The following is a 55,066-nucleotide window of genomic DNA, read 5'->3' on the forward strand; positions in this document are numbered from 1 at the left end:
ACCACGCGCGCCCACGCCTCGTCGAAGGTGAACAGGTCACGGGACCAGCTCGCGAGCCAGTTGGCCGCGTCATGGACGAACTGCACCAGGTCGTTGGCGCGGTTGGCGTCCAACAGGTACATCAGAATCCACAGTCCGAGGATGACGGCCATGATGTCCGCGATCACCGCGACGACCGTCCCTGCGGAGTTGGAACCAGTGCGATATCGAGGGGACATGCTTTCCGTCTGGCCCCGAATGCGCGTTTGAAACCCGTAACAGCCGGGTGTCGCTAGGAGTTGAGCTCCGCCAGCACCCGGAGGGTCGCCGGGTCCGGGGAGAGGACGAGCAGGTCCGTCACCGGGCCCTCGCGCCACGACTCCAGCCGCTCGGCGATGCGTCCCCGGGGGCCGACCAGGGAGATCTCGTCGGCGAAGGCGTCCGGCACGGCCCGCACCGCCTCCTCCCGGCGTCCGGACAGGAACAGTTCCTGCACCCGGCGGGCCTCCTCCTCGTACCCCATGCGGGCCATGAGGTCGGCGTGGAAGTTGCGTGCCGCGTGGCCCATGCCGCCGATGTAGAAGCCGAGCATGGCCTTCACCGGGAGCAGGCCCTCGGCGATGTCGTCGCAGACCCGCACCTGTGCCATGGGGGCGACCGTGAAGCCCTCGGGGAGACCGGCGAGGGCCGGGCCGTAGACCTCGGGGCGGGTGGGGGACCAGTACAGCGGGAGCCAGCCGTCCGCGATGCGGGTCGTCTGCTCGACGTTCCTCGGACCCTCCGCGCCGAGCAGCACCGGCAGGTCGGGGCGCAGCGGGTGAGTGATCGGCTTGAGGGGTTTGCCGAGACCGGTCGCGTCCGGGCCGCGGTAGGGGTGCGCGTGGAAGCGGCCGGCGAGTTCGACGGGGGCCTCGCGGCGCAGCACCTGCCGTACGACATCGACGTACTCGCGGGTCGCGGTCAGTGGCGACGCTGGGAACGGGCGCCCGTACCAGCCCTCGACGACCTGGGGACCTGACAGGCCGAGGCCCAGCATCATGCGCCCGCCGGAGAGGTGGTCGAGGGTGAGGGCGTGCATCGCGGCGGTGGTCGGCGGCCGGGCGGCCATCTGGGCAACCGCCGTGCCCAGCCTGATCCGTGAGGTGTGCGCCGCGATCCAGGTGAGCGGCGTGAACGCGTCCGAACCCCAGGACTCCGCCGTCCACACCGAGTCGTAGCCGAGCCGTTCGGCCTCCCGCGCGAGCGGCAGGTGGTCGGGGGAGGGGCCGCGGCCCCAGTAACCGAGCGCGAGACCGAGCCGCATCGAACCTGCCTCCTGACGGTGTGTCAGTGACGGTGGGCGCGTCGACTGTACGGCAACGGCCCCCCGCCGGGAAGGCGAGGGGCCGTGCGAGCCACGACGATGAGGTCAGCCGCGCTGGATGCCCGAGGTGTCCTGCAGAACGCCGCGACGGCCGTCCTGCGTCTGCGCGACGAGCGCCTGACCGCGCTGCTCGACCGCCAGGTACCAGGTACCGGGGGCGAGTTCGGCGATCGGCGTCGGCGAGCCGTCCTCCGGGAACAGCGGCCGGGGCACCGGCACGGCGAACCAGAACGGCGAGAAGTCACCGGCGGGCTGCTGCGCCGGCTGCCCCTGCTGCGGCTGGCCGCCCGGGAAGGGCTGCTGGCCGGCGGGGCCGGGCTGACCCGGCTGCGGCTGACCGCCGTAGGGGGCCTGCTGCGCACCCGGGTAGCCGTAACCACCGGGCGGCTGGGCGCCGTAGGGCTGCGGGCCGGCAGGGCGGGGGGCCGGGAGCAGGGTGCCCTTGAGGGCGGGGACCAGGGGGGTGGCGATCGCGGCGACGGCCATCACCAGGGTGGCGATGAGGGCGAGGATGAGGCCGGTCCCGGCGCCGATCTCATTGGCGAAGCCGCCGTCGCCGTTGTCGAAGCCGCCGACCGGGTCGAAGATGTTGCCGAGCGCGCTCCACGCGGCGAACACCGTGAAGGCGATACCGAACTGGCCGAGGTCCAGGCCCGCGACCTTGGGCGGCTGCGGCAGACCACGGCTGACGACGATCAGCGCCGCACCGATGACGCCGGCCAGCACGACCCCGAGAACGACCGGCCCGCTGCCCCACAGGCTGGGGATGTCGGCCTCGTCCGAAGCGCCGTCGATCGAGTAGAGGTCGAGGAACGACGCGATGAACAGCAACACCGCTGCTCCGATCACCACGCCGTCGCCTCGAGTGAGGGAGCGGATATTCACTTCAGGTCCTTCGTAGGTCGTCGTCTCGTCATCGGTAGAGGCGTCGCTGTCAAGCGCGGGGGTGGCCCCTCATCGTGGGGACGACACTATCGTCCGCACGATCAGGCTGTCCGCCGGGATCAGGGCCCTGATCGCCTACCCGCGCAGAAAACTCACGATTCCGTCGGAAATCCCCTGCGCCGCTTTCTGCCGCCACGCACCGCTGGTCAGCTGTGCCGCGTCCTTGCTATCGCGCATGTTGCCGCACTCGATGAACACCTTGGGAACCGTTGACAGATTGAGACCGCCCAGGTCCTTACGCGTGACGAGACCGGTGCCGCCGCCCACGTAGTTGGAGGGCGCGCTGCCGGTGGCGCGGACGAAGTTGCCGGCGATGCGCTCGCCGAGGTCGCGGGAGGGGCCGACGATGGCGCGGGTGTCCGCGGCGCCCGCGTTCACGGCGCCGGGGAGGATGACGTGGAACCCGCGGTTGCCCGCGCCGGAACCGTCGGCGTGGATGGACACCACGGCATCGGCCTTCGCCCTGTTGCCGATCCGCGCCCGCTCGTCCACGCACGGGCCGAACGGCCGGTCGGCGTCCTGCGTCAGCTTGACCGTCGCGCCCTGCGCCTCGAGCAGCGCGCGCATCCGGTGGGCGACGTCGAGCGTGAACCTCGCCTCGCTGTAACCGTCGTTGGTGGAGGTCCCGGTGGTGTCGCACTCCTTGCGGTTGGTCCCGATGTCCACCTGCCGGTTGATCTCGGCGGTGTGCCGGAAGTTCCCCGGATTGTGCCCCGGGTCGATGACGACGACCTTGCCCTTGAGCGGGCCGGAGGCCGGCGGCGCGGACGCGGAGGCGGACGGGGAGCCGGAGCCGGCGGAGGCGCTGGGCTTCCGGTCACTGGGCTCGGGCGAGGGCTTCACGGTGGACGGCGCACGCGACGACACGGAAGGCGACGCGTCCGCCGAGGCGCTCGCCTTCGGATCGTCGTCCCCCGACCCGCCGCCGACCACGGCGTACACCGCCCAGCCGAGCAGCGCTCCCGGCACCAGCGCGGCGAGCGCGACGGTCAGCGGTCCCCGCCGGGAACGGCGCGGCTGAGGAGGATCGAAGTCCGGGCCCGTGTACGACACACAGCCACCCTAGGCCCTGTCGTTTGGATCACGCCGCAGACGCGGGATCTGGCACGCACATCTGCCGCGTTGTCGTCGGTCGCCGAAGCTCCGCTTCGACTCCCTCCTCCGCCTTGCAGCTGCACGCACCAGACCCCGCTCACCGGCGCTGATCAGGCACCGCCCCTTCCCTGCGACGTGATCCGAACGACAGGCCCCAGCCGTTCAGATCCCGGCCCCCGTGCGCCTCAGGACCCGGAGGGAGTTCGTGGCCGAGACCTCCGTGAAGGCGCCGGAGGCCAGGGCGCGGAGGTAGATGCGGTAGGGGGCCTGGCCGGTGAACTCGTCGGCCGGGTCGGGGAAGACGTCGTGGATGACCAGCAGGCCGCCGTCCGTCACGTGCGGGGCCCAGCCCTCGTAGTCGGCGGTGGCGTGCTCGTCGGTGTGGCCGCCGTCGATGAAGACCAGGGCCAGGGGCGACGCCCAGAGGGACGCGATCTGCGGGGAGCGGCCGACGAGGGCCACGACGTGGTCCTCCAGGCCCGCCCTGTGCAGGGTGCGGCGGAAGGCGGGGAGGGTGTCCATCACGCCGAGCTCGGGGTCGACCGTCTCGGGGTCGTGGTACTCCCAGCCGGGCTGCTGCTCCTCACTGCCCCGGTGGTGGTCCACGGTCAGCGCGGTGACACCGGCCGCGCGGGCAGCGTCGGCGAGCAGGATCGTGGAGCGGCCGCAGTAGGTGCCGACCTCCAGGAGCGGGAGGCCGAGGCGGCCCGCCTCCCTGGCCGCGGCGTACAGCGCGAGACCCTCGTCCACGGGCATGAAGCCCTTCGCCGCCTCGAACGCGGCGAGGACGTCGGGGGCGGGTGCCGTCGGCATGGGGCGGGCCTCTTCCGGGGGCGTACGTGTGTCCACGGGCGCCATGCTGCCGTATCGGCCGGATGATCACGCCACAGGGGTACCGGTCGGTAACCGGCTCCGGCTCCGGCTCAGGCGGTGACCTTGCCCTCCCGCTGCGACGCGCGCTCCACGTTCGCCTCCTCCTCGCTGCTCGCCCGCAGCTGCCCGCCGGTCTGCGGACGGGTGCCCGGCAGGAACAGGGCGAGGAGCAGGCCCACGGCCACCGCCGCCGTCGCGATCAGGAACGAGACGCGGAAGCCGTGCAGGGACGGCACCTCCACCCCGCCCACCGTGTTCGCCGTACCCGCCAGCACCATGCCGATCACGGCGCTCGACACCGACGTGCCGATGGACCGCATCAGCGTGTTGAGCCCGTTGGCCGCGCCCGTCTCCGACGCCGGGACCGCGGCGATGATCAGCGCGGGCAGGGACGAGTACGCGAGGCCGATACCGGCGCCCAGGACGACCGACGTCACCACGGTCTGCCAGGCGGCGCTCATCAGGCCGAGGCCGCCGCCGTAGCCCACCGCGATGATCAGCAGGCCGAGGATGAGGGTGGTCTTCGGGCCGTAGCGGACCGAGAGGCGGGCGTACACGGGGGCCGTGAACATCATCGTCAGACCGAGCGGCGCCACGCACAGACCGGCGACGACCATCGACTGGCCGAGTCCGTAGCCGGTGGCGGCGGGCAGCTGGAGCAGCTGGGGCAGGACGAGGGAGACCACGAAGAAGGAGACGCCGACCATGATCGACGCGAGGTTGGTGAGGAGGACCTCGCGGCGGGCCGTGGTGCGCAGATCCACCAGAGGGGCCGCGACGCGCAGTTCCATCACGCCCCACAGGAGCAGGACCACCGCCGCCGCGCCGAACAGGCCCAGGGTCGTGGCGGACGTCCAGCCCCAGTCCGCGCCCTTGGTGACGGGCAGCAGGAACAGCACCAGACCGGCGGACAGACCCAGCGCGCCCGGGAGGTCGAAGCGGCCCGCGGCGCGCGTCGGGGGCTCCGGTACGACGAGGAGGATCAGCGTGATCGCGAGGACACCGAGGCCCGCGGCGCCGAAGTAGAGGGCGTGCCAGTCGGCGTGCTGCGCGACCAGTGCGGCGGCGGGCAGGGCGAGGCCGCCGCCGACGCCTATGGAGGAGCTCATCAGGCCCATCGCCGAGCCCAGCCGCTCACGGGGCAGCAGGTCGCGCATCAGGCCGATGCCGAGCGGGATCGCGCCCATCGCGAAGCCCTGGAGCGTCCGGCCGGCGATCATCAGGAGCAGATCGCTGGTGAACGCGCTGACCAGCGCGCCCACCACCATCACGGCGAGGCTGGTGACCAGCATCCGCCGCTTGCCGTACAGGTCGCCGAGCCGCCCCATGATCGGGGTGGCCACCGCACCGGAGAGCAGGGTCGAGGTCAGGACCCAGGTCGCGTCGGCGGGTGAGGTGTCCAGCAGGCGCGGGAGATCCTTGATGACCGGCACCAGCAGGGTCTGCATCACCGCGACCACGATTCCCGCGAAGGCCAGCAGCGGCACCACGGCCCCGCTCACCTCGCGCACGTCGTGGGCGGCACGGTCGGTCGTCGTCAAGGTCATGGAAGCGGGAACCTGTCTGCTCAGGCAACTATTCCGTTGCTTCGGCACTCTAACGAATCCTTGACCTTCCCTTGACGGACGATGCGCGGCGATTGAGACCATGGCGCTCATGCTCGAAGCTCCCGGCACCGCCACCTCGGCCTCCCGACGCAGCACACCGCCCGCCTGGCTGGTGGTGACCCTCGCGTGTGCCGGTCAGTTCCTCGTCGTGCTCGACATCTCCGTGGTCAACGTCGCCCTGCCGTCGATCCGCGCCGGCCTCGGGCTGGACGAGCAGGGCCTGCAGTGGGTGGTCAACGCCTACGCGATCGCCTTCGCCGGGTTCATGCTGCTCGGCGGGCGCGCCGGGGACCTCTACGGGCGCAAGCGGATGTTCCTCGTCGGCCTCGGGCTGTTCACCCTGGCCTCGCTGGCGGGCGGGCTGGCGCAGGAGGGCTGGCAGCTGCTGCTGGCGCGGGCCGTGCAGGGGCTGGGGGCGGCGGTGCTCGCACCCTCCACGCTGACCCTGGTGACCTCCGCGGTGCCGCAGGGCGCGGCGCGGGCGCGGGCGATCGCCACCTGGACGGCCGTCGGCGCGGGCGGCGGCGCGGCCGGCGGGTTCGTCGGTGGGCTGCTGGTGGACACCTTGTCGTGGCGCTGGGTGCTGCTGATCAACGTGCCGGTCGGGGCGGTGGTGCTCGCCGCCGCCGCGGTGGGGCTGGCGGAGAGCAGGGCGGGGGACCGGCGGCGGCTGGACCTGCCCGGGGCGGTCCTGGTGACGGCGGGCCTCGGCACGCTGGCGTACGGCATCTCGCAGACCGAGGCCGAGGGGTGGACGGCGCCCGTCACCGTCGTACCCCTGCTCGCCGGGCTCGCGCTCATCGCGGGGTTCCTGCTCGTCGAGGCGCGGGCGAAGGCGCCGCTCATGCCGCTCGGGCTGCTGCGGCTGAGGCCGGTGGCGTCGGCGAACGTGGCGATGTTCCTCAGCGGGGCCGCCATGTTCTGCATGTGGTACTTCATGACGCTGTACGCGCAGAACGTGCTCGGCTACACCCCGCTGGAAGCCGGGCTCGCCCTGGTGCCGAGCTCGCTCGCCGTGGTGCTGGGCTCCAAACTGGCACCCCGGCTGATGCGCACGGCCGGACCGCGCACGGTGGCGGTGCTCGGCACGCTCGTCGCGACGGCCGGGTTCGGCTGGCAGTCGACGATGACCGCGCACGGCACGTACCTGACCGCGATCATGCTCCCCGGCATCCTGATGATGCTGGGCGCGGGCCTCGCCGGCACCCCGCTCGCCGCCCTCGCCACGTCCGGGGCTCCGCCCGAGGAGGCCGGCCTGGTCTCCGGTCTGGTCAACACCTCCCGCACGATGGGCGGTTCCCTGGGTCTGGCGGTCATGTCCACCCTCGCGGCGGCGCGTACGGGCGAGGCCGGCACCCCGGAAGCCCTGACGGACGGCTACGCCCTGGCCTTCCGCACGGGCGCGGTGGTGCTGGCGGCCGGGGCCGTGCTGATGTGGCTGTGGCTGCCGCGGAAGGCGGGGGCGGCGCACTGACCCGGGGGGCGGAAAAAGTGGGGGAGGCGGGGGCGGGAACGGCACCCTGACAGCCTTCGACGGGGCCCTGCGGCCGATTTCCCGCCCCGCCCGGGGCCCGGTCCGCCGACCGGCCCGCTGGGCGCGCAGACGTCCGGCCGGCGGCTCCACCGCGACCCCAACAAGCCCGTCTGACCTGGGATTTCACCCGCTCCCACCGTACGATCGACCGACGCGGAAGGGAGCCCGGATGGACCGGAACATACGCACCGTCGACGATGTACTCGCCCTCCTGGACGGCCTGTTCGCACCGGAGGCCGACCGCTGGACACAGCGCGGCGCCGACTGGTGGGACGCCTTCTACGCCGACCGCTCCCGCCCGGTCCCCTTCTTCGCGGCGAAACCCGACGAGAACCTCGTGTCCTACGCCGACCGCGGCCTCCTCACCGGCGGCCGGGCCCTCGACCTCGGCTGCGGTCCCGGGCGCAACGCCCTGTTTCTGGCCGCGCGGGGATTCGAGGTGGACGCGGTGGATCTCTCCCCGGCCGCCGTCGAATGGGCCCGGGAGCGGGCCCGCGAGACCGTGGCGCGCGGTGTGCGCTTCCACCGCGGCGACGCCTTCGCCCTCACCGCCACGGAACTCCGCGGCCAGTACGACCTCGTCTACGACTCCGGCTGCTTCCACCACCTGCCGCCGCACCGGCGCATCAGCTACCTCGCGCTGCTGGAGCGGGTGCTCGCACCGGGGGGCTGCTTCGCGCTGACCTGTTTCGCGGCCGGAGGCATGGGCTCGGAGCTGGACGACGCGGAGTTCTACCGGGGCAGGGGCCTGCGAGGCGGACTCGCCTACACCGACGACTCACTGCGGCGGATCTTCTCCGGCCTCACGGAGGTCGAACTGCGGCGGATGGCGCGGCAGGGGGAGGACAGCGCCATGTTCGGGGAGGACTTTCTGTGGACGGGGCTGTTCCGGCGGGGGTGAGCGGCCCTGCTGCCCCCTTTAGCTGACACAGTGTCAGGAGCCTTCACAACTCTTCCAGGCTGGGCTATACAGAGGGGCGCCGTACTGGAACGCGTTCTAGCATGCCGGCGAGTTCCCGCGGCCCCGTGACGACCTCGGTGCGCCCGACGGTGCGGACGGTCGCACCGGGGTCTTCGGCATCGGTCAGCATCCGGCGATCAGGAGTCCCATGCCCATCGACGCAGTCAAGGCGCTCGCCGCCGAACCCCGGACCGGCGAGATCAGCTGGGGAGTCAAGGACGTCCTGCTCTACCACCTCGGCATCGGCGCGGGCACCCCCGCCACCGACCCCGGCGAACTGCGCTACACGCTGGAGTCCCGGCTGCACGTCCTGCCGAGCTTCGCCACCGTCGCGGGCGCCGGCGCACCCGGCGTGATCGGGAGCCTGTCCATGCCCGGCGTCGAGGTCGACCTGGCCCGCGTCCTGCACGGCGGCCAGTCGCTGACCCTGCACCGCCCCCTGCCCGTCGAGGGCACCGCCACCGCCACCCACCGCATCGCCGCCGTGTACGACAAGGGCAAGGCGGCCGTCCTCGTCATGCGCACCGACGTCACCGACGCCGACGGGCCGCTGTGGACCAACGACGCCCAGATCTACGTTCGCGGCGAAGGCGGCTGGGGCGGCGACCGGGGACCGTCCGTGCGGCGCGAGGCACCCGCCGGGGAGCCGGACCGCGTCGTCGAGCGCACCGTCCGCGAGGACCAGGCGCTGCTGTACCGCCTCTCCGGCGACTGGAACCCGCTGCACGCCGACCCCGAGTTCGCCGCGCGGGCCGGGTTCGAGCGGCCCATCCTGCACGGGCTGTGCACCTACGGCATGACGCTCAAGGCCGTCGTCGACACGCTGCTCGGCGGGGACGTCGGCCGCGTCCGCGCCTACGCCACCCGCTTCGCCGGAGTCGTGTACCCCGGCGAGACCCTGCGCATCCGGATGTGGCGCGGGGTGGGCCGCGACGGCGAGGTGCGCGTGGCCGTCAGCGCGGCGGAGCGGGACGACGCGCCCGTGCTCGCCGACACCGTCGTCGCACACTCCTGAACCCGCCCAGCCGAGGGGAGCCCCCGCCATGCGCGCAGCCGTACTCCACGAGACCGGCCAGGACAAGCTCGAGGTCCTCGACGACGTCGAGGCGGTGGGCTTCGGGCCCGGCAAGGTGCGCATCCGGGTGCACGCCACCGGACTGTGCCACTCCGACCTGTCCGCGATGAGCGGGGTGCTGCCGCAGCCGGCGCCGTTCGTGCCGGGGCACGAGGGCGCGGGTGAGGTCGTCGAGGCGGGGGAGGGGGTCACCGGGCTCAAGGCGGGGGACCGGGTCGTGCTCTGCTGGCTGCCCGCCTGCGGGGCCTGCCCGTCCTGCCGGCGCGGGCAGAGCGAGCTGTGCCTGGCCGGGTTCATGAACGCCGGCACCCCCAACTTCCGCCGGCCCGGCGGCGACGTCTTCGGCTTCGCCGGCACCGGCACCTTCGCCGAGGAGGTCGTCGTCGACGCCGGCTGCGCGGTGCCCGTACCGGACGACGTGCCCTTCGACATCGCCGCGCTCATCGGCTGCGGCGTCACCACCGGACTCGGCGCCGCCCTCAACACCGCCGACGTGACCGCCGGTGCGTCGGTGGCCGTCATCGGCTGCGGCGGCGTCGGCATCTCGGCGATCCAGGGCGCCCGGCTGCGCGGCGCCGCCGAGATCGTCGCCGTCGACCCCGTACCCACCCGGCGCGAGGCCGCGCTGCGGTTCGGCGCCACCCGGGCCGTCGCCCCCGACGAACTCGCCGACACCAAGCAGCAGCTCACCGGCGGCGAGGGCTTCGACTACGTCTTCGAGGTCGTCGGCCGCTCCGCCACCGCCCGCACCGCCTACGAGACCACCCGGCGCGGCGGCACCCTCGTCGTGGTCGGCGCGGGCGCCATGGACGACTTCCTGCAACTCAGCATGTTCGAGCTGTTCTTCGACGAGAAGCGCATACTGCCGTCCCTGTACGGCGGCGGCGAGGTCGTGCGCTCCTATGAGCGGACCATCGCCCTGTGGCGGGCCGGCCGCGTCGACCTGGACGGCCTGATCACCCACCGGGTGCCGCTCGCCGACATCAACGAGGCCCTGGACCAGATGCGCACGGGCACCGCGCTGCGCACCTGCGTGGAGCTGTGAGGGCGCCCCGATGTCCTCCACACCGCTGGAAGGCCTCACCGCGGTCGTCACCGGTGCCGGCCGGGGGCTGGGCCGGGCCGAGGCGCTGGAGCTCGCCCGGCTCGGTGCCGCCGTCGTCGTCAACGACCACGGGCAGCCGGGCCGCGACGGCACCGGCGCGGCCTCCGCCGTGCCCGCCGAGGACGTGGCCGCGGAGATCCGGGCCGCGGGCGGCACCGCGCTCGCCCACACCGGGGACGTCGCCGACCACCAACAGGCGGCTGAACTTCTCCAGTTGGCGATCGACACCTTCGGACGGCTCGACGTCCTGGTCAACAACGCGGGCATCCTGCGCGACCGCATGGTCTTCTCCATGACCGAGGACGAGTGGGACGCCGTGATCCGCGTCCACCTCAAGGGACACTTCAACACCACCCGGCACGCCGCCGCCCACTGGAGGGAGCGGTTCAAACGCGGCGGCGGACAGCCGGTGCACGGGCGGATCGTCAACACCTCCTCGGAGGCGTTCCTGGCCGGATCCGCCGGGCAGCCCAACTACGCGGCGGCCAAGGGCGGGATCGTCGGCCTGACCACCTCCACCGCGCACGCCCTCGCCAAGTACGGCGTCACCGCCAACGCCATCTGCCCCCGCGCCCGCACCCGGATGACCGAGGACGTCTTCGCGGACGTGGCTCCGGCGCCCGACGGCCTGGACCCGCTCGCCCCGGAACACGTCGCGCCCTTGGTCGGCTACCTGGCCTCACCCGCCGCCGCGCGCCTCAACGGACAGCTCCTCGTGGTGCACGGCGGCATGGTGGCCATCGTCGAACGGCCGCGGATCGCCGCGCAGTTCGACAGCAAGCAGGCCAGGTTCACCTACGACGAACTGGACACGCTGCTCACTCCGTACTACGAGCGCCGGCCGGGGGACGAGACCTTCGCGGCGGTGGAGGTGCTGGGGCTGCGGCGCGGCTGACCGGCCCGGGACACGAGACGGCCCCCGCCCGTCGTGTGACGGGCGGGGGCCGGTGTGCGGAGCGTGCTGCCGACGTACGTCAGGCAGCGGACTCCGCGTGTTCGTTCTCCTCCACCGGCCTGCGGTGCCGGCCGCGCGGGGTCGTCTCCGCGTCGTGCGTGGAGACCGGGCCCCGGTGCTTGCCGTGCCCGGCGGCGACCTGACCGCTCTCAGTGGTGTGCGCCTGGTTCGTCATGGCGTCGTTCATCGGAAGGAATTCACCCCGTAAACATGATCTTTCCTACAGCCGGGCGAGTGTAACCGGCCCACCACGGCCCGAATCCAGACGGCCACGCCAACCGCCACTACTTCGTTACAAGCCGTCCCAACGGCGCCTGTTGGAGCGGAACGGGACGAGCTGCCGCGGGCTCGGCGGGAGCCGAGTCCTCCGGTTCCGTGGAGACGGGTGCGCTCTTCTCCGGCTTCTCCTCCCGCGCGGGCGCGTTCAGCCCGGCCACCCCGCACGGCACCGCCGCCGTGGCGTACGGCAGCCGCAGCACCCCCTCCTGCGTCCACAGCCCGCTGCCCGTCAACCACCCCTCCGGCGCCGGGAGATGGTGCACGCGCCGCTCGGCCGGCCGCCACACCCCGACCCACGAGCCGAGCGGGCCGTCGATCCGCAGGGCCACCGCACAGCCCTCCGGGGTCAGCACCTGCCCGGGCTGGATCGCGAACGGGGTGACGGCGCAGTCGGGCAGCCGCAGGCACTCCGGGAAGCGCACCGGCAGGGTGCTGCCCAGCACCCCCCAGCCCAGCCGGCCGCTCCCCGGTGACGGCGCGTCCGAGCGGATCAGCAGCAGACCGCTGTCCGGGTCCGCCAGCAGCACCCGGTCGTCGCTCTCGGCGGCGATCTGCAGCAGCGGCGACACCTCACCGCCGCGCTCCAGGTCCACCACGACCGCCTTGGTGCGCCCGCCGGTCTCCCGGTCAAGCGCCAGCATGCGTCCGGCGCGGTCCAGCCACACCCCGCCCGAGCAGCGGCCGGGGATCTCGGCGAGGCGCTCGGGCCCGAAGGCGCCGCCCGCCACCAGCCACAGCGCCGTCGACCCCGCGCCGACGGCCACCGCGTACGCCCGCTCCCCGCACGGCGCGGGCGGCAGCAGTGACAGCCGGGTGTCGCCGTCCGGGCACTCGACCGCCCCGAGCGGCAGCTCCCCGGTGCCCGGACCGGTCGGATACAGCAGGGAGAAGGCGTGCCGCCCGTCCACCAGCCGGTGGACCAGGACCCGCCCGTCGCTCAGCGGCTGCACCTCGGTGCCGGGCTCCTCGGGCTGGTTGCCGGGCAGCGGCACCGCGTACGGCTCGGGACCGTCGAGCGTCCAGCGCTCGGGGAAGAGGGAGTCGCCGGAGCGGGCGAGGCGCGCGGCGTAGGAACCGTCCGCGGTGATGGTGCAGCCGGGTGGCGCAGCCCCGTCCTCGTGTCCCGTCGAAGGCTCGATCGCACAGGCCGTCATCGTTCGGTCACCTCCGGCGACGAACGTAGTTTTCGCACGCACAGACGGGGGATCCACGGGCGCCCGCTTCACACATAAGGGTGTTCCAGGAACGATTCGCCTGAGGAAACGGGGGTGTGTGTGCTGGCCGGGAAGAGGTACCGGCCGAGGGGTCCGCGCCGGTACTGCCGTACGAAACCTCCAGGTAGCCTTGCTCCCGTGCCCCGTCTGTCAGAAGTCATCGCCGCGCTGGAGAACCTGTGGCCCGCCGAGCGGGCCGAGTCCTGGGACGCGGTCGGCACCGTCGTGGGCGACCCCGGCCAGGAGGTCACCCGGGTCCTGTTCGCCGTCGACCCGGTCCAGGAGATCGTCGACGAGGCGGTGAAGCTGGACGCCGACCTGCTGGTCACCCACCACCCGCTCTATCTGCGCGGCACGACGACCGTCGCGGCCTCCCACTTCAAGGGCCGCGTGGTGCACACCCTGATCAAGAACGACATCGCGCTGCACGTCGCCCACACCAACGCCGACACCGCCGACCCGGGCGTCAGCGACGCGCTGGCCGGCGCACTGGACCTGCGGGTCGTACGGCCCCTGGTGCCCGACCCGACCGACCCCGACGGCCGCCGGGGCCTGGGCAGGATCTGCGAGCTGGACCACCCCCTCACCGTCCGCGAACTCGCCGCCCGCGCCGCCGAGCGGCTGCCCGCCACCGCGCAGGGCATCCGCGTCGCCGGCGACCCCGAGGCGGTCGTCCGGACGATCGCGGTCAGCGGCGGCTCCGGCGACAGCCTCTTCGACGACGTGCGCGCCGCCGGTGTGGACGCCTTCCTCACCGCGGACCTGCGCCACCACCCGGCATCCGAGGCCCTCGCCCACAGTCCCCTGGCGCTGTTCGACGCGGCCCACTGGGCCACCGAGTGGCCCTGGTGCGAGCTGGCCGCAGCCCAGCTCGACGAGATCTCCGACCGCAGGGGGTGGGACCTGAGGGTCCATGTCTCCCGGACGGTCACCGACCCCTGGACCGCCCACGCGGCGTCCACCGCCACCACCGATACATCTGGAGCCCCCAACTGAACGCCGCGCCCGCCGACCAGATCCGACTTCTCGACGTCCAGGACCTCGACGTCCGCCTCCAGCAGCTCGCCCACAAGCGGAGGTCGCTGCCCGAGCACGCCGAGATCGAGTCGCTGAACCGGGACCTCACCCAGCTGCGCGACCTGCTCGTCGCCGCGCAGACCGAGGAGAGCGACTGCGCCCGCGAGCAGACCAAGGCCGAACAGGACGTGGACCAGGTGCGCCAGCGCGCCGCCCGCGACCAGAAGCGCCTCGACTCCGGTGCCGTCTCCTCGCCCAAGGACCTGGAGAACCTCCAGCACGAGATCGCCTCCCTCGCCAAGCGGCAGGGCGACCTGGAGGACATCGTCCTGGAGGTGATGGAGCGCCGCGAGTCCGCGCAGGAGCGGGTCGCGGAACTGACCGAGCGGGTCGCCTCCGTCCAGTCCAAGATCGACGACGCGATGGCACGCCGGGACGCGGCGCTCGAGGAGATCGACGGCGAGGCCGCCTCGGTCACCAAGGAGCGCGAGGTCGTCGCCGGGTCCGTCCCCGCGGACCTGCTCAAGCTGTACGAGAAGCTGCGCGAGCAGCAGGGCGGAGTCGGCGCGGCGAAGCTGTACGCCCGCACCTGCCAGGGCTGCCGCCAGGAACTGGCCATCACCGAGCTGAACGAGATCCGCCAGGCCGCGCCGGAGACGGTGGTGCGGTGCGAGAACTGCCGCCGCATCCTGGTGCGCACGGCCGAGTCGGGGCTGTAGGAGCGGTCACCGGTGCGGGAGTTCATCGTCGAGGCGGACGGCGGGTCGCGGGGCAACCCCGGGCCCGCGGGATACGGGGCGGTCGTCGTCGACGCGGCGACGGGCGAGACGCTCGTGGAGACGGCCGAGTACCTCGGCGTCGCCACGAACAACGTCGCCGAGTACCGGGGCCTGCTGGCCGGCCTGCGCGCCGCGCGGGCCCTGGACCCGGAGGCGGTCGTCCACGTCCGCATGGACTCCAAGCTGGTCATCGAGCAGATGGCGGGCCGCTGGAAGATCAAACACCCCGACATGAAGCCGCTGGCGGCACAGGCGGCTCGGGTCTTCCCGCCGGACCGGGTGAGCTGGGAGTGGATCCCCCGCGACCAGAACAAGCGTGCGGACCGCCTGGCCAACGAGGCGATGGACGGCGCGGCACTGGGCACGGTGATCCACCGCGAGCCTGGGTCGCCGGCCGAGGTGTCTCCTGCCGAGGCTTCCGGCGCTGAGGGTTCTCCTGCTGGGGCTTCCGGCGCTGAGGTTTCCCCCTCTGGGGCTTCCCGCGCTGAGGCTTCCCCCGCTCCTCCTGCCGCTTCCTCTTCCTCCGGCACGTCTTCGGCTCGCCCAGCAGCGGCGGGGAGTCCCGGCGGTGGAGCCGCGAAGGCCGACGCCGATGTCCGTGCCGCGCAGGCTGTCGCGTCGCCCGGTGTCGGGTGGGGGCCCGCCGACATGGGGCCGCCCGCCACCTTCGTACTGCTGCGGCACGGGGAGACGCCGCTCACCCCGCAGAAGCGTTTCTCGGGGAGCGGCGGCAGTGATCCCTCCCTCTCCGACATCGGCCGGGAGCAGGCCGAGAAGGTCGCCGCCGCTCTCGCGCGCCGCGGCACCGTCCAGGCGATCGTCGCCTCGCCCCTCGCCCGTACCCGCGAGACCGCCGCCGTCGTGGCCGCCCGCCTCGGTCTGGACGTCACCGTCGACGACGGCCTGCGCGAGACCGACTTCGGCGCCTGGGAGGGCCTCACCTTCGCCGAGGTCCGCGAACGCCACCCCGACGATCTCGACGCCTGGCTGTCCTCCCCCGACGCCGAACCCACCGGCGGCGGCGAGAGCTTCGCGGCCACCGCCACCCGGATCGCCGCCACCCGGGACAAGCTGATCGCGGCGTACGCGGGCCGCACCGTCCTGCTCGTCAGCCACGTCACGCCGATCAAGACCTTCGTACGGCTCGCCCTGGGCGCCCCGCCCGAGGCCCTGTTCCGTATGGAACTGTCGGCGGCCTCCCTGTCGGCGGTCGCGTACTACGCCGACGGCAACGCCAGCGTGCGGCTGTTCAACGACACGTCACATCTGCGCTGAGCCCCGCCGCAGCTCGCGCCAGCCGCTCGATCCGCGCCCAGTCCCCGTCCGCCACCGCATCCGCCGGCAGCATCCAACTCCCGCCGACGCACCCCACGTTGGGCAGCGCGAGATACTCCGGCGCGGTGTCCGGCCCGATCCCCCCGGTCGGGCAGAAGCGGGCCTGCGGCAGCGGACCGGCCAGCGACTTGAGATACGCCGTCCCGCCCGCCGCCTGCGCCGGGAAGAACTTCATCTCCCGCACCCCACGCTCGAGCAGCGCGACGACCTCCGAGGCCGTCGACACCCCCGGCAGGAAGGGAACCCCCGACGCCCGCATCGCCTCCAGCAGCCCGTCCGTCCAGCCCGGACTCACCAGGAACCGCGCCCCGGCGTCCACCGCCTCGGCCACCTGCCCCGGCGTGATCACCGTCCCCGCCCCGACCACCGCGTCCGGCACCTCACCGGCGATCGCCCGCATCGCGTCGAACGCGGCCGGGGTCCGCAGGGTCACCTCGATCGCCGGCAGCCCACCGGCCACCAGCGCCCGCGCCAACGGCACGGCGTCGGCGGCGTCGTCGATCACGACGACGGGCACGATCGGGGCGAGATCCAGCACAGAGGAGGGCAGGGGTGAGGTCATGGCGTCATCCTGCCCCCGTCGACGCGCTCTGTGCAAAGAGCGTTGCATATACTGCAATACGCTTGCTCTCAGTGGACCTCGTCCACCAGCACATCCAGCGTCCACGGCGTCCCGGCCCGCCCCGGCGCCTGCGCCTCCACCACGTACCCGAGGTCCCGCAGCGCCGTCACCAGCTCCCCGGGCCCCTTCGGCGCGGCGCCGGCCGTCAGCAGGCTCCGTACGATCCGCCCCTTGGTCGCCTTGTTGAAGTGGCTGACCACCTTCCGGGTCGGCGCGTGCAGCACCCGCACGGTCGCCGTCCTCACCGCCACCTCGCCCTTCGGCTTCCACGCCGCCGCGTACGCGGACGACCGCAGGTCCAGCACCAGGCCGTTCCCGGCCGCCTCGGGCAGCACGGAGGCCATCGGCGCACGCCAGTGCGCGCCGAGCGCCCCCAGTCCGGGCAGCTTGACGCCCATCGAGCAGCGGTAGGAGGGAATCCGGTCGGTGACCCGGACGGCACCCCACAGCCCGGAGAAGACGAGCAGCTGCCGGGCCGCCCGCCGCTTCGCCGCCGGCTCCAGCGAGGCCAGGTCCAGGGCGTCGTACAGCACCCCGGTGTAGATCTCCCCGGCGGGCCGGGCGCCGGCGGTGCGCAGCCCGGCGTTCTTCGCGACCTCGGCCCGCAGCCCCTCGCTCAGCCCCAGCACGTCCCGCGCCTTGTCCTCGTCACCGGCGCACAGGTCCACCAGCTCGGTGAGCACGGCCTCCCGGGCGTCGTTCAGCCCCGGCAGCGACAGCGACTCGAGCTTCAGCGGGGCACCGCGGCCGGAAGCGGCCTTGCCTTCGGACGGCGGCAGCAGGACAAGCACACGTACTCCTTCGGATAGAGCTCCGGGACAGGGTACGGCGCCCGTCTCAGGCGGCGGCGCTGCGCTCCTGGGTGAGGGCGCGTACGAGGGCGCCGGCGTCGTCGGCGTGGAAGCGCAGGACGCGGACGGGCCGGCGGCGGCCGAGGAAGGTGACGTGGGTGACGGGCTCGTCGAGCTCGATCGTCACGGAGGTCTGGGCGCCGACCGGCAGATTCAGCTCACCCTCGGCCCGCTCGTGCGTGGTGCGCAACTCACGGCGCACGGACGCGATCCGCTCCAGCGGCACCCGTACGTCCACATGACCGGCGCGGCGGACCCGCAGTGAGCCGTCGTACAGCACGTGCGGCCGGACCACGGACGCCGCGTGCATGCCGACGACGATGACGACGCCGTACACGTCCAGGACGAGCACCGCACGCTCCACGGCCGGCCAGTCCCGCAGCAGCACCGACATCGCGACCGTCTCGATCACGCACACGAACGCGAAGCCGAACATCACCGCGCCCTGCCCCCGCGCGTACCCGAAGGCCGTCCCGCCCGCCGTGCCGTGGGTCCGCCGCGCGGCCCAGAGTCCGAGCCCGACGAGCAGCCGCACCTCGTGCCGCACGAGCAGCCACCCCATACGGAGAACCTTCATCCCCGTCCCTCCTGGACGATCCGCAGGGTCCGCCGGATCGCCTCCGCCTGGGCGGGCGCGAAGTCGGCGTAGAAGGCACGCAGGAAACTGCCGTGACCGCCCTCGTGGACGTCCGCCCCCTCCGGCACCAGGCCGGGGGGCACGCACGCGGCCAGCGCCCGGGCCGCCTCCTCGACGCGCGGGTCGTCCGGCTCGGCGTCGGCGAGCGCGTCGAGCAGCGCGTAGGCGGAGGCCGCCCGCTCCACGGCCCCCGGGGCGCGCAGCGCACCGGTGAGCATCCCCAGCAGCCGCTCCCGCTCCTCCTCGGGCGCCGTGGCCTCGATGAACGCGAGCACCTCCCGGTCCTTGACGGCCATGGGCGAGTCGGACAGGTCCCCCATGCCCTGGAACAGCGCGGCGAGCTCCACCGACACGGGCCCCTCCGCACTCACCCCGCCCTCCGACTCCAGCAGCGCCCGCAGCCGGGCCCGCCGCTCCCGGATCGCCGCCTCCTGCCGGGCCAGATCCTCGTCCAGCTCCGTCAGCACCTCGACGAGATCCTTCCCGGCGTCGTCCGCGAGCACGTCCCGCACCTCGGCGAGGCCGAGCCCCAGCTCGGTCAGCCGCCGGATCCGCGCCAGCACCACGGCATGCCGCAAGGTGTAGTCCCGGTACCCGTTGCCCCGCCGCTCCGGCTCGGGCAACAGCCCCAGATGGTGGTAGTGCCGCACAGCCCGCGTGGTGACCCCGACGGCCGCGGCGATCTCTCCGATCCGCATGCCCCCAGTAGAAACGTTGACGCTGCGGCAGGGTCAAGCGCACTCGATCGAGCGAACGGTGCCTGGTCGTCACGGCGAGTGAGCCGCCGGTGCGTGCTCCAGCCTGGCGAGCGACCGAAGGAGAGGCACGCCGACGTGATGACCTACGACCCGATCTCAAGGGTCTGAGGCTCGGGACCTTGGACGGCTGCCCGCAGGACCATGCGGTCCCGGACGGCACTCTCGCTCCCTCGGCGCTGTCAGCTGTGCACCCGTCCGCTCGGCAAGCCGCTCGCGCTGCCGGAACCGTTCGGATTCGAGCTGGCCACCGCCGACTTCCTCTGATCGCGGGAGCCCAGCCGGGCCAGCAGGAAGCCCAGCGGGACGGTGATCAGGGCGGGGGAGTTCATGGGGAACCAGTGGAAGTCCGTGTCGGGGAGGAGGGCGATCGGGCTGCCCGAGGTGGCGGGGGAGAAGGCCAGCAGGACGGTGACGACCGGGAGGGTGCCGTAGACCGCCCAGCGGACGCCGCTCGCGGTGATGCCACGGCCGGACAGGGCGGTCAGCAGCACCGGGGGGAGGACCGACGCCGCGGCGGTGAACGAGAAGATCATCAGGGCCTGCGGATTGCGGCCGTAGGCCTGTGTGGACAGCATCACGGCGAGGACACCGACCGCGGCGATCGCCCACCGGGCGAACCGCACCTCGTGCTTCGCGGAACGGCGGCTGCCGTCGCGCCTGCGCTCGGTGAAGTCCCGCGCCAGCGACGACGCCGAGGCCAGCGTGATGCCGGCGACCGTCGACAGCGTCGTGACGAACACCGCGCACGCCACCATCGCGAACAGCATGCTGTGCCGCGGCCCGCCCGGCTGCGGATCCAGCGCCGAGGTGATCACCAGCAGGGACGAGTTCCCGAGCGGATCGGAGGCGCGCAGGGCCTTGCCGCCCACCAGCGCCGCCGCGCCGAGCCCGATGACGACCACGCACAGGCAGATGACGGCCACCGGACCCACCGCCCAGCCCGCCGTCCGGCGCGCGGAATGCGGCCCCATGGGGTGCAGCCGCATCGTGATGTGCGGCATGAAGGCGGGACCCAGCACGAGCGTGATCAGGAAGCCCACCAGACTGAGCCGCCCCGCGAGATCGTCGCCGAACTGCAGACCCGGAACGGCGTACGCGCCGCCCTGACCGCTGCCGTCGCGCGCCGCGGAGAACAGCGAGAACGGCGAGAAGCCGAACCGGCTCAGGACCATGACCGCGACCACCACGACCACACCGACCAGGATGACCGTCTTGAGGATCTGGATGTACCCGGTGCCGCGCATACCGCCCAGCGCCGAGTAGCAGATCATCATCGCCCCGCACCCGACCGTGCACGCGCCCAAAAGGTCCTCGGGCAGCCCGAACATCGAGACCATGATCTGACCGGCCGCGGTCAACTGCACCACCAGCAGCGGGACGAGGACGACCAGGGTGGCGATGCCGAGCGCACGCCGCACGGAGGGATCCGCCAGGCGCGCCGTGAGGAAGTCGCCGAGGGTGTACACGCCCTTGTGGCGCAGGGGCCGGGCCAGCACCACCATCACCAGCGCCAGCGAGGCGACGCTCGCGCAGGCGAACAGGATGCCGTCGGTGCCGTTGAGCGCGACCGCGCCGGTGGTGCTGATCAGGGTCGCCGCCGACACGTAGTCCCCGGCGACGGCGAGCCCGCCGCCGACCGGCCCGAGCGCCGTGCCGCCCGCGTAGAAGTGCTCGGGGTCGTCCTCGTCGGCCGCCGCGAGCCCGCACAGCAGCAGCGAGACCGCCACGAACGCGAGAAAGACGACGGCGGCCAGGGCCTCGCCGTCGAAGACGTCGCTCATCGTGCCCCCTCGGCGGGGCCGTCCACTCCAGGCATGCCCGTACGCCATCACCCCGCCGACGCCGCCGTACAGAAGCGGAGCGCTCCCGTATGCGGATGCACAGCCGTGGACGCCACGGGTTGTGCAACGGGAACACCCGCCCACCGGCGCCTCACCCGAAGGCCGACCGCCCTGAGGTGGCTGCCGTGGTGCGCGCCCTCGGCGCCAGGGCCGCGCGCAGCGCCGGGGCGAGAGCGCCGCGGATCGCGGACGGGGTGAGGGCGGCGGGGGTGGGGAGCGGGTTGAGGTAGCGGGTGTAGATGAGGCCCCCGAGGATCGTCACGACGGCCGTGGCGCGGGCGGTCGCGTCCCGCCCGCCGAGAAATTCAACAAGACGGGCCAGCAGCTCGCTCTCCAGGTACTCGCGGATCACCTCGGCCGCCTCGTCGCCCTGCGCGGTGAGCTGCCGGAAGTCGGCGTCCTCCCACAGAGCCGTCACGGCGTCGACCAACCGGTCGGGGAGGGTGGCCGGGTCGCCGCCGAGGACGTCGTCCACCGCCAGCGCCTCGGCGCAGTGGACCTGCATCACTTGCGCGAACAGGCCCTTCTTCGAGCCGAAGTGGTACGCGATCAGCGCCGCGTCGACGCCGGCCGCCCCGGCCACCGCACGCAGGGTGGTACGCCGGTAACCACGCTCCAGGAACAACGCACGGGCCGCCGACACGATCGACGCGCGGGTCGGCGGATGGCCGCGAGGACGCCCCCGGGAGCGGGCGGCGGTGGCGGCGACGTTATTCATCAGGCTTGAGCCTCGCCTCTCGCCATCGGCACAGTCAAGGGCGTTCCAGACATCTCACGAGGGGACGCCCCGACACCATGCGCATCGCAGTCTTCGGCGCCAACGGACCGACCGGCCGCCACCTCACCGGTCAGGCGCTCGCCGCCGGCCACGAGGTCGTCGCAGTGACCCGGCGCCCCGGCGCCCTTCCCGAGCGGCCGGGCCTCACCGTGGCCGTCGCCGACGCGACCGACCCCGCGGCCGTCGATGCGGCGATCGCCGGAACGGACGCCGTCCTGTCCGCACTGGGCACCCGCTTCAGCAAGCAGCCCATCACCACGTACTCGGCGAGCGCCACGTCCATCACGCAGGCCATGGCGCACCACGGCATCAAGCGCCTTCTGGCGATCAGCTCCAGCATCGCCGACCCGAACTGGCGGCCCACCGGCGCGCACTTCTTCAACCACGTCCTCGACCCCCTGGTGAACCGCCGTCTTGGCCGCACCCTCCACGAGGACATGCGCCGCATGGAGACCGTGATCCGCCGCACGGACCTCGACTGGACCCTGGTCCGTCCCTCGGGCCTCTTCGAGCACCCCGAGGTCACCGACTACGTGACCGCCGAGACCAGCGCCGACGGCGTCTTCACCGCCCGCACCGACCTCGCGGCGAGCATGCTGCGGGAACTGCAGGAGCGGCGGTACGTGCGCACGGCCATGGGAGTCGTCACCACGGCGGTCAAGCCGAACATCGCCAAGCTGATCTGGAACGAGGGCGTGAAGAAGAAGTGAGCCAGGGAGGGCGTCGGGCGTCCCGTACCATGGTCAGCACGGCAGACGAGCCGGGCGGACGGCCGCGTGGAGTCCCCTCACCGGGGCTCCCCGAGGAACGTCCGGGCTCCACAGGGCAGGGTGGTGGCTAACGGCCACCCGGGGTGACCCGCGGGACAGTGCCACAGAAAGCAGACCGCCGGGGATCTCGGTCCTCGGTAAGGGTGAAACGGTGGTGTAAGAGACCACCAGTGCCCAGGGTGACCTGGGCAGCTAGGTAAACCCCACCCGGAGCAAGGTCAAAAGGAGTCGCTTGGTGACAGGCGGCTCTGCGCGGACGATCGAGGGCTGCCCGCCCGAGTCCGCGGGTAGACCGCACGAGACCGACGGCAACGTCGGTCCTAGATGGATGGCCGTCGCCCGGGGCTCCGCGAGGAACCCCGGGAACAGAACCCGGCGTACAGCCCGACTCGTCTGCCGCTACGCCGCGCCGGGCCTTTCAGGCCTCGGGCAGTGGTGAGGTCGCAGGAGTCGGTGGGGTTTCCGCAGTGGCAGGCCGGGACGCCGGGCCGTGTTTGCGCTGGTGGGTCAGTAGGCCGAGGAAACCGGCGAGGAAGCCGCTGATCAGGCCGGACACGGCGTGGTTGGTGGCGTTCGCCGCGGCGCTGGAGGGGACTCCGACCAGCAGGTAGTTGGCCAGGGCGCTCATCACCGCGCCGACGACGCCTCCGATCGCGCCGCTGATGACGGACGCGCGCACGACTGACGGCCGTGTGGCCGGGGGCCGTGTGGCGGCGGGGGTGCGGCGGGCCGGCGGCGGGCCTTCGATGCCCAGTGAGCGGTCCAGTGCGAGCGGTCCCGGTCCGGCCAGCAGCACGACGAGGAACGCGGCCGTCATCATCAGCGGGAACTCCGCTCCCGCCCCGGCCCCGGCCCCCTGTTGGGGCGTCATGAAGCCGGTGTCCGCGTTGACCAGCGCGATCGCCACGCACAGGTGGACGGTCAGCAGCAGCGCCGTCAGCCGGGACAGGAGACCGAGAACGAGCAGCAGCCCGCCGAGGGTCTCCCCGACCGCCACCGCCCACGCCGTCGTCGTCGGCGCGGGGACCTCCATGCTGCCCAGGAACGCGCCGAACCCGGCCGGCCCGTCGATGAGCTTGTCGATGCCGTGGACCGCCATGACGGCTCCGGCGACGACGCGTACGACACTCGGTGCGGCGGACCGGAAGCGGTGGGCCGGGGCGACGCCGATGACGCGCCGCAGCGTGTCCGACCGGGAATCGGGCATGGCGGAGTCCTCTCGCACAGGTGAGGGGGTGCACGCCGGGAACGGTCCGGCGTATGCGCCACTGTGCGGTGCGCTCGGCCCGGGCGGAATCCCCCGGCTGATCGCAAGTGCTGATGCCGGTGATCCACGGCATGGATGCGATCGGTCATCCGGGCCGGGGGTTCCTGCCACGTCAAGGCGCCGACGGCGCCGGTGCCGCTGTCGGCGCGGGGGAGTGCGGGACGGCCGAACTCGCCGACGCGATGTCGCACACCGTGGCGACGTACACGCCGTACGGCTGTGGGCGGGCCAGAGCAGGGGGTGGTGGGGAGAAGACTGCCCAGGGGGACGGGGCCAGGCGTCGGGCGGTGAGACGGGCGTCCTCCTCGCAGGCGCTGTCCTCCCCGGGCTGCGCGCAGAACGCCGGGTCCGAGGCCGGGCTGGAGCAGTCCGACGGGGGCTCCGTGTCGTACGGGCTCGGCGGGCGGGCCTCGGGCGTCGTGCTGTCGAGGTAGGCCGTCGCCGCGTAGCCCGCCGCGCTCAGTGTCAGGGCCGCGATGAGGAACAGGCGGGTGGCACGGGGTAAATGAGCACGCCCGGACGGGACTTCGGGCTCGGCGGCGTCGTTCATGTGTTCCAGTCTTGCAGTCCGGCCGGCGCTCCCGGGCAGTGACCTCCATGGGCCTCCATGGACCTCCACGCAGGAAAAGCAGGTGCGGCGGTGCTGAACCCCCGGATAAATTCCTCACGTTCGAAAAAAGGGGGGGCCGACGTGGCGAAACTCAATCAGATCATCGCCGTCGAGAAGGGCGTCAAGAGCAAGGCGCTTCAGGACATCACCGCGGCGCACGGCAAGGTGCAGAAGCCCGCGCTGCTGGCCGGGATCTCGCGGACGTACCAGCCCAAGGACGAGGAGGGCGAGCAGCTGCCGCCCGAGTCGACGCGGGTGCAGGTGCAGGCCGAGGACGTGCTGCGGGAGATGTCCGCGTCGCTGACGCGCCTGTTCGACGTGACCGCCACCAAGGACTGGGCGAACTGCACGGCCCGCGCGGACGTCACGGTCGACGGACGGACCGTCGTCGCCGACGTGCCGGTCAGCTACCTGCTCTTCCTGGAGAAGCAGCTCACCGACCTGCACGCCTTCGTCAAGAAGCTCCCGACCCTCGACGCCGCCGAGTCCTGGTCCCTCGACCCGTCCACCGACTGGTGGAAGACGGACCCCGTGCGCACCATCCGTACGAAGAAGGTGCCGCGCAACCACGTCAAGGCCGAGGCGACGGAGAAGCACCCGGCGCAGGTCGAGGTGTACTACGAGGACGTACCCATCGGGTACTGGACGACCGTGAAGTTCTCCGGCGCCCTGCCCGCGCGGCGCGTGAACGAACTGCTGGAGCGGGTCGAGAAGCTCCAGCAGGCCGTGAAGTTCGCCCGTGAGGAGGCCAACGGCACCGAGGTCACCGATCAGCGGGTCGGCGACGCGGTGTTCGGCTACCTGTTCGGCTGAGGCCACGGGCAGCCCCACCATCGCCCCCGCGTGCGAGCGCGGGGGTGCGCAACCAGCGCGGGCCGGATTGAGGACCGGTTCGCGTGCGGAGCGCAAGCTGACACTGAAGTTCAGCCTGAAGACACGCCCACAGCACAAGGGCCGTGTTCAATCTCAGACTCTCGCTCCAGTCTCAGCATCGCCGCCGATCGCCGGATCGACCGAGGACGGACGAACGCCGCCGGATGCGAGTTCGACTCTCGCCTGCACCTCTCACCTGGTGCGGTAGTTCAAAGGAAGAACACGACGGCCTGACGACTGATCCGCCCTCTTAAACGCCGCCGGCGTGCGCAATTGGGTGGCATCCCCAGGGGCCCGGGAGCTGGATACGACTCCCGGGCTCCGCCACGTCCGCAGCCATGTCCGGCGTTCTCGATCAGCCGAGCCCGGGCCGGGGCCCGAGCGACCGCTGCGTGACCTTCTCCAGGTGCCGGGTGAAGGCCTCCCGGGCGTCCGGGGTCAGGGTGCGCAGCGCGACCAGGGCGGTGACCGCGACGTCGCACAGTTCCGACTGGACGTCGTCCCATGTGTGGGTCGTGCCCTTGCGGGGGTTCTGGCCGGTGGCGCCGACGACCGCCTGGGCCACCTCGCCGACCTCCTCCGACAGCTTCAGGATGCGCAGCAGCAGACCCTCCCGGCCGCCGACCGGGCGGTGGGTGTCCAGCCAGGCGTGCAGGTCGTCGATGGAGTCCCAGAGGTCGGGCGCGTGATCGGTCATGCGTGAAGCCTGGCAGACGGCACTGACAGCGTGTGCCGCCCGGGACGTTGACCGCTACTCCTCGAACAACGGCTCCTGCTCGCCCTCCTTCGCCCGCCGCAGCCGCCTGTTCCGCGCCCCGACCACCAGCGCGGTCGCCGCCGCCGTCACCCCGAACGCCGCCGGGAGCATCCAGCTCCGGTCCAGCACATGGCCGAGGGCGTGGTCCAGGGACAGGCGGCCCGCGCCCGTGACGGCGAGTCCGGCCGCGGTCAGGCCGAGGGTCGCGGCGTACTCGTAGCCGCCCTCCTGGTTGAAGAAGCCGTTCGGCGTGTGCACGGCTGCCGCGCCCGCCATCGCGCCGACCGCCGCCGCGCCCGCCGCCGGGGTGGCGAGCCCGAGCGCCAGCAGCGTGCCGCCGCCCGCTTCCGCCAGGCCCGCTGCCGTCGCGCTCGCCTTGCCCGGCGCGTAGCCGACGGTCTCCATGAACTGGCCGGTGCCCTCGAGGCCGTGCCCGCCGAACCAGCCGAACAGTTTCTGTGCGCCGTGCGCCGCCAGCACACCGCCCGCGCCCAGCCGCAGCAGCAGCAGGCCCACATCGCGTCGGTCGTACGAGGGCACGTCACGTCGGTCGCAGAACATCACAGTCGCTCTCCCGGGGCAGGCAGGCAGCCGGAGCACAGGCAGCCGGGGCAGTCGTATCGCCGCGACCGCCCTGCACAGACAGCGGGAGCGGTCGCTTCGCCGCCACCACCGTCGCATCACCGCCCCGGCGCGGCCCGCCGCCGGACGCCGTTCGGGTGGCCCTGGTGGCGGGGGCGGGCGGGCGGTACGACGCTGGCAGGCATGACGATTCAGACCACCCGCCTCAGCGACCCGGCCGTCCGCGCCTTCGTCACCGCCGTGAACAACCACGACCGCGAGGGCTTCATGGCGCTGCTCGCGCCCGGGGCCACCATGGCCGACGACGGCACCGACCGGGACCTCGCCGAGTGGACCGACCGCGAGATCTTCTCCTCGAACGGCCACATGGACGTCGACCGGGAGTCCGACAACGGCCGCACCCTCATCGTCCGCTATCGCAACGACACCTGGGGGGAGATGCGCACCCGCTGGAGCTTCGACGTGGCGGACGACGGCCGGATCACCCGCTTCGAGACCGGGCAGGCCTGAAAGGGCTGAAAGGGCCCGGCGGGCCCTGACACGGCAGCCGTTCCACGCCCCGGTGCGTTCCCGCGGTCCCGCGCGGGTCCACCCCCACCCGGTGGCGTGGAACGGCTGCCGCCTCCCCCCTGGATGTGGCCTGCGGAGGCTCCGTACGAAGCCTCGTGCTCCAAGTGTGAAGCTTTTGTGTAGAGAAGTTGAGCATAAGGCCTTCACCGGCCGCAATGGTGCGGAAATCCAAATTCCGCTTGTGTGGGCCGGGTCGGCCCGCTCAGGGTCGGTGTCCAGCCCTCAGCCACGCCCCACATACGGCATCGTCGTCGCCAGCACCGTGGCGAACTGCACGTTCGCCTCCAGTGGCAGCTCCGCCATGTGCCGCACCGTGCGCGCCACATCGGCGACGTCCATCACCGGCTCCGGCGCGACCTCCCCGCTGGCCTGCAACACCCCCGCCTCCATCGCCTTCGTCATGTCGGTCGCCGCGTTGCCGATGTCGATCTGGCCGACCGCGATCCGGTACGGCCGCCCGTCCAGCGACAGCGACTTGGTCAGGCCGGTCAGCGCGTGCTTGGTGGCGGTGTAGGCGACCGAGCGCGGCCGGGGCGTGTGGGCGGAGATCGAGCCGTTGTTGATGATCCGGCCGCCCTGCGGGTCCTGCTCCTTCATCTGCCGGTACGCCGCCTGCGCGCACAGGAACGCCCCGTTGAGGTTGGTGTCCACCACGTGCCGCCAGGCGTCGTAGGACAGGTCCTCCACGGGCACCCCGCCCGGCCCGAACGTCCCCGCGTTGTTGAACAGCAGGTCCACCCGGCCGAAGCGCTCCACCGTCGCCGTGAACAGCGCCGCCACGTCCACGGGGTTCGAGACGTCCGTGCGCACGGTCAGCGCGGTGCCGTCGGGGACGAGCGCCGCCGTCTCCTCAAGTGTCTCGGTACGGCGGCCCGCCAGGGCCAGTGACCAGCCGGCCCGCAGCAGTTCCACGGCCACCGCCCGGCCGATGCCCGAACCCGCGCCCGTGACGACGCCGATCCGCTGTTCCCGCTGTTCCTCGGTTGCCGTCATGAGTGGCGCCTCTCCTCGGTAGTTCTCGCACTGTTCATGGCTTCGCAGCGTACGTGCGACGCCCGGAACGGAACTCATCATTCCGACGTGCGATGGTCATGTTCGCGCCAATCGCCGGTCGTCCCGCGCCATTCGAATGCTCCCCGCAGCCACCGCACCGGGGAGGAACGGATGACACCCGCACACCACCGGCCCAGCCACCAGCACCCCCAGGCCGGCCCCTGCTTCGGCGCCCCCTTCGGCACCCACGCCCCCGAACTCCGCGCCGCCGCCCGCCACTTGAACCGCCGACGCTTCCTGACCGTGACCGGCGCCGCCGCCGCGCTCGCCTTCTCCGTCGGCCTGCCCGCCGCCGGCGCCGCGAGCGCCGCCGAACTCGACGCCGCCCAGCTCACCGACGACCCCTTCACCCTCGGCGTCGCCTCGGGCGACCCGCACCCCGACTCGGTCCTGCTGTGGACCCGCCTCGCGCCCACCCCGTACCAGGCCGACAGCGGACTGCCCGCTCAGCGCGTCACCGTCGGCTGGGAACTGGCCCTCGACGAGCGGTTCCGGCGCGTCGTCAGACGCGGCACGGCCACCGCCCACCCCGAGTTCCACCACACCGTGCACGTCGAGGCCGGCCACCTCGCCCCCGGCCACGTCTACTACTACCGCTTCCGCGCCGGCCGCTTCATCAGCCCCGTCGGCCGCACCCGCACCGCGCCCGCCGAGCGCGCCCTGTCCTCCGCGCTCACCTTCGCCCTCGCCTCGTGTCAGCGCTACGACCAGGGCTACTACACCGCCTACCGGCACCTGGCCGAGGACGACGTGGACGTCGTCATCCACCTCGGCGACTACCTCTACGAGTACGCCGTCAACTCCTCCGCCGGCGCCCGCGCCTACCCGGCCGGCACCCTGCCCGACCTGTTCAACCACGAGACGGTGACCCTGGAGGACTACCGCCTGCGGTACGCCCTCTACAAGAGCGACCCCGACCTCAGGGCCGCGCACGCCGCGCACCCCTTCGTCGTCACCTGGGACGACCACGAGACCGAGAACAACTACGCCGGCGACACCCCCGAGAACAGCGTCCCGCCGGAGGAGTTCCTGCTCCGGCGCGCCGCCGCCTACCGGGCCTACTGGGAGAACATGCCGCTGCGCCGCCCTCAGCTCCCCGACGGCCCCGACCTTCCGCTCTACCGCCGGCTGCACTGGGGCAGGCTGGCCCAGTTCGACGTCCTCGACACCCGCCAGTACCGCAGCAACCAGGCCTACGGCGACGGCTGGCAGTACCCCGGCCCCGAGTCCGAGGACCCGAGCCGCACGCTCACCGGTGACGCCCAGGAGCGCTGGCTGATCGACGGCTGGCACCGGTCGGACGCGGTGTGGAACGTCGTACCGCAGCAGGTCACCTTCTCCCGGCGGCACAACTCCACCACCCTGCCGTCGAAGGTCTCCATGGACTCCTGGGACGGATACCCGGCCTCACGCGAACGGGTGCTGGCCGGTGCGCAGGCCGCCGGTGTCCGGAACCTGATGGTCCTCACCGGCGACGTGCACGTCCACTACGGCTTCGACATCAAGCGCGACTTCGACGACCCGGACTCGGCGACCCTGGGCACCGAGATCGTCACCACGTCCGTCACCAGTGGCGGCAACGGCTCCGAGAAGCCGGCCAACTGGGACACCTACATGGCCGCCAACCCGCACATGAGGTTCTACAACGGCCGGCGCGGCTACGCGACGGTGTCCCTCGGCCGGGAGCTGGCGCGGGTCGACTACAGGACCGTCCCGCACGTGACCACGCAGGGCGCGCCGCTCACCACCGCTGCGTCCTTCGTCACCGAGGTCGGCGACCAGGGCCTCAAGCCGGCGTGACCACCGGCTCGTCCGCCGAGGACGCGTCCACCGCGTCCTCGCCCGGGTAGCGGACGCCGATGCGGTCCCTGATCGCGTCGAGCGTCCGCATCACCGCGAGCGTGCCGTCGAGCGGCACGAGCGGGGACTCCGTCTCGCCGGCCCGCAGCGCGCGCATCACCTCCGTCGCCTCGTGCCTGAGGCTGGCCCGCGGCCCGTCGGCCGGGTCGGCGGTGAACTCCTCGGCGTCCCGGCCGTCCCGGTGCAGCACGAACCGGTCCGGGAAGAAGAAGCCGTACGGGACGTCGATCCGCCCCTTGGAACCGGTCACCGAGGCGGACGTCGCCGTACCGCCGACGATGGAGCAGTGCACCGAGGCCAGCGCGCCCCCGCCGAAGGAGAGCAGCGCCCCCGTCTGCAGATCCACGCCCTCGTCCGAGAGCTGCGCCCGCGCCACCACGTCCGACGGCTCCCCGAGCAGCAGCTGCGCGAACGACACCGGATACACCCCGAGGTCCAGCAGCGCACCCCCGCCCAACTGCGGGTCCCGCAGCCGGTGCGCGGGCGGGAAGGGACCGGCCAGCCCGAAGTCCGCCTGCACACTGCGCACTTCACCGATCGCCCCGTCGTCGACCAGCGCCTTCAGCCGCCGGATCAGAGGGTTGCAGTACATCCACATCGCCTCCATCAGGAAGCGCCCGTTGCTCCGCGCCAGCGCGACCAGCTCCTGCGCCTCGCGCACGTTCAGCGTGAACGGCTTCTCGCACAGCACGTTCCGCCCGGCCTCCAGGCACAGCCCGGCCGCCACCCGGTGGGCCGTGTGCGGGGTGGCGACGTACACGACGTCGACCTCCTCGTCCCGCGCCAGCGACGCCCAGTCGCCGTACGCACGCGCGATCCCGAACCGCTCGGCGAACGCCTGCGCCGACTCCTGCGAGCGCGACGCCACCGCCACGACCTCCGCGTCCGGAAGATCCACCAGATCAGCCGTGAACGTCGCGGCGATCCCCCCGGTCGCGAGGATTCCCCAGCGCACCTTCTGCCCTGCCATCCGTCCCACCCCTGCTCGTGTCATCGACCACACGTACGAGCTGAGAGCATAGGGACCGGATGATTCGGAAAGGGAGGGGCCACATGCCCGAGGGTGGGGCGTCCACAACGAACTCGACAGCGACACCGGCGACGGCCCAGGGATCCGCGCCGACCGCCACCGCACGCCGCACCGGCCTGCTCGTCACGCTGATCCTGGGCGGACTGACCGCGACACCCCCGCTGGCGATGGACATGTACCTCCCCGCCCTCCCGGAGGTCACCCGGTCCCTGCACGCGCCCGCCGCCACCGTCCAGCTCACCCTCACCGCCTGCCTCGCCGGCATGGCGCTCGGGCAGCTGATCGTCGGCCCGATGAGCGACCGCTGGGGGCGCCGCAGGCCGCTGCTCATCGGCCTCGCCGTGTACGTCGTCGCCACCGCGCTGTGCGCCCTCGCGCCCACCGTCGAACTGCTCGTGGCCTTCCGGCTGGCGCAGGGGCTCGCGGGTGCGGCCGGCATCGTCATCGCCCGGGCCGTGGTCCGTGACCTGTACGACGGCGTGGCCATGGCCCGCTTCTTCTCCACGCTGATGCTGATCTCCGGCGTCGCGCCGATCGTGGCCCCGCTGATCGGCGGGCAGATCCTGCGGGTGACGGACTGGCGGGGCGTGTTCGTCGTCCTCACGGTGGTCGGAGTGCTGCTCGGGGTCGTCGTGTGGGCGAGGCTCCCGGAGACGCTGGCGCCCGCCGCCCGGCACGCCGGTGGGGTCGGGGAGGCCCTCGGCTCGATGCGCCGGCTGCTCGCCGACCGCTCCTTCACCGGTTATCTGCTCAGCGGCGGGTTCGCCTTCGCCGCCCTCTTCGCCTACATCGCCGCGTCCCCGTTCGTCGTCCAGGAGATCCACGGCGCCTCCCCGCAGACCTTCAGTCTGCTGTTCGGGCTCAACTCAGTCGGCCTGGTGATCGTGGGCCAGATCAACGGCAAGGTCCTGGTCGGCCGGGTCCGCCTGGACCGGGTCCTCGCCCTCGGCCTCGCCGTCGTCATCGTCGCCGCGTCCGCGCTGCTGCTGATGTCGCTGGGCGTGTTCGGTGAGGTGGGGCTGGCGCCGGTGGCCGCCGCGCTGTTCGTGCTGATGTCCGCGATGGGCATCACCCTGCCCAACACCCAGGCGCTCGCCCTGATGCGCGTCAAGCACGCCGCGGGCTCCGCGTCCGCGCTGCTCGGCACGTCGTCCTTCCTCATAGGCGCGATCGCCTCCCCGCTGGTCGGGATCGCCGGGGAGGACACCGCCGTCCCCATGGCCGTCGTCCAACTGGCCGCCGCGCTGGTGGCGCTGGCCTGCTTCATGGGACTGTGCCGCCCATGGCAGGGGCGTGCGCACGCGGAGGGCGACGGACGTACCAGCGGAGAGCGCGACGGACGTACCAGCGGAGAGGGCGACGGACGTCCGAGCGCGAAGGGAGCGGACAGCTGAGCGCACCGCGACTGCGCCCCGGCACACCGGAACGCGCCGGCCTCGACCCGGGAGAGCTGCGCCGCCTCGTCGCCGACGTGCGGGCCCTCACCTCCGGGGACCGCCCCTGGGCGGCGGGCGCCGTCGTGGTCGTCGGCCGCGGCCCGGTGATCGCCGTGGAGGAGGCGGCGGGCTGGGCCGTGCGCTACGCGGCGTGGGACGAGCGGACCGGCGCGGCGGTGGAGCTCCCGCCGGCCGAGCGCGTCCCGATGAGCGTCGACACCCCCTTCGACCTGGCCTCCCTGACCAAGCTGTTCACCTCGGTGGCGGCCGTGCAGCAGATCGAGCGGGGCACCCTGGGCATCGACGCACGCGTGGGCGCGTACCTGCCGGACTTCACGGCCGCCGTCCGCCACGGCATCACCGTGCGCCAGTTGCTCACCCACACCTCGGGCCTGCGCCCCGAACTCCCCTTGTACGACTGCGCCGACGACACCGAACGCCTGGACCTGCTCCGCGCGGAGGAACCCACCTCCCCGCCCGGCACGTACGGCTACTCCGACCTGAACATGCTGCTGCTCCAGCACGTCCTGGAACGCATCACCGGCCGCACCCTCGACACCCTGGTCCACGACGGCATCACCCGCCCCCTCGGCATGACGGCGACCGACTTCGGCCCCTGCCCCGGCGCGGCGGCCACGGAGGACCAGCGGCGGCCGTGGGCCAAGGCGGACCGGGGGATGCTGCGGGGCGAGGTGCACGACGAGAACGCCTGGGCGCTGGGCGGCGTCGCGGGTCACGCCGGACTGTTCTCCACGGGCCGCGACCTGGCGGTGTTCTGCCGCACCCTGCTGGCCGGCGGCTCCCACGGCCCCGCCCGCATCCTCGGCCCCGACTTCGTGGACCTCCTGTTCACACCCCCGGGTCTGGGATTCGCCCTGGACCAGCCCTGGTTCATGGGCGAGCTCGCCGGCCACGGAGCGGCAGGGCACACGGGCTTCACGGGAACGTCCCTGATCCTGGACCGCGCCACGGACACCTTCCTGATCCTCCTGGCGAACACGGTCCACCCCCGCCGCAGACCCCCGGACAGCCGCCCGAGGGCCGACGCGGCGACGACCCTCGCCAGGGCGGTCCTCCCCGGCCGGGGCCACGAACGTCCTACGGCGCCGCCGTCCGGGTGAGCACCAGGGACGGCGGCCCGTCCGGATCGGCACGGAACGCCACCGCCTCCCGGCCGTGCGGATAGAGCTGGACGCCGCCGATCCTGCCGAGCCCGCCGTCCTCGATCGCGAGGTAGACGAAGTCACCGGCCGCCCGGTCGTCGAGGAAGTCCCAGCTGCCGTGGAAGTCGGCGGGGCCGGACACCCCGTCGATCGACACATCGGTCGCGGAGAACGAACCGTCGGGATCGAGCCGGATCTCGCCGCCGGTCTCGTCATCGCGGTACACACCGGGCAACGCGTCGGCGTCGACCGAGCCCGCGCACCCCGAGGCGAGAACCGCGGAAGCGGCCAGCACCGCAGCGAGCCACCGTCCACCCGTCCCCTTGCTCATCACCGCGCCAGCGTATCGGTGCACGCAGGCCCCGACAGGCCCCCGTCACCCGCGCTATGCCTGCTGGACCTGGAACGACAGCCGTCCGCAATCGGGGCACACGATGGCCAGGACCGAGGGGTGGGGCCGGGCGGGGTGGGGATGCCGGGTGTGCGCACAGATCCAGCCCAGGTGGCGGCAGGCGCGGCGCACCGCCCGGACGAGCCACGGGACGAGCGCCAGCAGCGCCATCAGCACGATGCTCGTCCTCAGCGCCCACTGGTAGACGTCGTGCAGTGTGCCGCCGGGTCTCAGGGCGTCGATGGCCGGATGGCCGGCGGACACCAGCCAGACGCAGGTCGTGATGACGGCGACCAGGGCCGCATGGCGGACGATCACCCGCCAGCGCCGCCCGGTGCGGCGGCCGGTGATCGCCCTGGCCAACTCGGTCACCGGCATGGCCAGGACCGAGAGGATGTAGAGAACAGCCGACAGTCCGGGTATGCCGAAGACCATCTCTCAGTGCCCTTTCTCATAGACGACGAGAGGCCGGCGCAGCACGAATTCCTTCCATACGGCCGCCAGCAGGTGCCAACCGTTCAGCAGGCGCAGCACGAAGAACGACGGGAAGCTGACGAGTGCCTTTCCGAGCTCCGCGCGTCTGCGGGCGGCGAGCAGGACCGGCACGAGAATCAGTGGCGCGTCGACCACATAGCCGATCAGGAAGAGCGGACTGGCCGCGACGGCGAGGATCGGCAGGATCAGCAGAAAGAAGAGAGACCCGACGATTCCGTCGATGAGCGAGGCCATGGCGAGCCAGAAGAGATAGGGGATTCTGAGAATCCCCCGCCAATGCAGCTGAACGTTCTGCAGAAAAGCATGCGACCACCGCCTGAGCTGCTTGGCCATGAACGCGTAGGTGTGCGGTTCCACGGGATAGCAGACGGCCTGCGGGAAGAAACGGACCTTCCAGCCGAGCTGATACAGCGTCCAGGTGAGGTCCATGTCCTCGGCCATGGTGCGCGTCGACCAGCCGCCGGCGGCACGGAGCGCGTCACTGCGGTACATGGACAGGCAGCCGGAGGCGATCATCGGCCTCCGGTAGAAATCCTGCACCTCCTTGAAACAGGAGAAGGAGAAGAGGTACTCGATGTACCGGCCGCGCTCCCACACCGACCGCACATGCCGTGGCACCACGAAGCCGCAGGCCGCGGCGACTTCGGGATCGTCGAACGCCGCGGAGAGCCTCTCGATGGCGTCCGGGGCCAGGGCGGTGTCCGCGTCGAGAACCATCGTCAGGGAGGTGTCGACATGCCCGTTCAGGGCGAAATTCTGCGCTCCGGCCTTGGTGCCGGTGTTGGTCTCCGGCCGGATGACCTTCACGCCGTAGGAGCGTGCCACTTGGCCGGTGTCGTCGGTCGAGCAGTCGTCGACGACGATGATGCCGGTCGGCTTCAGCGTCTGTGTCTGAAGCGATCGAATGGTGTCACCGACATGGTCCGCTTCGTTGTACGCCGGAACGATGACGGTCACATCCAGCAGGCCATGTGACGTTTTCACAACGTCACGTTAAGGCGGCCTCGCGGGACGCGCATGACGACCGACCGCCATTCGGTGTCAGAGACCGTTCAGCCCTTCATGGAGGGCGTCGACGAGCGTGCCTCTGTCGTCGTCCCCGCCGAGCGTCCAGATCATGACACCGCCCAGCTGCTCCTCCCGGACGAAGGCGGCCTTGTCCTTCACGGCCGTGGCGTCGTCGTACGTCCAGAAACTCCCGCTCTCCGCGTCGTACTTCCATGCGGCCCGGGCGGTGGGGTCGCGGAAGACCCTGCCGGGCTGCCGGGCGATGAACCGGTAGTCCTTCGTCGGTACGGCGGACTCGGCCTCCTGGTACAGCCCGTTGTTCGTCGGGGGGACGCCCTTCCAGCCGTAGCCGTAGAAAGGGACACCCACGACGACCTTCCGCTTCGGAACGCCCGCCTTCACATACGCACGGGCCGCCTCCATGACGCTGATGTGCCGGCTCTCGACGCCCTCGCCCGCGCTGCGCCGGAGGTTGGCGCTGTGGTCGGTCGGCCCGTTGGCGGACCACGGGCCGGCGAAGTCGTACGTCATGACGGTGAGGAAGTCCGCGTACCGGGCGACCTCGGCGGCCTCGATCCTCTCCCGCTTGCGCGGGCTGGGAGGGAGGGCCGCCGACAGCAGGTAGGCGCGTTTCCGCTCGCGGCCCACCTCGTCGAGCTGCCGTCGGAACTCCGCCATCAGAAGGGTGAAGTTGCGGGTGTCCTCCGGGCGGTACCGGTGGCCGTGGGCGTTCGGGTACGCCGGGTACTCCCAGTCGATGTCGATGCCGTCGAAGACCCCGAAGCCGGAGCCCGGCCCGCCCTCGGTGGTCTCCTCACCGGGGAGCTCCGGCAGGTTGCCCTTGATGAACAGCTCCACGCAGGAGGTGACGAGCTTTCTGCGGGAGTCCGCCGTCAGGGCGCTGTCGGAGAAGTGCGCGGACATCAGCGACAGGACGATCTTCAGGTGGGGGTGGCGCTGTTTGAGCTTGCGCAGTTGGTTGAAGTTGCCCTTGAGGCTCTGCTCCGGACGGTCCGCGACGCCGTCCACGGACTCGGCGGCGGTGGCCGGCCGCTGGTAGTCGGCCCAGGCGTCGCTGAGAGGTGTGTGGTTCGCCTCGATGCACACGCCGTCCTCGGTCACCTGGGCGAAGGCGTAGTTGACGACGGTGAGCTTGGCGGCGGCGCGGTCGATGTCCTTGACGTGGAAGCCGCCCCAGACACCCCACCCGGGGAAATACCCGACGCGCTCGCCGACAAGTGCACCGCCGGCGTCGCTGCCACCCGGAGCACCCGGAGCACCCGGAGCGCCCGGAGCGCCGGGAGCGCCGGGAAGGCCGGGAGAGCGCGGAGGGCCCGGAGTCCCCGAGGCGCCGGGAGCACCCGAAGCGCCCGGAGTCCCCGGAGTCCCCGGGGTGCCCGAGGCGCCGGGAGCACCCGGAGCACCCGGAGTCCCCGGGGTGCCCGAGGCGCCCGGTGGCACGGCGGCCACCAGCGCGGCCGACAGACCTGCGGCGATCAGCCCGGCGGTGAACGGCCCGCGCCGTGTGCCTCGCACTCCTGCGCTCATGAAGCTCCCTCGGTCCGGTCCCCTGCGCAAGCCATGGTCCGAAACCCACCGCCCCACCAGCCGCAGCCCCGCCCACACCCCACCCAACCCCGCCGCAATGGCCGCACCCTGCAGGGGCTCCCTTCCGGCCGACCGAGTTCGCCGGGGGGTACCTCTTGACCTACCGAGTCGGGTGGTGGGTGGGCGAGGGGGCGGGGGCTGGGGGCGGAGCTCCCAGGGGCGGTCACCGTAGAATCCCGGGGTGAACGCCGCCGACACCCTCCGCTCCGCCCTCGCCGGCCTCCTCGACGGGCTCCCGCCCCGCCAGGCCGGCCAAGCCGTCGAGCGGCTGATCGCCACCTACCGCGGCGCCACCCCCACCCACGCCCCCATCCTCCGCGACCGCGCCGACGTCGCCGCCTACGCGGCCTACCGCATGCCCGCGACCTTCGAGGCGGTCCACGAGGCCCTGGCGGCGTTCGCGGCAGCGGTCCCGGACTGGACCCCCACCGCCCACACCGACCTCGGCGGCGGCACCGGCGCCGCCGCCTGGGCCGTGACCGCGACCTGGCCCGGCGAGCGCCGCGTCACCGTGCTCGACTGGGCCGAGCCCGCCCTCGCCCTCGGCCGCGAGCTCGCCACCGCCAACCCGGACCTCGGCAAAGCCGAGTGGCATCGCACCCGTATCGGCCCTGCGCTCAGCCTCGACCGCACGGACCTCGTCACCGTCTCCTACGTCCTGAACGAGCTGACCGCCCCCGACCGCGCCGCCCTCGTCGACACCGCCGCCGACGCCGCGCAGGCCGTCGTGATCGTCGAACCCGGCACCCCCGACGGCTACGCCCGCGTCATCGAGGCCCGCGACCGGCTGATCACCGCCGGTTTCCGCATCGCCGCCCCCTGCCCGCACAGCGCCGTCTGCCCCATCGTCCCCGGCACGGACTGGTGCCACTTCTCGGCCAGGGTCAGCCGCTCCTCACTGCACCGTCAGGTCAAGGGCGGCTCGCTCGCCTACGAGGACGAGAAGTTCAGCTACGTCGCCGCCACCCGGCAGCCGGTCACCCCGGCTCCCGCCCGCGTCGTCCGCAAGCCGCAGATCCGCAAGGGTCAGGTCCTGCTCGACCTGTGCGAGACGGACCCCGCCCTGCGCCGCGCCACGGTCACCAAGCGCCACGGCGACCTGTACCGGGCGGCCAGGGACACCACCTGGGGCGCCCCCTGGCCCCCCGCCGATCACTGACGACTCACTCCCGCTCCTCCCGCTCCTCCTGCTCCGCCCGCTTCTCCTGCAGCCTGCGCAGCAACTCCCGCTTCTGGGCCCGCGGATCGAGCCCGCCCCCGATACGGCCGCCGCGCTCACCTCCGCGCAGTGCCCTGCGGCCGAGGTGCTGCCGCGTACCTCCGACCCCGAGCATGTTCCCGGCTCCGCCACGCGCCATGGTGGTCTCCCTTCCTCACCCTCATGCAACGAGACGTATCGTCTCGGCCCGAACACCGACCACTCTCCGGCGAGACGCACCGTCTTGTCAACCTGATAAATTCGACTCCATGGCCACCAACCCGCAGTCCACCCCCGACGCCTCCCGCCGCAGCGAGCGCTCCCGCCGCGCGATCTACGAAGCCGCCCTCGCCCTCGTCGCGGAGGTCGGCTACCCGAAGACCACCATCGAGGGCATCGCCGCCCGCGCCGGAGTGGGGAAGCAGACGATCTACCGGTGGTGGTCGTCCAAGGCCGACGTCCTGCTGGAGGCCTTCCTCGACCTGGGCGAGCAGGCCGCCGAGGCCGCCGGACAGCTGCCGTACGCCATCCCCGACACCGGTGACCTCGCCGCCGACCTCAAGGGCGTCCTGCGCGCCACGGTCGACGAACTCAAGAACCCCGCCTTCGAGGCGCCCTCACGCGCCCTGGCCGCCGAGGGCGTGGTCAACGAGGAACTCGGCCGCCGATTCGTGGCCAAGCTGCTCCTGCCGCAGCTCCAGCTCTACGTCGACCGGCTGCGCTCCGCGCAGGAGGCCGGCCAGGTCCGCCCCGACATCGACCCGCGCATCGCGCTGGAACTCTTCGTCTCCCCGCTCGCCCAGCGCTGGCTCCAGTACACGGGCCCGATCAGCTACGAGTACACCGACACCCTCGTCGACTACGCCCTCCACGGCCTGGCCCCCCGCTGAGGAATGCCCCCCTCGTCCCACCTGCACCGATTGTGGGCTCCGGCCCCCCGATGCGCACGATGGTGCGACCATAGGGCATGCTGGAGCGCACGACGGCGAGGCGAGGGGATAGATGAGCGCGGAGTTCGGCGGCCGGACCGGCCGGCAGGGCAAACTCTCCCAGTGGCTGCGTGGACGCCGCCCGAAGCAGACCGCCGACGACGGCGGCCGTGAGGCCCTGCTGCTCGCCACCGCCGCCGTGGGCCTGCCGCTCGCACCCGCAGCCCACCCCGTCGGATACCGCTGCTCCTGCGACCGCGTCGGCTGTCCCACCCCGGCCCGGCATCCGGTGTCCTTCGCCTGGCAGACCCAGTCGACCACCGACCGCGCCCAGATCGAGCGCTGGGCCCGCCATCAGCCGCAGGCCAACTTCATCACCGCGACCGGCATGGTGCACGACGTCCTCGACGTGCCCCTCGTGGCCGGCCGCGAGGCGCTCACGCGCCTGCTCGACGCCGGTGTGGAGGTCGGCCCGGTCGCCGAGAGCGACGACGGCCGCATGCTGTTCTTCACCCTCACCCGCGGCACCCCCGAGGACGAGGACGAGTGGTGGCCGTGCGAGCTGGACTGCCATCCGGAGACCATGGACGAGCACCCGGGCCTGCGCTGGCACTGCCGCGGCTCCTACGTCCTGGTACCCCCCGCCCGCCTCCCCGGCGACGACGCCCCGTCGGTCCGCTGGCTACGCGGCCCGGAGCACCCGCTCCCCGACCCCCTGACCCTCCTGGAAGTCCTCACCGACTCCTGCGCCCGCCACGCGTCCACTCACCAGGACCCCGCCGGCACGGCCTGGCCCCTGCGTCACCACTGACGGCGAAGTCCGGCCGCAGCCGACTCGAAGGGGCCCCCACCGGGCCTACTCGCCCTTCGCCGACGTAAGCCCCTGAATCCGCCCGAGAATCTCGACCTCGCCCTCCGCCGGATCCAACGCCACCTCGTTCGACACGAACTGCATCGTCAGCGACTGCCGTATCTCCCCGGTGGTCAGCGCCAGCACGTCCTTGTTGGGCGTCGGCACCGACGCCCCCGCCGCGGCCGTCTGCTTCTCGAAGTGACGCGTGGTGAAGAACACCAGGGCGCCCCCGTCCTTCGTCCGCAAGGCCAGCGGCTGGTAGTCACCGTTCGTCATCGGCTCGTCGATGTACTGCGTGACCAGACCGGGCCGCTCCGACTTCTTCTTCCGCAGCGCCCGCCACGCGCTCGTGTGCGGTCCCACCGCGAATGCGTCCCCGCCGTCCTTCAGATACGTCGCGTACCCCTGGCTCAGCTCGCCCGGCGGCACCGCCACGTCCGTGGCGTTCGCGGGGACCGCCTCCGCCCAGCCGTCCTGGTCCGTCTTGAACTCCGGCACGTCGTCCGGGGCGACCAGCGTCAGATACGCCACTTCCCAGGTCTCGTCCAGGCCGCTGCGGGTGAACACCAGCAGCCAGCGCGCCTCGCCGCCCTTGTTGCCGGCCGCGTCGGCGAGGAACCAGCGCGGCCAGCCCGCCTTCTTCGGGATGGTGAACTTCGCGTCGGTGAGCTTCAGCGGCGCGTGCGAGGGATTGCCGTCCGGGTTGTTGGCCTTCCCGGCCGTCAGCCGCGCCTTGTCGATGTCGGCGAGCGCCCCGGTGGTGTGCTCGGCGTCCAGGGAACTGTCGTACGCCTCATCGGCCTTGTTGTAGGCGGTGGTGAACTGCTGGAGCGCCCTCGCGGCCTCCGCGCGGGTGGTGGCCGGGAGCACCTCGCGCTCGCCGTGCACCACCACACAGCCACTGGCGGTCACCGACACGGCGGCCGTCAGCAGCACGCACTTCTCAAGTCTGCGGAGCCTGCGGTGCCTTCGAAGGCCGAGATCCCTGATCATCCGGTTCCTTCACCTTCCCCTTCCCGGAGGCGAACCCTACCGGGGCCGGGTGCGGGGCGGACGAGGGGACCGGTCGTCGCGGGCCGGAAGGCCCACCGCCCGGGGCACGGAGGCAGCACGCGCGATGCTTGAATGCCCCCGTGACTGACTACGACGTGCTGCGCGTCTTCTGCGGGCCTCGCGGCGGCTACGGCAACGAACTCGGCGTCGTCCGCGACGGTTCCGTGCTGCCCGAGCGGAGCGAGCGGCAGGCGTTGGCCGCGAAGCTCGGGTTCAGCGCGACCGTGTTCGTCGACGACCCCGAGCGCGGGGTGATCGACCTCTACACGCCCACGCTGCGGCTGCCGTTCGCCGGACACCCCTGCGTCGGCACGGCCTGGCTGCTCGACGTCCCCGAACTCCTCACGCCCGCCGGGGTGGTGGGGGCCCGGCAGGACGGGGAGTTCTGCTGGATCGAGGCGCGCCCGGAGTGGGCGCCGCCGTACACCCTGCGCCAGTACGCCACCGCCGCCGAGGTGGACGCCCTGCCGGTGCCGCCGAAGGGCGGGCGAAGCGAGAGGGAAGTCCCCCCGGACGAAGTCCGGGGGAGGATCTACGCCTGGGCCTGGGAGGACGAGGCGGCGGGCCGGGTGCGCGCCCGGGCCTTCCCCGGTCGCGACGACGGCATTGACGAGGACGAGGCGACGGGCGCGGCGGCGCTGCTGCTCACCGCCCGGCTGGACCGGGCTCTCAACATCACGCAGGGCGCGGGCTCACAGCTCCTCACGGCACCCCAGCCGCACGGCTGGGTGGAGATCGGCGGGCGGGTCGTCCTGGAGAGGTAGGGCGGCCGGCCGTGCTCACGCCGACAGCGGGAACTCCTCGCCCAGCGCCCGGAAGACCCCGGTGTTCAGCGCGAACGCCGCCTTGCACTCGGCCACGATCCGCTGCTTCTCCAGATCGTCCGCCGGCAGTCCGTCCAGCAGCTCCCGGTACGTGCGCTTGAACGCCGCGGGGTTGGAGATCTCCTCGAACACGTAGAAGCGCACTCCGTCGCCCTTGCGGGCGAAGCCCCACGTCTTCTCGGCCTTGTCGCGGATGATCTGCCCGCCGGACAGGTCGCCGAGGTAGCGCGTGTAGTGGTGGGCGACATAACCGCCGGGCCAGCGCTCGGCGCACTCCCGCACACGGTCCGCGTACGCCCGGGTCGCCGGCAGCGCCGACAGGGACGCCCGCCACGAGGCGCCGCGCAGATGCTCCAGGTCCCGCTCCAGCGAGGCCAGGCGCATCAGCTCCGGCCGGACGAAGGGGCCGGCCACCGGGTCCGACGCCAGCCGGCCGGCGGGCGTCTCCAGTGCCTCGTAGACGAACCACAGCTGCTCGGTGTAGCGCGCGTACGCGTCGACGCCGAGCCGCCCGCCCAGCAGGTCGCTCATGAACGTCGAGGTCTCCGCCTCCACGTGCTGTTCGTGGGACGCGGTGCGGATGAGCGTCGAGAAGGAGTCCATACGACCGATCTTCTGTGGTTAGGCTTACCTAAGTCAATAGGTTTGCCGACGGGCTGTCGGTAAAAGCCTACTCGCGGGCGCACGAAAAGACCCGCCCTCCGAGGAGAGCGGGTCAGGGGGCCGTGGGTGGCGTGGAACGGGGCTCAGGGCAGGGTCAGGATCTCCGCGCCCGTGTCCGTCACCACGAGCGTGTGCTCGAACTGCGCCGTCCGCTTCCGGTCCTTCGTGACGACCGTCCACCCGTCGTCCCACATGTCGTACTCGTGCGTCCCGAGCGTCAGCATCGGCTCGATCGTGAAGGTCATCCCCGGCTGCATGACCGTCGTCGCGTGCGGGCTGTCGTAGTGCGGGATGATCAGACCCGAGTGGAACGAGCTGTTGATGCCGTGCCCCGTGAAGTCCCGCACCACGCCGTAGCCGAAGCGCTTGGCGTACGACTCGATGACCCGGCCGATGATGTTGATCTGGCGGCCCGGCTTGACCGCCTTGATCGCCCGGTTCAGCGCCTCCCGCGTGCGCTCCACCAGCAGCCGGCTCTCCTCGTCCACGTCACCCACCAGGTACGTGGCGTTGTTGTCGCCGTGCACGCCGCCGATGTACGCCGTCACGTCGAGGTTGACGATGTCACCGTCCCGCAGCACGGTGGAGTCCGGGATGCCGTGGCAGATCACCTCGTTGACCGAGGTGCACAGCGACTTCGGGAACCCGCGGTAGCCCAGCGTCGACGGGTAGGCGCCGTGGTCGCACAGGAACTCGTGCGTCACCCGGTCCAGTTCGTCGGTGGTCACCCCCGGCGCGATGTGCTTCGCCGCCTCCGCCATCGCCTGCGCCGCGATCCGCCCGGCGGTCCGCATCGCCTCGATGGTCTCGGGGGTCTGCACCTCCGGCCCGGTGTACGGCGTCGGGGCGGGCTTGCCGACATACTCGGGACGGCGGATGTTTCCGGGGACGGAACGGGTGGGAGACAGCTCCCCTGGGACGAGCAGCGACTGGCCAGACATGCCAGCGAGTCTAAGTCAGCGGCGATGGGGGACCATCTTCGTGGTGAGAGGAGCCGGTCATGCCCCTGTTCAAGAAGCGGACGGTCGGAAAGCCGGGCGAGTGGTACTACTGCCTGGAGCACAAGAAGGTCGAGGAGGGGCCTGACTGCCCCGGCAAGGACCGCTTCGGTCCGTACGCGAGCCGTACGGAGGCGGAACACGCGATGGAGACGGCCCGGGAACGCAATCTCCAGTGGGAGAACGACCCGCGCTGGCACGACGCGCCCGCGGCGGAGCGGGACGACGACTGAGGGGGCTGTTCGCGGGGGGCGGGGGGACTGAGGTCTGGGGGAGGGGGACTGAGGTCTGGGGCCTCGGTTCGGGCCACGGGGGCGGTCTGTGTTCGGCCGGTCAGGTCGTGGGGGTGGACTCGGGTTCGGTCGTGGCCGTGCGTCGCTCGCGCAGCCGGACCGCGTGCTCGTTGGTCCGTGCGTCGTACGTCATCAGCTTCGGCAGGCACAGCGCCAGCAACCCCACCGCGCCCGCGCACAGCAGCCCGCCCGACCACACCGACGCCCGCACCCCGAACCACGCGGCCATGCCGCCCACCCGGACCTGGCCGAGCTGCGGGCCCACGGAGTACGACAGCAGCTCGATGCCGGCGAGTCTGCCGCGCAGCTCGTCGGGGATGGTCTGGTTCCACATGGTGCTGCGGAAGATGCCGCTGACCATGTCGAAGCAGCCGCCGAGGGCCAGGCACAGCAGCACCAGCCACACGTTCCCCGCGAGGCCCGCGGCGGCCATCGCCAGGCCCCAGCCCGCAGCGGCCAGCACCACCATCCGGCCGTGCCGGTGCACGCGTGACGTCCAGCCGCTGGTCAGGCTCACCAGGAGGGAGCCGGCCGGGATCGCCGCGTACATCAGTCCCAGCGACCACTCGGCGTGCAGTTCGTCCGCGAGGAACGGCAGCACGGCGAGCGGCATCGCCAGGAACATCGCCGCGAGGTCGATGGTGTAGGTGCCCAGCAGTTCCTTGCGGTTCCAGGCGTACCGGGCGCCCTCGGTGATCGCCGCCCAGGACGGCTTCGCCGCGGTGTGGGAGGCGGGGGAGGGGGTGAGGCCGACCGCGAGCGCCACCGAGACGGCGAAGGTGGCCAGGTCCGCGGCGTAGGCCCAGCCGAGGCCGGCGAAGGCGACGACGACGCCGGCGAGTGCGGGGCCCGCGATGGCGCCGGCCTGCCAGCGCAGTGCGTTGAGGGAGGCGGCGGCGGGGAGGTGTTCGTGGCGCACGATCCGGGGGGTGAGCGCGTCGAGTGCGGGGCGTTGCACCGCCCAGAGCGCGGAGGAGAGGGCGGCGACGAGGTACAGCGGCCAGACGGCCGGGGTGGGCAGCAGGACGTTGAGCAGCAGCACCGCGCAGAGGACGCCCTGGCCGGCCTCGGTCCACAGGATCAGCTTGCGCTTGTCCCAGGCGTCGGCGAGCGCGCCGCCGTAGAGTCCGAAGACGATCTGCGGCACGAGCTGGACGGCGCCGATGGCCCCTACGGCCGCTGCGGAGCCGGTGAGCTCCTTGATCTGGACGGGGAGCGCGACGAAGGTCAGGAAACTCCCGAAGTTGGTGATCAGCCCCGCTACCCAGACACGTCGGAAGTCCGCGGACTCCCGCCACGGCGCAAGATCCGGAAGCAGCGCGCGCAGCCCGGTGGGCGGGGCGGGAGGGGCATCACTCACAAGGGGCCATGCTCCGGGGCGCCCGCTACCCGGATCAACCGAATTATCCGCGGGTCCGGTGGGGGTGCGCGTGGCATGCCTGCGGCGCCAGTGCGGCTTCGGTGGGGGTGCGCGTAGCGCCTACGGGGGGTGGGTGAGTCGGGGCCGGGGCGGTGGTGTCCGTCCTCGGTCTGGCGCGGAATCGGTCCCTCAAAAGGTGCGAGGCGTTGACGCGCCAGCCGCTGCGGGCGGACACCACCGCCCCGTCCCCTCCCCGCCGCGTGCGGCTGCGGCACGCCCACGGTGCGCGGAGCTCGCCCGCCGCGCGTCTGCGGCCCGCCGTCCTTGCGTAGCTGCGTAGCTGCGGGCAGTCGTGCCGCTGGGGCGATGGGGGAGGGTGGGCGCAGCGGCACCCCGCCAGGGCGGGTGAGCGAGACCTACCCCCGGTCAGCCGCGACGTCGGGTGACTTACCAGCGTGGGGGAGGTGGGGCCGTGAGGAGGTCGGCCAGATGGGACAGGCGGTCGCGGAATCTGCGGCGCCCCCGCCGGGCGACCGGCACCGCGTTCTCGCCGGCAGCCGCACTGACCAGGTGCTGGACCGTGTCCAGGTCCAGCTCGGAGCCCTCGGGCACCGGCAGCGTCTCGTGGGCCAGCACCGGAAGCTCGCCGTCGGCCGGGCCCAGGGACAGCAGGACCGCTCCTGCTCGTCGCGCGTCCGACGCCCGTTCCAGCAGCGCCGCTCCCGGCTCGCCCGGGGAGACCACCAGCACCGTCTCACCCCGCCGCGCCGCCTCCAGGCGCCCGAGGCCCACCGCCAGGTGCGCCGGATCCGAGGGGCGCGCGTCGTGTCGTACCAGAGTCGGCGCCAGTTCCGGCGTACCCGACCACGCCGCCTCGTCCACCAGGTGGGCCGCCAGGTGCCACGGCTCGTAGTCCTGCGTGCCGACCAGCAGGAGCCCGCCCCCGTGCGACACCACCGACCCCCGCAGCGCCCCCGCGAATCTCCGGGTGGCCCCCAGCCACTCCGTCCCGGCGAGCACTTCCCGCAGCAGCGCGACCCGTACCGCATCCATGCGCCGCATCCTGCCCCAAGCGGACCCCGGAGGCCGGGCGTTCGCCCGGGAATCGCCCGACCGGGGACGGGCCGTAGAGTCGGGCCATGACCTCTACCGACAGTGCAAAGCCGCCCGCCAAGGACCCCTGGGACCTGCCCGACGTCTCCGGGCTCGTCGTCGGCGTACTCGGCGGTACCGGCCCGCAGGGCAAGGGCCTCGCCTACCGGCTCGCCAAGGCCGGCCAGAAAGTGATCATCGGTTCCCGTGCCGCCGAGCGCGCGCAGGCCGCCGCCGAGGAGCTGGGGTACGGCATCGAGGGTGCCGACAACGCCGAGTGCGCGCGGCGCAGCGACGTCGTGATCGTCGCCGTGCCGTGGGACGGGCACGGCAAGACGCTGGAGACGCTGCGGGAGGAGCTCGCGGGCAAGCTCGTCGTCGACTGTGTCAATCCGCTCGGGTTCGACAAGAAGGGGGCCTACGCGCTGAAGCCCGAGGAGGGCAGTGCGGCCGAGCAGGCCGCCGCCCTGCTGCCGGAGTCACGGGTCACCGCCGCTTTCCACCACCTGTCGGCCGTGCTGTTGCAGGACCCGGAGATCGAGGAGATCGACACCGACGTGATGGTGCTCGGTGAGGTGCGGGCCGACGTGGAGATCGTGCAGGCGCTGGCCGGGCGTATCCCGGGGATGCGCGGTGTCTTCGCGGGGCGGCTGCGCAACGCGCACCAGGTGGAGGCGCTGGTCGCCAATCTGATCTCGGTCAACCGCCGCTACAAGGCCCACGCCGGGCTCCGCGTCACGGACGTCTGACGGGATGGGGGACACTGGTGGTGACAGATATGACCGTCTGTGTCCCCCGACAGGAGTCCAGCCCCATGCCCCGCCTCGCCGTCTACGCCCTCGTCGTCTGCTTGCTCGCCGTCGCCGCGGCCGTCGTCTCCTTCGTGCAGGGCAGTGTGCTGATGGGGGTCGTCTGGGTGCTGCTGGCGGGGCTGTCGTCCAACATGTGCTGGTACTACCTCAAGCGGGGGCGGGACGCCCGGCGCTCCTCGTCCGTCACGGGGTGACGGTGCAGATCTCGTTGGTCTGCCAGAAGCGGTAGAGCTCGAAGCCGCAGTACGAGTCGATGTCGCTGATGCCGAGGCCGCGCAGGATGGCGTCGACCGCGTCGAAGAACGCGCCGTTCAGGGCCGGCACCCACAGCAGGGCGAAGACGAACAGCAGGCCGAACGGGGCGAACGGCTCCACCTGCCGGCGGATGCCGTGCGACAGCCAGGGCTCGATCACGCCGTAGCCGTCCAGGCCCGGCACCGGCAGGAAGTTCAGGATCGCCGCCGTCACCTGCAGCAGCGCCAGGAAGGCGAGCGCGTACCGGAAGTCCGCGGGTACGCCGTCCAGCGCGTCCAGCCAGAACGGAGCCGTGCACACCGCCGCGAACAGCACGTTCGTCAGCGGGCCCGCCGCCGAGATCAGGCTGTGCCGCCAGCGGCCCCGGATGCGTCCGCGCTCGATGAAGACCGCGCCGCCGGGCAGACCGATCCCGCCCATGATCACGAAGAGCACCGGGAGCACGATGCTCAGCAGGGCGTGCGTGTACTTCACCGGGTTCAGCGTGAGATAGCCCTTCGCGCCGACCGAGATGTCCCCGCTGTGCAGGGCGGTGCGCGCGTGCGCGTACTCGTGCAGGCAGAGGGAGACGATCCAGGCGGCCGTCACGAACAGGAACACGGCGAGTCCGGGCTGCTCCGCGAAACCGGTCCAGGTCGCCCATCCGGTGACCGCCGTGACGGCCAGGATCCCCAGGAAGACGGGGCTGATCCTCCGGTCGCTGTGGCGGGTGGCGGCGGTGGTCATGGGACTCCCTGGACTGTCGGGCACACATGGGACGGGCGGTGGGACTGCCCGACCGTACCGGGCGCACCGGGAAAACGTCTCGCGCGGGCCACCGGTTCCGTCGGAGGGTGGGGGCATGGGGCTGTGGCAGGTGATGTACGAGAGCTGGCAGATGGAGTGCTGCGGCGAGCCGTTCGGGGTCGGCGACGAGGTGCGGTGGCCGCTGCTGCTCGAGGACGCCGACAGCTTCTACGGCGGTGGCTGGCACGATCAGCTGACCAAGGTGAGCGGTCCGGTGGAGGACCTCCCGGACGGCGAGGGCAGCGTGCGGGTGGTGCGGGAGGAGAGCGGGCTGACCGTGGCCCTGGCGGGGGAGCGGGACGCTCTGCGGCCGGGCGAGTGGATACGGGCGGTCGGCCTGCTCTCCGTCGAACGGCACAGCGGTGAATGGCCCGAGGTGACAGGGCGGGTGCGGGCCGTGCAGGTGCTCACGCAGGGCTTCGGGGAGACCGCGCCCGGGTCGCGCACCTTCGAGCCGGTGGCTCGTGAGCGGTCACTGCGGTCGGTGTCCCGCTGCCCGAAGTGGTTCGCCGACCGGGAGAGCACGCTCGCCCCCGACGGCCGGGAGCGACGCCGGGTGGAGCCGGCCGCCGTGGTGACCCTGGAGGTCCCGGGCACGGACTCCTGGCTCTCCCACGCCGTACGCCGGGCCCGTGGCCTCCCGCACGGGGAGACCGGGCCCGGCGCGGAGACCGCGGGGCTGACTCCGGGCGAGCTGACCGCACTGCTCGCGACGCTCAGCACCCTGCGCGAGCCCGTGTGACCGGCCTCGCGGCAGCGGAGACAATGGACCCCGTGCGTTATCGCGTCCTCGGCACCACCCAGGCACTCCGTCCCGACGGCACCGTCGTTCCCGTCGGCGGGGCGCGGCTGCGTGCGCTGCTGACCGTGCTGGCACTGCGGCCGGGGCGCATCGTGCCGGTGCGGGTGCTGGTCGACGAGGTGTGGGACGGCGAGCCGCCGGCCGACGCCACGGGGGCGTTGCAGGCGCTGGTCGGGCGGCTGCGCCGGGCGCTCGGCGCGGACGCGGTCGCCTCCGTCGACGGCGGTTACCGGCTCACCGCCGCGGCCGACGACATCGACCTGCACCGGTTCGAGCGGCTCGCGGGGGAGGGGCTGCGCGCCCTGGCCGACGGTGATCCGGCGAAGGCGGCCGTCGTGCTCGACGACGCCCTCGCGCTGTGGCGGGGTCCCGCGCTCGCCGACCTGCCCGACGCCGGCGCCGAGGCGACGCGCGTCGAGACCCGCAGGCTGGACGCCCTGCGCGCCCGGCACACCGCCGCCCTCGCCCTCGGACAGGCCGAGCAGGCGCTGCCCGAGCTGACCGCCCTGTGCGACACCCACCCGCTCGACGAACCCCTCCAGGCGCTGCGCCTGCGCGCCCTGCGCGACACCGGCCGCACCGCCGAGGCGCTGGCCGCCTACGAGGACGTACGACGGCTCCTCGCGGATCGTCTCGGCTCCGACCCCGGCGCCGAACTGCGCGCGCTGCACGCGGAGTTGCTCGACCCGGCGCCTGCGCGGGCGTCCGCGCCGGAGCCCGCGAGGGACGAACGGCGGCGCGGCAATCTGCGGGCCCGGCTGACCTCCTTCGTCGGCCGCGAGGCCGATATCGAGGCCATCCGCGCCGACCTCTCCGCCGCCCGCCTCGTCACCCTGCTCGGACCGGGCGGCGCCGGCAAGACCCGGCTGTCGCAGGAGGCCGCCGAGACCGTACGGCAGTCCACGCCGGACGGTGTGTGGTTCGCCGAACTCGCCCCCGTCGACGACCCCGAGGCCGTCCCCGAAGCCGTCCTCACCGCCGTCGGTGCCCGCGAGACCGTGCTGTACGGCGCCGGCGCCGAGAGCATGCGGGCCGTCGCCGAGCGGCACGACGACCCCGTGGAGCGCCTCGCCGAACACTGCGGCCGACGCCGCATGCTGCTGATCCTCGACAACTGCGAGCACGTCGTCGACGCCGCCGCCCGCCTCGTCGAGACGCTCCTCGAACGCTGCCCCGGCCTCACCGTCCTCGCCACCAGCCGCGAACCCCTCGGAGTGCTGGGGGAGTCGCTCCGCCCGGTGGAGCCGCTTCCCGAGCCGGTCGCCCTGCGGCTGCTCGCCGAGCGCGGCGCGGCGGCCCGCCCCGGCTTCCGCATCGAGGACGACCCGGAGGCGTGCGCCGAGATCTGCCGCCGGCTCGACGGACTGCCCCTCGCCATCGAACTCGCCGCCGCCCGGCTGCGGATGCTCACCGCGCGCCAGATCGCCGACCGTCTCGACGACCGCTTCCGCCTCCTCACCTCCGGCAGCCGCACCGCCCTGCCCCGCCAGCAGACCCTGCGGGCCGTCGTCGACTGGTCCTGGGACCTGCTCGACGCGGACGAACGCGAGGTGCTGTGCCGTCTGTCGGTCTTCGCGGGCGGCTGCGACCTCGCCGCCGCCGAGGCCGTGTGCGGCCCCGCCGCCCTGGAGGCGCTCGCCTCGCTCGTCGACAAGTCCCTGGTGGTGGCCGCCCCCTCGGGCGACTCGGAGATGCGCTACCGGCTCCTGGAGACCGTCGCCGAGTACGCGGGGGAGCGGCTCGACGAGACGGGCCGGCGTGCCGACGCCGAGCGTGCGCACCTGACGTACTACCGCGAACTCGCCCGCACGACGGACCCGTTGCTGCGCGGACCGCGGCAGCTCACCGCCGTCGAACGCCTGGAGCGGGAGTACGAGAACCTGCGCACCGCCCTGCGGCACGCCCTCGCCCTGCGCGACGAGCAGGAGGCGCTGTGCCTGACGCTGTCGCTCACCTTCTACTGGCAGATGCGCGACCTGAGGATCGACGCCCGCAACTGGTGCCGCGAGGTCATGGCCCTCGGCCCCGACCCGTTCGCCGGACCGGCCCGCCCGGCCGCCCCGGTGTGGCAGCGCAGCACCGACTCCCCGCCCCCGATGACCGGCGAGGTGCTCGCGGAGGCCCGCCGCGGGGTGCACCTGGCGCACCTCGCCTGCATGGACACCGAACTGGACAACTGGCAGACGCCCGAGGCGCAGGGCAGGCTGCGGGTCATCGCCGAGACGTACGAGCCCGGCCTGCCGCAGACCTGTCGCTCGCCCGGTCTGCTGTGGATCTTCTCCCTGATGCTGACCGGCGACATGGACCGGCTGTACCGCGCCCTGGACGCCGCCGTCGACGTCGCCCGCCGCACCCCGGGCTACGAGTGGGAGCTGGCCGGATGTCTGCAGATCCGGGCCAACATGCTGGCCAACCGCTCGGACCGGGCGGGCGACGCCACCCGGGACGCGGACGAGGCCCTGGAGATCTACCGGCGTCTCGACGACGCCTGGGGCACCGCGGAGGCGCTGTCGGCGCGCGGCGAGGCCCACGAGCGCCGCGGCCGGTTCGACCGGGCCGCCGCCGACTACGCGGCCGCGATCGAGCACGCCGAACGCCTCGGTGCCCGCGCCCAGATCGCCGTCCTGTCCGCCCGGCTGGGCAGCGCGCTGCTGGAGGCGGGGGAGGTCGAGCGCGGGGAACGGATGCTGCGGGACGTCATCGCGAGCACCCGCTGCGGCCACAACGAGGCCATGCCCTTCGCCCGGCTGTTCCTGGCCGGCTGGCTCGGCATGACCGGGCGGACCACCGAGGCCCGGGACCAACTGGACAGGCTGCGCGAGGAGTTCAGGATCGCGCACTACGTCGTCTTCGACGCGTTCATCCTCGGCGCCGAGGGCTGGCTGGACGTGTTCGAGGGGCACGACGACAAGGCGCTGGGCACGTTCCGCGAGGCGCTCGAGCGGGCCTTCGATCCGCTGTGCGCCGCCATCGCGCCCCAGATGCGCAGCGCGCATCTGACGGGAGCCGCGATGGCTCTCGCCGGAGTGGACGGCGGACGGCGGGCCCGTGACGCGGCCCGCTGCCTGGGCGCCGCCGACTCCTGGCTGCCGCCCGGGCACGTGGCCGGGAGGGTGGAACGCGCGTGCCGCGAACGTGCCGAGGAGCGGATCAGGGCGGCCCTCGGCGACGACACCTTCGGGACCGCCTGGGCGCAGGGCGCCGGCCTCTCCCCCGAGGAGGCCGTCGCCCTGCTGTGAGCGCCCGCTGCTGTGAGCGCAGCGGCCGTGCGCGTCACTTCTTGGTGCGGAACTTGTGGATTGCGACCGGCGCCATCACCACCGTGAGCGCCACCGACCAGCCCAGCGTCATCCACAGGTCGTGCGCCACCGGGCCGCCCACCATCAGCCCGCGCGCCGCGTCCGCCAGCGAGGACAGCGGGTTGTACTCGGTGAAGTTCTCCAGCCAGCCCGGCATCGACTGGGTCGGCGCGAAGATCGACGAGCCGAACTGAAGCGGCATCAGCACCAGGAAGCCCATCGCCTGCACCGACTGCGCGTTCTTCATGATCACGCCCAGCGTGAGGAAGATCCACATCAGGGCGGAGCCGAACACCACGGACAGCCCCACGGCGGCGAACAGGCCCGCCCAGTTGGTGATGTCGAAGCCGACCAGCACACCGACGATCATGAGGATCGTGGTGGCGATCAGCATGCGCACCAGCTCCACCGCGATCTTCGCGAACAGCACCGAGCCGCGGCCGATCGGCAGCGACCGGAAGCGGTCCATGACGCCGGAGTTGAAGTCCTGGTTGAAGCCGGTGCCCACCCCCTGGGCCATGTTCATGCCCATCATGGCCATCAGGCCGGGCACGATGTACTGCACGTACGCCTCCTGCCCGCCGCCCAGCGCCTGCCCGATCGAGCCGCCGAAGACGTACACGAACAGCAGGGTGAACACGATCGGGAACAGCACGGCGTCGAACATCGACTCCGGGTCCTGCCGGATCCACAGCAGATTCCGGCGCACCAGCGCGCCGGTGTGCCGCAGATGCCCGCGCAGCGGGATCCGCGCGTCCCCGGCGAGGTCGGTCTTGATCGGAGTGACGGTGGTGGCGGTCATACGGCGACCTCCTCGCGGGACTCGGCGGGCACGGTGTCCTGCGGGGCACTGGCGCGGTGGCCGGTGAGCGACAGGAACACCTCGTCCAGGCTGGGCAGTTCGGTGGAGATGGAGGAGAGGGTGATCCCGCGCGCGGTGACGGCGCCGACCACGGCGGTCAGCTGCTCGTCGCTGAGGATCGGGACCAGGACGGCGCCCCGCTCGGCGTCCACGGTCGAGGTGGCCAGACCGGTGAGGCCCAGTTCGTCCAGGGCGGCGGCCAGCGGGCGCAGCTGCAGCGGGTCGGACGGGCGGATCCGCAGCGTGCGGCCACCGACCCTGGCCTTCAGCTCCTCGATGCCACCGTTCGCGATGACCCTTCCCCGGTCCACGACGGTCAGCTCGGAGGCGAGCTGCTCGGCCTCCTCCATGTACTGGGTGGTCAGCAGCACGGTCACCCCGTCCCCGACCAGGCGCTTCACCTCGTCCCACACCTCGTTGCGGGTGCGCGGGTCGAGGCCCGTGGTCGGCTCGTCCAGGAACAGCACGGCCGGGCGGCCGATCATCGAGGCGGCGAGGTCGAGCCGGCGCCGCATGCCGCCGGAGTACGTCCCCGCCGGGCGCTTCGCCGCGTCCGTCAGCGAGAACCGCTCCAGCAGTTCGTCGGCGCGGGCGCGGGCCTCCTTGCGGGGCAGGTCGAGCAGCCGGCCGATGAGATACAGGTTCTCCCAGCCGGGGAGCTTCTCGTCCACGGAGGCGTACTGGCCGGTCAGGCCGATCACCCGGCGCAGCTGCCGGGGCTGCCGTACGACGTCGTAGCCGGCGACGGTCGCCCGGCCGGCGGTGGGGGCGAGGAGGGTGGACAGGATGCGTACGAGGGTGGTCTTGCCGGCGCCGTTCGGTCCGAGCACACCCATCACGGTGCCCTCGCGCACGTCCAGGTCGACGCCGTCCAGCGCCTTGGTCTCGCCGTAGTGCTTGACCAGTCCCTGCACGGTGACGGCGCGTCCGGCGCCGCCGGGGTGTGTGTCGTTTCGCGTCATGGCCAAGACCCTGACAGCCCCCACCGACAAACCCCCGACATCCAACCGACAGCCCGCCCGCACCACCTGCGGTCTCCGCCCCTGGCCCCCCTTCGCCCACCCGCCCGCCCGTCTCGGTCGGTCGGAAAGGGCGGCGGGGGCGGGGTGGTCGCTCAGCGTTACGCTTATGGTTGCTCTGCGTTACATTGCAGTGCCGTCCGGCGTCATCCCTCGCCTAGCCCCAAGGCCTGGGCGTACACGTACGGCAGCCCGCCGACGGGGGAAGATCGGCGGGCTGCCCGGGGTGGTGCCGCAGTGGCTCTAGTGGACGGAGTGTTCCTCCTGCGGGAACGTTCCGCCGACGACGTCCTCGGCGAACGCCTTCGCCGCCCCCGCCATCACCGCACGCAGATCCGCGTACTGCTTCACGAACTTCGGCACCCGCCCCCCGGTGAGCCCGAGCATGTCGGTCCACACCAGCACCTGCGCGTCCGTCTCGGGCCCCGCCCCGATCCCCACCGTGGGGATGTGCAGAATCCGCGTGACCTCGGCCGCCAGCTCCGCCGGCACCAGCTCGAGGACCACCGCGAACGCTCCCGCGTCCTGCACGGCCTTGGCGTCCCGCAGCAGCTGCTGCGCCGCCTCCTCACCGCGCCCCTGCACGCGGTAGCCCATGGCGTTCACCGACTGCGGCGTGAGCCCGATGTGCGCCATCACGGGGATCCCGGACTCCACCAGCAGCTCGATCTGCCGGTGCGACCGCTCACCGCCCTCCAGCTTCACCGCACCGACCCCGGCCTCCTTCACCAGCCGGGTCGCCGAGCGCAGCGCCTGCACCGGCCCCTCCTGGTACGAGCCGAAGGGCAGGTCGCCGACGATCAGGGCGCGCGAGGTGCCCCGTACGACGGCCGCCGAGAGCATGGTCATCTCGTCGAGCGTGACGGGCACGGTGGTGTCGTACCCCAGGTGG

57 protein-coding genes, 1 other RNA gene and 1 pseudogene (1 of these 59 cut by a window edge) are annotated in these 55,066 nt (G+C 72.5%); 24 read left to right on the forward strand and 35 right to left on the reverse strand.

Translation table 11 applies throughout. The annotated features are described in order from the left end of the window. The 6 genes from AB0412_RS01730 to AB0412_RS01755 form a co-directional block, all read right to left on the reverse strand. Window positions 1–218 (reverse strand): hypothetical protein (locus tag AB0412_RS01730; RefSeq protein ID WP_366400437.1); only part of this gene is annotated, 218 nt, incomplete at its 3' end. A gap of 53 nt (window positions 219–271) precedes the next feature. After that, a complete protein-coding gene (locus tag AB0412_RS01735; RefSeq protein ID WP_366400438.1) occupies window positions 272–1,282 on the reverse strand; it encodes an LLM class F420-dependent oxidoreductase in 1,011 nt (336 codons plus the stop codon). A gap of 105 nt (window positions 1,283–1,387) precedes the next feature. Next, entirely contained in the window at window positions 1,388–2,227 is an 840-nt protein-coding gene (locus AB0412_RS01740) for a hypothetical protein (protein WP_366400439.1), read from the reverse strand. A 135-nt stretch (window positions 2,228–2,362) separates the two neighbouring features. Then, window positions 2,363–3,340 carry an N-acetylmuramoyl-L-alanine amidase gene (locus AB0412_RS01745; protein WP_366400440.1) on the reverse strand — a complete coding sequence of 326 codons (978 nt, stop codon included), beginning with the start codon at window positions 3,338–3,340 and terminating at the stop codon, window positions 2,363–2,365. 204 nt (window positions 3,341–3,544) lie between these two features. Continuing rightward, the gene (locus AB0412_RS01750; RefSeq protein ID WP_366400803.1) at window positions 3,545–4,195 is read right to left on the reverse strand and encodes a class I SAM-dependent methyltransferase; all 651 of its coding nucleotides are present in this window, start codon (window positions 4,193–4,195) and stop codon (window positions 3,545–3,547) included. Window positions 4,196–4,305: 110 nt separating this feature from the next. Next, a complete protein-coding gene (locus AB0412_RS01755) occupies window positions 4,306–5,802 on the reverse strand; it encodes an MFS transporter (protein WP_366400441.1) in 1,497 nt (498 codons plus the stop codon). Between the two features lie 109 nt (window positions 5,803–5,911). Between AB0412_RS01755 and AB0412_RS01760 the strand changes: the two genes are divergently transcribed. The 5 genes from AB0412_RS01760 (at window position 5,912) to AB0412_RS01780 (ending at window position 11,432) form a co-directional block, all read left to right on the forward strand. Continuing rightward, complete coding sequence (locus AB0412_RS01760; RefSeq protein WP_366400442.1) at window positions 5,912–7,336, forward strand: MFS transporter; 1,425 nt, start codon at window positions 5,912–5,914, stop codon at window positions 7,334–7,336. Window positions 7,337–7,565: 229 nt separating this feature from the next. After that, window positions 7,566–8,297, forward strand: coding sequence for a class I SAM-dependent methyltransferase (locus AB0412_RS01765; protein ID WP_366400443.1), 732 nt, complete (start codon window positions 7,566–7,568; stop codon window positions 8,295–8,297). 208 nt (window positions 8,298–8,505) lie between these two features. Beyond that, the gene (locus AB0412_RS01770) at window positions 8,506–9,372 is read left to right on the forward strand and encodes a MaoC/PaaZ C-terminal domain-containing protein (protein ID WP_366400444.1); all 867 of its coding nucleotides are present in this window, start codon (window positions 8,506–8,508) and stop codon (window positions 9,370–9,372) included. 28 nt (window positions 9,373–9,400) lie between these two features. Continuing rightward, the gene (locus AB0412_RS01775) at window positions 9,401–10,477 is read left to right on the forward strand and encodes a Zn-dependent alcohol dehydrogenase (protein ID WP_366400445.1); all 1,077 of its coding nucleotides are present in this window, start codon (window positions 9,401–9,403) and stop codon (window positions 10,475–10,477) included. 10 nt (window positions 10,478–10,487) lie between these two features. Beyond that, on the forward strand, window positions 10,488–11,432 hold the full coding sequence (locus tag AB0412_RS01780) for a 3-oxoacyl-ACP reductase (protein WP_366400446.1): 945 nt from the start codon (window positions 10,488–10,490) through the stop codon (window positions 11,430–11,432). Between the two features lie 79 nt (window positions 11,433–11,511). Here the strand turns inward: AB0412_RS01780 and AB0412_RS01785 are convergent, their stop codons facing one another. Both AB0412_RS01785 and AB0412_RS01790 read right to left on the reverse strand, forming a co-directional pair. Beyond that, entirely contained in the window at window positions 11,512–11,679 is a 168-nt protein-coding gene (locus AB0412_RS01785; protein WP_366400447.1) for a hypothetical protein, read from the reverse strand. 97 nt (window positions 11,680–11,776) lie between these two features. Next, entirely contained in the window at window positions 11,777–12,925 is a 1,149-nt protein-coding gene (locus tag AB0412_RS01790) for a hypothetical protein (protein ID WP_366400448.1), read from the reverse strand. Between the two features lie 198 nt (window positions 12,926–13,123). Here AB0412_RS01790 and AB0412_RS01795 point away from each other — a divergent pair, with 198 nt between their 5' ends. From AB0412_RS01795 to AB0412_RS01805, 3 genes are read left to right on the forward strand one after another with little or no spacing between them, the layout of a single operon-like run. Next, entirely contained in the window at window positions 13,124–13,981 is an 858-nt protein-coding gene (locus AB0412_RS01795) for a Nif3-like dinuclear metal center hexameric protein (RefSeq protein ID WP_366400449.1), read from the forward strand. Then, entirely contained in the window at window positions 13,978–14,721 is a 744-nt protein-coding gene (locus tag AB0412_RS01800) for a C4-type zinc ribbon domain-containing protein (protein WP_366400804.1), read from the forward strand. Before AB0412_RS01795 ends, AB0412_RS01800 begins: the two co-directional genes overlap by 4 nt. A gap of 12 nt (window positions 14,722–14,733) precedes the next feature. Then, window positions 14,734–16,056, forward strand: a complete 1,323-nt coding sequence (locus tag AB0412_RS01805; RefSeq protein ID WP_366400450.1) for a bifunctional RNase H/acid phosphatase — start codon at window positions 14,734–14,736, stop codon at window positions 16,054–16,056. Here AB0412_RS01805 and AB0412_RS01810 read toward each other — a convergent pair. From AB0412_RS01810 to AB0412_RS01835, 6 genes are all read right to left on the reverse strand, one after another. Continuing rightward, window positions 16,031–16,678 carry a bifunctional 4-hydroxy-2-oxoglutarate aldolase/2-dehydro-3-deoxy-phosphogluconate aldolase gene (locus AB0412_RS01810; protein WP_366400451.1) on the reverse strand — a complete coding sequence of 216 codons (648 nt, stop codon included), beginning with the start codon at window positions 16,676–16,678 and terminating at the stop codon, window positions 16,031–16,033. The two genes, AB0412_RS01805 and AB0412_RS01810, sit on opposite strands and share 26 nt — an antisense overlap. Window positions 16,679–16,746: 68 nt before the next feature. After that, entirely contained in the window at window positions 16,747–17,529 is a 783-nt protein-coding gene (gene yaaA / locus AB0412_RS01815) for a peroxide stress protein YaaA (RefSeq protein WP_366400452.1), read from the reverse strand. A gap of 46 nt (window positions 17,530–17,575) precedes the next feature. Next, on the reverse strand, window positions 17,576–18,166 hold the full coding sequence (locus AB0412_RS01820; RefSeq protein ID WP_366400453.1) for a hypothetical protein: 591 nt from the start codon (window positions 18,164–18,166) through the stop codon (window positions 17,576–17,578). Continuing rightward, complete coding sequence (locus AB0412_RS01825; protein WP_366400454.1) at window positions 18,163–18,924, reverse strand: MerR family transcriptional regulator; 762 nt, start codon at window positions 18,922–18,924, stop codon at window positions 18,163–18,165. The genes AB0412_RS01820 and AB0412_RS01825 overlap by 4 nt, the downstream gene beginning before the upstream one ends. Window positions 18,925–19,163: 239 nt before the next feature. Beyond that, window positions 19,164–20,765: a cation acetate symporter gene (locus tag AB0412_RS01830; RefSeq protein WP_366400455.1), complete on the reverse strand. Its 1,602-nt coding sequence runs from the start codon at window positions 20,763–20,765 to the stop codon at window positions 19,164–19,166. 151 nt (window positions 20,766–20,916) lie between these two features. After that, window positions 20,917–21,543: a TetR family transcriptional regulator gene (locus tag AB0412_RS01835; RefSeq protein ID WP_366400456.1), complete on the reverse strand. Its 627-nt coding sequence runs from the start codon at window positions 21,541–21,543 to the stop codon at window positions 20,917–20,919. Window positions 21,544–21,620: 77 nt separating this feature from the next. Here AB0412_RS01835 and AB0412_RS01840 point away from each other — a divergent pair, with 77 nt between their 5' ends. Both AB0412_RS01840 and rnpB read left to right on the forward strand, forming a co-directional pair. Continuing rightward, on the forward strand, window positions 21,621–22,313 hold the full coding sequence (locus tag AB0412_RS01840; protein WP_366400457.1) for an NAD(P)H-binding protein: 693 nt from the start codon (window positions 21,621–21,623) through the stop codon (window positions 22,311–22,313). A 46-nt stretch (window positions 22,314–22,359) separates the two neighbouring features. Further along, window positions 22,360–22,769: RNase P RNA component class A (gene rnpB, locus AB0412_RS01845), an RNA gene on the forward strand. Between the two features lie 22 nt (window positions 22,770–22,791). On the opposite strand, the gene AB0412_RS01850 is transcribed toward rnpB, so the two are convergent. Both AB0412_RS01850 and AB0412_RS01855 read right to left on the reverse strand, forming a co-directional pair. Further along, on the reverse strand, window positions 22,792–23,580 hold the full coding sequence (locus AB0412_RS01850) for a DoxX family protein (RefSeq protein WP_366400458.1): 789 nt from the start codon (window positions 23,578–23,580) through the stop codon (window positions 22,792–22,794). 172 nt (window positions 23,581–23,752) lie between these two features. Then, on the reverse strand, window positions 23,753–24,190 hold the full coding sequence (locus AB0412_RS01855; RefSeq protein ID WP_366400459.1) for a hypothetical protein: 438 nt from the start codon (window positions 24,188–24,190) through the stop codon (window positions 23,753–23,755). 141 nt (window positions 24,191–24,331) lie between these two features. Here AB0412_RS01855 and AB0412_RS01860 point away from each other — a divergent pair, with 141 nt between their 5' ends. Beyond that, window positions 24,332–25,063 (forward strand): hypothetical protein, encoded by a 732-nt coding sequence (locus AB0412_RS01860; RefSeq protein ID WP_366400460.1) that lies wholly within the window; start codon window positions 24,332–24,334, stop codon window positions 25,061–25,063. A 415-nt stretch (window positions 25,064–25,478) separates the two neighbouring features. Here the strand turns inward: AB0412_RS01860 and AB0412_RS01865 are convergent, their stop codons facing one another. Both AB0412_RS01865 and AB0412_RS01870 read right to left on the reverse strand, forming a co-directional pair. Beyond that, on the reverse strand, window positions 25,479–25,820 hold the full coding sequence (locus AB0412_RS01865) for a MazG-like family protein (protein ID WP_366400461.1): 342 nt from the start codon (window positions 25,818–25,820) through the stop codon (window positions 25,479–25,481). Between the two features lie 54 nt (window positions 25,821–25,874). Next, window positions 25,875–26,420 (reverse strand): DoxX family membrane protein, encoded by a 546-nt coding sequence (locus AB0412_RS01870; RefSeq protein ID WP_366400462.1) that lies wholly within the window; start codon window positions 26,418–26,420, stop codon window positions 25,875–25,877. Window positions 26,421–26,645: 225 nt separating this feature from the next. Between AB0412_RS01870 and AB0412_RS01875 the strand changes: the two genes are divergently transcribed. Further along, complete coding sequence (locus AB0412_RS01875; protein WP_366400463.1) at window positions 26,646–26,972, forward strand: nuclear transport factor 2 family protein; 327 nt, start codon at window positions 26,646–26,648, stop codon at window positions 26,970–26,972. Between the two features lie 282 nt (window positions 26,973–27,254). Here AB0412_RS01875 and AB0412_RS01880 read toward each other — a convergent pair whose 3' ends face one another. Beyond that, on the reverse strand, window positions 27,255–28,025 hold the full coding sequence (locus AB0412_RS01880) for an SDR family oxidoreductase (RefSeq protein ID WP_366400464.1): 771 nt from the start codon (window positions 28,023–28,025) through the stop codon (window positions 27,255–27,257). A gap of 171 nt (window positions 28,026–28,196) precedes the next feature. On the opposite strand from AB0412_RS01880, the gene AB0412_RS01885 reads away from it, so the two are divergent. Beyond that, entirely contained in the window at window positions 28,197–29,885 is a 1,689-nt protein-coding gene (locus tag AB0412_RS01885) for an alkaline phosphatase D family protein (RefSeq protein WP_366400465.1), read from the forward strand. Here AB0412_RS01885 and AB0412_RS01890 read toward each other — a convergent pair. Next, entirely contained in the window at window positions 29,872–30,915 is a 1,044-nt protein-coding gene (locus AB0412_RS01890) for a Gfo/Idh/MocA family oxidoreductase (protein ID WP_366400466.1), read from the reverse strand. The two genes, AB0412_RS01885 and AB0412_RS01890, sit on opposite strands and share 14 nt — an antisense overlap. Before the next feature lie 83 nt (window positions 30,916–30,998). Here AB0412_RS01890 and AB0412_RS01895 point away from each other — a divergent pair, with 83 nt between their 5' ends. Both AB0412_RS01895 and AB0412_RS01900 read left to right on the forward strand, forming a co-directional pair. After that, window positions 30,999–32,369 carry a multidrug effflux MFS transporter gene (locus AB0412_RS01895; RefSeq protein WP_366400467.1) on the forward strand — a complete coding sequence of 457 codons (1,371 nt, stop codon included), beginning with the start codon at window positions 30,999–31,001 and terminating at the stop codon, window positions 32,367–32,369. A gap of 11 nt (window positions 32,370–32,380) precedes the next feature. After that, complete coding sequence (locus AB0412_RS01900; protein WP_366400805.1) at window positions 32,381–33,532, forward strand: serine hydrolase domain-containing protein; 1,152 nt, start codon at window positions 32,381–32,383, stop codon at window positions 33,530–33,532. Here the strand turns inward: AB0412_RS01900 and AB0412_RS01905 are convergent. From AB0412_RS01905 to AB0412_RS01920, 4 genes are read right to left on the reverse strand one after another with little or no spacing between them, the layout of a single operon-like run. Further along, window positions 33,510–33,905 carry a hypothetical protein gene (locus AB0412_RS01905; RefSeq protein ID WP_366400468.1) on the reverse strand — a complete coding sequence of 132 codons (396 nt, stop codon included), beginning with the start codon at window positions 33,903–33,905 and terminating at the stop codon, window positions 33,510–33,512. The two genes, AB0412_RS01900 and AB0412_RS01905, sit on opposite strands and share 23 nt — an antisense overlap. A 54-nt stretch (window positions 33,906–33,959) precedes the next feature. Beyond that, a complete protein-coding gene (locus AB0412_RS01910; RefSeq protein ID WP_366400469.1) occupies window positions 33,960–34,400 on the reverse strand; it encodes a hypothetical protein in 441 nt (146 codons plus the stop codon). A 3-nt stretch (window positions 34,401–34,403) separates the two neighbouring features. Continuing rightward, on the reverse strand, window positions 34,404–35,444 hold the full coding sequence (locus tag AB0412_RS01915) for a glycosyltransferase (RefSeq protein WP_366400470.1): 1,041 nt from the start codon (window positions 35,442–35,444) through the stop codon (window positions 34,404–34,406). A 57-nt stretch (window positions 35,445–35,501) separates the two neighbouring features. Beyond that, window positions 35,502–37,016: a glycoside hydrolase family 18 protein gene (locus AB0412_RS01920; RefSeq protein WP_366400471.1), complete on the reverse strand. Its 1,515-nt coding sequence runs from the start codon at window positions 37,014–37,016 to the stop codon at window positions 35,502–35,504. Between the two features lie 241 nt (window positions 37,017–37,257). Here AB0412_RS01920 and AB0412_RS01925 point away from each other — a divergent pair, with 241 nt between their 5' ends. Beyond that, window positions 37,258–38,235, forward strand: a complete 978-nt coding sequence (locus AB0412_RS01925; protein WP_366400472.1) for a small ribosomal subunit Rsm22 family protein — start codon at window positions 37,258–37,260, stop codon at window positions 38,233–38,235. Window positions 38,236–38,239: 4 nt separating this feature from the next. On the opposite strand, the gene AB0412_RS01930 is transcribed toward AB0412_RS01925, so the two are convergent. After that, window positions 38,240–38,434 carry a DUF6243 family protein gene (locus AB0412_RS01930; RefSeq protein ID WP_366400473.1) on the reverse strand — a complete coding sequence of 65 codons (195 nt, stop codon included), beginning with the start codon at window positions 38,432–38,434 and terminating at the stop codon, window positions 38,240–38,242. Window positions 38,435–38,543: 109 nt separating this feature from the next. Here AB0412_RS01930 and AB0412_RS01935 point away from each other — a divergent pair, with 109 nt between their 5' ends. Both AB0412_RS01935 and AB0412_RS01940 read left to right on the forward strand, forming a co-directional pair. Further along, a complete protein-coding gene (locus tag AB0412_RS01935) occupies window positions 38,544–39,164 on the forward strand; it encodes a TetR/AcrR family transcriptional regulator (RefSeq protein WP_366400474.1) in 621 nt (206 codons plus the stop codon). A 112-nt stretch (window positions 39,165–39,276) separates the two neighbouring features. Next, complete coding sequence (locus AB0412_RS01940; protein ID WP_366400475.1) at window positions 39,277–40,014, forward strand: bifunctional DNA primase/polymerase; 738 nt, start codon at window positions 39,277–39,279, stop codon at window positions 40,012–40,014. A 45-nt stretch (window positions 40,015–40,059) separates the two neighbouring features. On the opposite strand, the gene AB0412_RS01945 is transcribed toward AB0412_RS01940, so the two are convergent. Together AB0412_RS01945 and AB0412_RS01950 are read right to left on the reverse strand one after the other, a co-directional pair. Then, entirely contained in the window at window positions 40,060–41,049 is a 990-nt protein-coding gene (locus AB0412_RS01945) for a hypothetical protein (protein ID WP_366400476.1), read from the reverse strand. Beyond that, window positions 41,000–41,119: pseudogene (locus AB0412_RS01950) on the reverse strand (iron transporter); the annotation flags it as partial. The pseudogene AB0412_RS01950 and the gene AB0412_RS01945, both read right to left, overlap by 50 nt. 70 nt (window positions 41,120–41,189) lie before the next feature. Between AB0412_RS01950 and AB0412_RS01955 the strand changes: the two are divergent. After that, the gene (locus AB0412_RS01955) at window positions 41,190–41,873 is read left to right on the forward strand and encodes a PhzF family phenazine biosynthesis protein (protein WP_366400477.1); all 684 of its coding nucleotides are present in this window, start codon (window positions 41,190–41,192) and stop codon (window positions 41,871–41,873) included. 15 nt (window positions 41,874–41,888) lie between these two features. Here AB0412_RS01955 and AB0412_RS01960 read toward each other — a convergent pair whose 3' ends face one another. Beyond that, window positions 41,889–42,536, reverse strand: a complete 648-nt coding sequence (locus AB0412_RS01960; protein WP_366400478.1) for a biliverdin-producing heme oxygenase — start codon at window positions 42,534–42,536, stop codon at window positions 41,889–41,891. A 143-nt stretch (window positions 42,537–42,679) separates the two neighbouring features. Then, entirely contained in the window at window positions 42,680–43,537 is an 858-nt protein-coding gene (gene map / locus AB0412_RS01965) for a type I methionyl aminopeptidase (RefSeq protein WP_366400479.1), read from the reverse strand. A 59-nt stretch (window positions 43,538–43,596) separates the two neighbouring features. Between map and AB0412_RS01970 the strand changes: the two genes are divergently transcribed. Then, on the forward strand, window positions 43,597–43,827 hold the full coding sequence (locus AB0412_RS01970) for a hypothetical protein (RefSeq protein WP_366400480.1): 231 nt from the start codon (window positions 43,597–43,599) through the stop codon (window positions 43,825–43,827). A 100-nt stretch (window positions 43,828–43,927) separates the two neighbouring features. Here AB0412_RS01970 and AB0412_RS01975 read toward each other — a convergent pair whose 3' ends face one another. Further along, the gene (locus AB0412_RS01975) at window positions 43,928–45,247 is read right to left on the reverse strand and encodes an MFS transporter (RefSeq protein WP_366400481.1); all 1,320 of its coding nucleotides are present in this window, start codon (window positions 45,245–45,247) and stop codon (window positions 43,928–43,930) included. A 447-nt stretch (window positions 45,248–45,694) separates the two neighbouring features. After that, window positions 45,695–46,300, reverse strand: a complete 606-nt coding sequence (locus AB0412_RS01980) for a hypothetical protein (RefSeq protein WP_366400482.1) — start codon at window positions 46,298–46,300, stop codon at window positions 45,695–45,697. A gap of 86 nt (window positions 46,301–46,386) precedes the next feature. On the opposite strand from AB0412_RS01980, the gene npdG reads away from it, so the two are divergent. Together npdG and AB0412_RS01990 are read left to right on the forward strand one after the other, a co-directional pair. After that, complete coding sequence (gene npdG / locus AB0412_RS01985; RefSeq protein WP_366400483.1) at window positions 46,387–47,088, forward strand: NADPH-dependent F420 reductase; 702 nt, start codon at window positions 46,387–46,389, stop codon at window positions 47,086–47,088. A 65-nt stretch (window positions 47,089–47,153) separates the two neighbouring features. Then, window positions 47,154–47,345, forward strand: a complete 192-nt coding sequence (locus AB0412_RS01990; RefSeq protein WP_366400484.1) for a hypothetical protein — start codon at window positions 47,154–47,156, stop codon at window positions 47,343–47,345. On the opposite strand, the gene AB0412_RS01995 is transcribed toward AB0412_RS01990, so the two are convergent. After that, complete coding sequence (locus AB0412_RS01995; protein ID WP_366400485.1) at window positions 47,335–48,132, reverse strand: site-2 protease family protein; 798 nt, start codon at window positions 48,130–48,132, stop codon at window positions 47,335–47,337. The genes AB0412_RS01990 and AB0412_RS01995 overlap by 11 nt on opposite strands. Before the next feature lie 115 nt (window positions 48,133–48,247). Here AB0412_RS01995 and AB0412_RS02000 point away from each other — a divergent pair, with 115 nt between their 5' ends. Both AB0412_RS02000 and AB0412_RS02005 read left to right on the forward strand, forming a co-directional pair. Then, window positions 48,248–48,934 carry a DUF6578 domain-containing protein gene (locus tag AB0412_RS02000; protein ID WP_366400486.1) on the forward strand — a complete coding sequence of 229 codons (687 nt, stop codon included), beginning with the start codon at window positions 48,248–48,250 and terminating at the stop codon, window positions 48,932–48,934. 23 nt (window positions 48,935–48,957) lie between these two features. After that, the gene (locus tag AB0412_RS02005; RefSeq protein WP_366400487.1) at window positions 48,958–52,233 is read left to right on the forward strand and encodes a BTAD domain-containing putative transcriptional regulator; all 3,276 of its coding nucleotides are present in this window, start codon (window positions 48,958–48,960) and stop codon (window positions 52,231–52,233) included. Between the two features lie 34 nt (window positions 52,234–52,267). Here the strand turns inward: AB0412_RS02005 and AB0412_RS02010 are convergent, their stop codons facing one another. The 3 genes from AB0412_RS02010 to panB form a co-directional block, all read right to left on the reverse strand. Further along, window positions 52,268–53,095 carry an ABC transporter permease gene (locus AB0412_RS02010; RefSeq protein WP_366400488.1) on the reverse strand — a complete coding sequence of 276 codons (828 nt, stop codon included), beginning with the start codon at window positions 53,093–53,095 and terminating at the stop codon, window positions 52,268–52,270. Then, window positions 53,092–54,117 carry an ATP-binding cassette domain-containing protein gene (locus AB0412_RS02015; RefSeq protein WP_366400489.1) on the reverse strand — a complete coding sequence of 342 codons (1,026 nt, stop codon included), beginning with the start codon at window positions 54,115–54,117 and terminating at the stop codon, window positions 53,092–53,094. The genes AB0412_RS02010 and AB0412_RS02015 overlap by 4 nt, the downstream gene beginning before the upstream one ends. Before the next feature lie 300 nt (window positions 54,118–54,417). Next, window positions 54,418–55,066, reverse strand: the 3' portion of a protein-coding gene (panB, locus tag AB0412_RS02020; RefSeq protein ID WP_366400490.1) for a 3-methyl-2-oxobutanoate hydroxymethyltransferase. Its footprint extends 227 nt past the window's final position; only the last 649 of its 876 coding nucleotides appear in the window; its start codon lies beyond the right edge, outside the window; its stop codon occupies window positions 54,418–54,420.

This window comes from Streptomyces sp. NPDC052012, from assembly GCF_040689265.1.
GTDB lineage: Bacteria > Actinomycetota > Actinomycetes > Streptomycetales > Streptomycetaceae > Streptomyces.

Coding starts and splice junctions, on each gene's coding strand:
- AB0412_RS01735 (WP_366400438.1), bottom strand. CDS start 1,282: ATGCGGCTCGGTCTCGCGCTCGGTTACTGGGGCCGCGGCCCCTCCCCC.
- AB0412_RS01750 (WP_366400803.1), bottom strand. CDS start 4,195: ATGCCGACGGCACCCGCCCCCGACGTCCTCGCCGCGTTCGAGGCGGCG.
- AB0412_RS01755 (WP_366400441.1), bottom strand. CDS start 5,802: ATGACCTTGACGACGACCGACCGTGCCGCCCACGACGTGCGCGAGGTG.
- AB0412_RS01760 (WP_366400442.1), top strand. CDS start 5,912: ATGCTCGAAGCTCCCGGCACCGCCACCTCGGCCTCCCGACGCAGCACA.
- AB0412_RS01765 (WP_366400443.1), top strand. CDS start 7,566: ATGGACCGGAACATACGCACCGTCGACGATGTACTCGCCCTCCTGGAC.
- AB0412_RS01770 (WP_366400444.1), top strand. CDS start 8,506: ATGCCCATCGACGCAGTCAAGGCGCTCGCCGCCGAACCCCGGACCGGC.
- AB0412_RS01775 (WP_366400445.1), top strand. CDS start 9,401: ATGCGCGCAGCCGTACTCCACGAGACCGGCCAGGACAAGCTCGAGGTC.
- AB0412_RS01780 (WP_366400446.1), top strand. CDS start 10,488: ATGTCCTCCACACCGCTGGAAGGCCTCACCGCGGTCGTCACCGGTGCC.
- AB0412_RS01785 (WP_366400447.1), bottom strand. CDS start 11,679: ATGAACGACGCCATGACGAACCAGGCGCACACCACTGAGAGCGGTCAG.
- AB0412_RS01790 (WP_366400448.1), bottom strand. CDS start 12,925: ATGACGGCCTGTGCGATCGAGCCTTCGACGGGACACGAGGACGGGGCT.
- AB0412_RS01810 (WP_366400451.1), bottom strand. CDS start 16,678: ATGACCTCACCCCTGCCCTCCTCTGTGCTGGATCTCGCCCCGATCGTG.
- AB0412_RS01820 (WP_366400453.1), bottom strand. CDS start 18,166: ATGAAGGTTCTCCGTATGGGGTGGCTGCTCGTGCGGCACGAGGTGCGG.
- AB0412_RS01825 (WP_366400454.1), bottom strand. CDS start 18,924: ATGCGGATCGGAGAGATCGCCGCGGCCGTCGGGGTCACCACGCGGGCT.
- AB0412_RS01830 (WP_366400455.1), bottom strand. CDS start 20,765: ATGAGCGACGTCTTCGACGGCGAGGCCCTGGCCGCCGTCGTCTTTCTC.
- AB0412_RS01835 (WP_366400456.1), bottom strand. CDS start 21,543: ATGAATAACGTCGCCGCCACCGCCGCCCGCTCCCGGGGGCGTCCTCGC.
- AB0412_RS01840 (WP_366400457.1), top strand. CDS start 21,621: ATGCGCATCGCAGTCTTCGGCGCCAACGGACCGACCGGCCGCCACCTC.
- AB0412_RS01850 (WP_366400458.1), bottom strand. CDS start 23,580: ATGCCCGATTCCCGGTCGGACACGCTGCGGCGCGTCATCGGCGTCGCC.
- AB0412_RS01855 (WP_366400459.1), bottom strand. CDS start 24,190: ATGAACGACGCCGCCGAGCCCGAAGTCCCGTCCGGGCGTGCTCATTTA.
- AB0412_RS01865 (WP_366400461.1), bottom strand. CDS start 25,820: ATGACCGATCACGCGCCCGACCTCTGGGACTCCATCGACGACCTGCAC.
- AB0412_RS01875 (WP_366400463.1), top strand. CDS start 26,646: ATGACGATTCAGACCACCCGCCTCAGCGACCCGGCCGTCCGCGCCTTC.
- AB0412_RS01880 (WP_366400464.1), bottom strand. CDS start 28,025: ATGACGGCAACCGAGGAACAGCGGGAACAGCGGATCGGCGTCGTCACG.
- AB0412_RS01885 (WP_366400465.1), top strand. CDS start 28,197: ATGACACCCGCACACCACCGGCCCAGCCACCAGCACCCCCAGGCCGGC.
- AB0412_RS01890 (WP_366400466.1), bottom strand. CDS start 30,915: ATGGCAGGGCAGAAGGTGCGCTGGGGAATCCTCGCGACCGGGGGGATC.
- AB0412_RS01895 (WP_366400467.1), top strand. CDS start 30,999: ATGCCCGAGGGTGGGGCGTCCACAACGAACTCGACAGCGACACCGGCG.
- AB0412_RS01905 (WP_366400468.1), bottom strand. CDS start 33,905: ATGAGCAAGGGGACGGGTGGACGGTGGCTCGCTGCGGTGCTGGCCGCT.
- AB0412_RS01910 (WP_366400469.1), bottom strand. CDS start 34,400: ATGGTCTTCGGCATACCCGGACTGTCGGCTGTTCTCTACATCCTCTCG.
- AB0412_RS01920 (WP_366400471.1), bottom strand. CDS start 37,016: ATGAGCGCAGGAGTGCGAGGCACACGGCGCGGGCCGTTCACCGCCGGG.
- AB0412_RS01930 (WP_366400473.1), bottom strand. CDS start 38,434: ATGGCGCGTGGCGGAGCCGGGAACATGCTCGGGGTCGGAGGTACGCGG.
- AB0412_RS01935 (WP_366400474.1), top strand. CDS start 38,544: ATGGCCACCAACCCGCAGTCCACCCCCGACGCCTCCCGCCGCAGCGAG.
- AB0412_RS01940 (WP_366400475.1), top strand. CDS start 39,277: ATGAGCGCGGAGTTCGGCGGCCGGACCGGCCGGCAGGGCAAACTCTCC.
- AB0412_RS01945 (WP_366400476.1), bottom strand. CDS start 41,049: ATGATCAGGGATCTCGGCCTTCGAAGGCACCGCAGGCTCCGCAGACTT.
- AB0412_RS01960 (WP_366400478.1), bottom strand. CDS start 42,536: ATGGACTCCTTCTCGACGCTCATCCGCACCGCGTCCCACGAACAGCAC.
- map (WP_366400479.1), bottom strand. CDS start 43,537: ATGTCTGGCCAGTCGCTGCTCGTCCCAGGGGAGCTGTCTCCCACCCGT.
- AB0412_RS01970 (WP_366400480.1), top strand. CDS start 43,597: ATGCCCCTGTTCAAGAAGCGGACGGTCGGAAAGCCGGGCGAGTGGTAC.
- AB0412_RS01980 (WP_366400482.1), bottom strand. CDS start 46,300: ATGGATGCGGTACGGGTCGCGCTGCTGCGGGAAGTGCTCGCCGGGACG.
- npdG (WP_366400483.1), top strand. CDS start 46,387: ATGACCTCTACCGACAGTGCAAAGCCGCCCGCCAAGGACCCCTGGGAC.
- AB0412_RS01990 (WP_366400484.1), top strand. CDS start 47,154: ATGCCCCGCCTCGCCGTCTACGCCCTCGTCGTCTGCTTGCTCGCCGTC.
- AB0412_RS01995 (WP_366400485.1), bottom strand. CDS start 48,132: ATGACCACCGCCGCCACCCGCCACAGCGACCGGAGGATCAGCCCCGTC.
- AB0412_RS02000 (WP_366400486.1), top strand. CDS start 48,248: ATGGGGCTGTGGCAGGTGATGTACGAGAGCTGGCAGATGGAGTGCTGC.
- AB0412_RS02005 (WP_366400487.1), top strand. CDS start 48,958: ATGGACCCCGTGCGTTATCGCGTCCTCGGCACCACCCAGGCACTCCGT.
- AB0412_RS02010 (WP_366400488.1), bottom strand. CDS start 53,095: ATGACCGCCACCACCGTCACTCCGATCAAGACCGACCTCGCCGGGGAC.
- AB0412_RS02015 (WP_366400489.1), bottom strand. CDS start 54,117: ATGACGCGAAACGACACACACCCCGGCGGCGCCGGACGCGCCGTCACC.